Source organism: Nocardiopsis sp. MT53 (assembly GCF_019598965.1).
GTDB classification, from domain to species: Bacteria; Actinomycetota; Actinomycetes; order Streptosporangiales; family Streptosporangiaceae; genus Nocardiopsis; species Nocardiopsis changdeensis.
On record NZ_CP080599.1, the window covers coordinates 6,495,648 to 6,550,795 of the forward strand.

Annotated in this window: 57 protein-coding genes (2 of these 57 cut by a window edge); 40 read left to right on the forward strand and 17 right to left on the reverse strand. The window is 75.0% G+C overall.

Annotation, left to right across the window (positions count from 1 at the left end; all coding sequences use genetic code 11):
• The 3 genes in view from K1J57_RS29170 to K1J57_RS29180 are tightly spaced (each overlapping or abutting the next) and all read right to left on the reverse strand, a layout consistent with a single transcriptional unit that may run on beyond the window.
• Window positions 1-595 carry the start of an FAD/NAD(P)-binding oxidoreductase gene (locus tag K1J57_RS29170; protein WP_220561907.1) on the reverse strand. It extends 818 nt beyond the left edge of the window, so the window shows 595 of its 1,413 coding nt (coding positions 1-595); the start codon lies at window positions 593-595; the stop codon falls past the left edge of the window.
• Window positions 592-870 carry a (2Fe-2S)-binding protein gene (locus K1J57_RS29175; RefSeq protein ID WP_220561908.1) on the reverse strand — a complete coding sequence of 93 codons (279 nt, stop codon included), beginning with the start codon at window positions 868-870 and terminating at the stop codon, window positions 592-594. The genes K1J57_RS29170 and K1J57_RS29175 overlap by 4 nt, the downstream gene beginning before the upstream one ends.
• Complete coding sequence (locus K1J57_RS29180) at window positions 867-1,811, reverse strand: dihydrodipicolinate synthase family protein (protein WP_220561909.1); 945 nt, start codon at window positions 1,809-1,811, stop codon at window positions 867-869. Before K1J57_RS29180 ends, K1J57_RS29175 begins: the two co-directional genes overlap by 4 nt.
• Before the next feature lie 216 nt (window positions 1,812-2,027).
• On the opposite strand from K1J57_RS29180, the gene K1J57_RS29185 reads away from it, so the two are divergent.
• The 8 genes from K1J57_RS29185 (at window position 2,028) to K1J57_RS29220 (ending at window position 12,812) form a co-directional block, all read left to right on the forward strand.
• Window positions 2,028-3,110 carry a LacI family DNA-binding transcriptional regulator gene (locus K1J57_RS29185; protein WP_220561910.1) on the forward strand — a complete coding sequence of 361 codons (1,083 nt, stop codon included), beginning with the start codon at window positions 2,028-2,030 and terminating at the stop codon, window positions 3,108-3,110.
• Between the two features lie 147 nt (window positions 3,111-3,257).
• A complete protein-coding gene (locus K1J57_RS29190) occupies window positions 3,258-4,202 on the forward strand; it encodes a ribose-phosphate pyrophosphokinase (protein WP_220561911.1) in 945 nt (314 codons plus the stop codon).
• A gap of 503 nt (window positions 4,203-4,705) precedes the next feature.
• Entirely contained in the window at window positions 4,706-7,009 is a 2,304-nt protein-coding gene (locus K1J57_RS29195; RefSeq protein WP_220561912.1) for an FdhF/YdeP family oxidoreductase, read from the forward strand.
• Window positions 7,010-7,059: 50 nt separating this feature from the next.
• A complete protein-coding gene (locus K1J57_RS29200) occupies window positions 7,060-7,656 on the forward strand; it encodes a hypothetical protein (protein ID WP_220561913.1) in 597 nt (198 codons plus the stop codon).
• The gene (locus tag K1J57_RS29205) at window positions 7,653-8,597 is read left to right on the forward strand and encodes a phosphotransferase family protein (RefSeq protein WP_220561914.1); all 945 of its coding nucleotides are present in this window, start codon (window positions 7,653-7,655) and stop codon (window positions 8,595-8,597) included. The genes K1J57_RS29200 and K1J57_RS29205 overlap by 4 nt, the downstream gene beginning before the upstream one ends.
• A 455-nt stretch (window positions 8,598-9,052) precedes the next feature.
• On the forward strand, window positions 9,053-10,336 hold the full coding sequence (locus K1J57_RS29210; RefSeq protein ID WP_255646680.1) for a 3'-5' exonuclease: 1,284 nt from the start codon (window positions 9,053-9,055) through the stop codon (window positions 10,334-10,336).
• A complete protein-coding gene (locus K1J57_RS29215) occupies window positions 10,333-11,046 on the forward strand; it encodes a DarT ssDNA thymidine ADP-ribosyltransferase family protein (RefSeq protein WP_220561916.1) in 714 nt (237 codons plus the stop codon). Before K1J57_RS29210 ends, K1J57_RS29215 begins: the two co-directional genes overlap by 4 nt.
• Window positions 11,043-12,812 carry an ADP-ribosylglycohydrolase family protein gene (locus K1J57_RS29220; protein WP_220561917.1) on the forward strand — a complete coding sequence of 590 codons (1,770 nt, stop codon included), beginning with the start codon at window positions 11,043-11,045 and terminating at the stop codon, window positions 12,810-12,812. Before K1J57_RS29215 ends, K1J57_RS29220 begins: the two co-directional genes overlap by 4 nt.
• A 92-nt stretch (window positions 12,813-12,904) precedes the next feature.
• On the opposite strand, the gene K1J57_RS29225 is transcribed toward K1J57_RS29220, so the two are convergent.
• The 3 genes from K1J57_RS29225 to K1J57_RS29235 form a co-directional block, all read right to left on the reverse strand.
• Window positions 12,905-14,155, reverse strand: a complete 1,251-nt coding sequence (locus tag K1J57_RS29225) for an aromatic acid/H+ symport family MFS transporter (protein WP_255646681.1) — start codon at window positions 14,153-14,155, stop codon at window positions 12,905-12,907.
• Between the two features lie 285 nt (window positions 14,156-14,440).
• Window positions 14,441-14,755: a hypothetical protein gene (locus K1J57_RS29230; RefSeq protein ID WP_220561918.1), complete on the reverse strand. Its 315-nt coding sequence runs from the start codon at window positions 14,753-14,755 to the stop codon at window positions 14,441-14,443.
• Between the two features lie 56 nt (window positions 14,756-14,811).
• On the reverse strand, window positions 14,812-15,687 hold the full coding sequence (locus K1J57_RS29235) for a helix-turn-helix domain-containing protein (protein ID WP_220561919.1): 876 nt from the start codon (window positions 15,685-15,687) through the stop codon (window positions 14,812-14,814).
• A gap of 152 nt (window positions 15,688-15,839) precedes the next feature.
• On the opposite strand from K1J57_RS29235, the gene K1J57_RS29240 reads away from it, so the two are divergent.
• Together K1J57_RS29240 and K1J57_RS29245 are read left to right on the forward strand one after the other, a co-directional pair.
• Window positions 15,840-16,055, forward strand: coding sequence for a 4-oxalocrotonate tautomerase family protein (locus tag K1J57_RS29240; protein ID WP_220561920.1), 216 nt, complete (start codon window positions 15,840-15,842; stop codon window positions 16,053-16,055).
• 620 nt (window positions 16,056-16,675) lie between these two features.
• On the forward strand, window positions 16,676-17,497 hold the full coding sequence (locus K1J57_RS29245) for an alpha/beta fold hydrolase (RefSeq protein WP_220561921.1): 822 nt from the start codon (window positions 16,676-16,678) through the stop codon (window positions 17,495-17,497).
• On the opposite strand, the gene K1J57_RS29250 is transcribed toward K1J57_RS29245, so the two are convergent.
• A complete protein-coding gene (locus K1J57_RS29250) occupies window positions 17,463-18,506 on the reverse strand; it encodes a hypothetical protein (RefSeq protein ID WP_220561922.1) in 1,044 nt (347 codons plus the stop codon). The genes K1J57_RS29245 and K1J57_RS29250 overlap by 35 nt on opposite strands.
• A gap of 243 nt (window positions 18,507-18,749) precedes the next feature.
• Between K1J57_RS29250 and K1J57_RS29255 the strand changes: the two genes are divergently transcribed.
• Window positions 18,750-19,112 carry a VOC family protein gene (locus K1J57_RS29255; protein ID WP_255646682.1) on the forward strand — a complete coding sequence of 121 codons (363 nt, stop codon included), beginning with the start codon at window positions 18,750-18,752 and terminating at the stop codon, window positions 19,110-19,112.
• Window positions 19,113-19,208: 96 nt separating this feature from the next.
• The gene (locus K1J57_RS29260) at window positions 19,209-19,682 is read left to right on the forward strand and encodes a carboxymuconolactone decarboxylase family protein (RefSeq protein ID WP_220561923.1); all 474 of its coding nucleotides are present in this window, start codon (window positions 19,209-19,211) and stop codon (window positions 19,680-19,682) included.
• Window positions 19,683-19,737: 55 nt separating this feature from the next.
• Here the strand turns inward: K1J57_RS29260 and K1J57_RS29265 are convergent, their stop codons facing one another.
• Window positions 19,738-20,367 (reverse strand): LysE family translocator, encoded by a 630-nt coding sequence (locus K1J57_RS29265; protein ID WP_220561924.1) that lies wholly within the window; start codon window positions 20,365-20,367, stop codon window positions 19,738-19,740.
• A gap of 149 nt (window positions 20,368-20,516) precedes the next feature.
• Between K1J57_RS29265 and K1J57_RS29270 the strand changes: the two genes are divergently transcribed.
• The 6 genes from K1J57_RS29270 (at window position 20,517) to K1J57_RS29295 (ending at window position 24,513) form a co-directional block, all read left to right on the forward strand.
• Window positions 20,517-22,079 (forward strand): GMC family oxidoreductase, encoded by a 1,563-nt coding sequence (locus tag K1J57_RS29270; RefSeq protein WP_220561925.1) that lies wholly within the window; start codon window positions 20,517-20,519, stop codon window positions 22,077-22,079.
• Between the two features lie 187 nt (window positions 22,080-22,266).
• On the forward strand, window positions 22,267-22,479 hold the full coding sequence (locus K1J57_RS29275; protein WP_220561926.1) for a helix-turn-helix transcriptional regulator: 213 nt from the start codon (window positions 22,267-22,269) through the stop codon (window positions 22,477-22,479).
• A 114-nt stretch (window positions 22,480-22,593) separates the two neighbouring features.
• Window positions 22,594-23,274: a YceI family protein gene (locus K1J57_RS29280; RefSeq protein WP_220561927.1), complete on the forward strand. Its 681-nt coding sequence runs from the start codon at window positions 22,594-22,596 to the stop codon at window positions 23,272-23,274.
• Window positions 23,275-23,276: 2 nt separating this feature from the next.
• Entirely contained in the window at window positions 23,277-23,807 is a 531-nt protein-coding gene (locus tag K1J57_RS29285; RefSeq protein ID WP_220561928.1) for a sigma-70 family RNA polymerase sigma factor, read from the forward strand.
• The gene (locus tag K1J57_RS29290; RefSeq protein WP_220561929.1) at window positions 23,804-24,217 is read left to right on the forward strand and encodes an anti-sigma factor; all 414 of its coding nucleotides are present in this window, start codon (window positions 23,804-23,806) and stop codon (window positions 24,215-24,217) included. Before K1J57_RS29285 ends, K1J57_RS29290 begins: the two co-directional genes overlap by 4 nt.
• Entirely contained in the window at window positions 24,187-24,513 is a 327-nt protein-coding gene (locus K1J57_RS29295; RefSeq protein ID WP_220561930.1) for a hypothetical protein, read from the forward strand. Before K1J57_RS29290 ends, K1J57_RS29295 begins: the two co-directional genes overlap by 31 nt.
• 12 nt (window positions 24,514-24,525) lie before the next feature.
• On the opposite strand, the gene K1J57_RS29300 is transcribed toward K1J57_RS29295, so the two are convergent.
• On the reverse strand, window positions 24,526-25,875 hold the full coding sequence (locus K1J57_RS29300; RefSeq protein ID WP_255646683.1) for a TIGR01777 family oxidoreductase: 1,350 nt from the start codon (window positions 25,873-25,875) through the stop codon (window positions 24,526-24,528).
• A gap of 108 nt (window positions 25,876-25,983) precedes the next feature.
• Window positions 25,984-26,763, reverse strand: a complete 780-nt coding sequence (locus tag K1J57_RS29305) for an alpha/beta hydrolase (protein WP_255646684.1) — start codon at window positions 26,761-26,763, stop codon at window positions 25,984-25,986.
• Window positions 26,764-26,925: 162 nt separating this feature from the next.
• On the opposite strand from K1J57_RS29305, the gene K1J57_RS29310 reads away from it, so the two are divergent.
• From K1J57_RS29310 to K1J57_RS29370, 13 genes are all read left to right on the forward strand, one after another.
• The gene (locus K1J57_RS29310; RefSeq protein WP_220561931.1) at window positions 26,926-27,438 is read left to right on the forward strand and encodes a TspO/MBR family protein; all 513 of its coding nucleotides are present in this window, start codon (window positions 26,926-26,928) and stop codon (window positions 27,436-27,438) included.
• Between the two features lie 193 nt (window positions 27,439-27,631).
• A complete protein-coding gene (locus tag K1J57_RS29315) occupies window positions 27,632-28,621 on the forward strand; it encodes a substrate-binding domain-containing protein (RefSeq protein WP_220561932.1) in 990 nt (329 codons plus the stop codon).
• Window positions 28,622-28,667: 46 nt separating this feature from the next.
• Window positions 28,668-30,188 (forward strand): sugar ABC transporter ATP-binding protein, encoded by a 1,521-nt coding sequence (locus K1J57_RS29320; RefSeq protein WP_220561933.1) that lies wholly within the window; start codon window positions 28,668-28,670, stop codon window positions 30,186-30,188.
• Window positions 30,189-30,202: 14 nt separating this feature from the next.
• The gene (locus tag K1J57_RS29325; RefSeq protein ID WP_220561934.1) at window positions 30,203-31,213 is read left to right on the forward strand and encodes an ABC transporter permease; all 1,011 of its coding nucleotides are present in this window, start codon (window positions 30,203-30,205) and stop codon (window positions 31,211-31,213) included.
• A gap of 20 nt (window positions 31,214-31,233) precedes the next feature.
• Window positions 31,234-32,322 carry a zinc-binding dehydrogenase gene (locus tag K1J57_RS29330; protein ID WP_255646685.1) on the forward strand — a complete coding sequence of 363 codons (1,089 nt, stop codon included), beginning with the start codon at window positions 31,234-31,236 and terminating at the stop codon, window positions 32,320-32,322.
• On the forward strand, window positions 32,319-33,527 hold the full coding sequence (locus K1J57_RS29335) for a DUF4380 domain-containing protein (protein ID WP_220561935.1): 1,209 nt from the start codon (window positions 32,319-32,321) through the stop codon (window positions 33,525-33,527). The genes K1J57_RS29330 and K1J57_RS29335 overlap by 4 nt, the downstream gene beginning before the upstream one ends.
• Window positions 33,528-33,598: 71 nt before the next feature.
• Complete coding sequence (locus tag K1J57_RS29340) at window positions 33,599-34,354, forward strand: SDR family NAD(P)-dependent oxidoreductase (protein ID WP_220565865.1); 756 nt, start codon at window positions 33,599-33,601, stop codon at window positions 34,352-34,354.
• A 22-nt stretch (window positions 34,355-34,376) separates the two neighbouring features.
• On the forward strand, window positions 34,377-35,108 hold the full coding sequence (locus tag K1J57_RS29345; protein ID WP_220561936.1) for a FadR/GntR family transcriptional regulator: 732 nt from the start codon (window positions 34,377-34,379) through the stop codon (window positions 35,106-35,108).
• Window positions 35,105-36,250 (forward strand): galactonate dehydratase, encoded by a 1,146-nt coding sequence (gene dgoD / locus K1J57_RS29350; RefSeq protein WP_220561937.1) that lies wholly within the window; start codon window positions 35,105-35,107, stop codon window positions 36,248-36,250. Before K1J57_RS29345 ends, dgoD begins: the two co-directional genes overlap by 4 nt.
• Before the next feature lie 14 nt (window positions 36,251-36,264).
• On the forward strand, window positions 36,265-37,125 hold the full coding sequence (locus K1J57_RS29355) for an SMP-30/gluconolactonase/LRE family protein (protein ID WP_220561938.1): 861 nt from the start codon (window positions 36,265-36,267) through the stop codon (window positions 37,123-37,125).
• Window positions 37,122-38,102, forward strand: a complete 981-nt coding sequence (locus tag K1J57_RS29360) for a sugar kinase (protein ID WP_220561939.1) — start codon at window positions 37,122-37,124, stop codon at window positions 38,100-38,102. Before K1J57_RS29355 ends, K1J57_RS29360 begins: the two co-directional genes overlap by 4 nt.
• Window positions 38,095-38,691: a bifunctional 4-hydroxy-2-oxoglutarate aldolase/2-dehydro-3-deoxy-phosphogluconate aldolase gene (locus K1J57_RS29365; protein WP_220561940.1), complete on the forward strand. Its 597-nt coding sequence runs from the start codon at window positions 38,095-38,097 to the stop codon at window positions 38,689-38,691. The genes K1J57_RS29360 and K1J57_RS29365 overlap by 8 nt, the downstream gene beginning before the upstream one ends.
• Window positions 38,692-38,806: 115 nt before the next feature.
• Window positions 38,807-39,985: a trans-acting enoyl reductase family protein gene (locus K1J57_RS29370; protein ID WP_220561941.1), complete on the forward strand. Its 1,179-nt coding sequence runs from the start codon at window positions 38,807-38,809 to the stop codon at window positions 39,983-39,985.
• 9 nt (window positions 39,986-39,994) lie between these two features.
• On the opposite strand, the gene K1J57_RS29375 is transcribed toward K1J57_RS29370, so the two are convergent.
• Entirely contained in the window at window positions 39,995-40,831 is an 837-nt protein-coding gene (locus K1J57_RS29375; RefSeq protein WP_220561942.1) for a sulfite exporter TauE/SafE family protein, read from the reverse strand.
• Between the two features lie 65 nt (window positions 40,832-40,896).
• Between K1J57_RS29375 and K1J57_RS29380 the strand changes: the two genes are divergently transcribed.
• The gene (locus K1J57_RS29380) at window positions 40,897-41,676 is read left to right on the forward strand and encodes a helix-turn-helix transcriptional regulator (RefSeq protein WP_220561943.1); all 780 of its coding nucleotides are present in this window, start codon (window positions 40,897-40,899) and stop codon (window positions 41,674-41,676) included.
• Between the two features lie 108 nt (window positions 41,677-41,784).
• Here the strand turns inward: K1J57_RS29380 and K1J57_RS29385 are convergent, their stop codons facing one another.
• Window positions 41,785-42,456: a GntR family transcriptional regulator gene (locus K1J57_RS29385; RefSeq protein ID WP_220561944.1), complete on the reverse strand. Its 672-nt coding sequence runs from the start codon at window positions 42,454-42,456 to the stop codon at window positions 41,785-41,787.
• 102 nt (window positions 42,457-42,558) lie between these two features.
• Here K1J57_RS29385 and K1J57_RS29390 point away from each other — a divergent pair, with 102 nt between their 5' ends.
• The 7 genes from K1J57_RS29390 to K1J57_RS29420 all read left to right on the forward strand — a co-directional run bounded on the left by K1J57_RS29390 (window position 42,559) and on the right by K1J57_RS29420 (window position 48,707).
• Complete coding sequence (locus K1J57_RS29390) at window positions 42,559-43,317, forward strand: HpcH/HpaI aldolase/citrate lyase family protein (RefSeq protein ID WP_220561945.1); 759 nt, start codon at window positions 42,559-42,561, stop codon at window positions 43,315-43,317.
• A complete protein-coding gene (locus K1J57_RS29395; RefSeq protein WP_220561946.1) occupies window positions 43,317-44,114 on the forward strand; it encodes a carbon-nitrogen hydrolase family protein in 798 nt (265 codons plus the stop codon). The genes K1J57_RS29390 and K1J57_RS29395 overlap by 1 nt, the downstream gene beginning before the upstream one ends.
• 4 nt (window positions 44,115-44,118) lie before the next feature.
• Window positions 44,119-45,234: a C4-dicarboxylate TRAP transporter substrate-binding protein gene (locus K1J57_RS29400; RefSeq protein ID WP_220561947.1), complete on the forward strand. Its 1,116-nt coding sequence runs from the start codon at window positions 44,119-44,121 to the stop codon at window positions 45,232-45,234.
• Window positions 45,231-45,842, forward strand: a complete 612-nt coding sequence (locus K1J57_RS29405) for a TRAP transporter small permease subunit (protein WP_220561948.1) — start codon at window positions 45,231-45,233, stop codon at window positions 45,840-45,842. The genes K1J57_RS29400 and K1J57_RS29405 overlap by 4 nt, the downstream gene beginning before the upstream one ends.
• Window positions 45,839-47,257 carry a TRAP transporter large permease gene (locus K1J57_RS29410; protein ID WP_220561949.1) on the forward strand — a complete coding sequence of 473 codons (1,419 nt, stop codon included), beginning with the start codon at window positions 45,839-45,841 and terminating at the stop codon, window positions 47,255-47,257. The genes K1J57_RS29405 and K1J57_RS29410 overlap by 4 nt, the downstream gene beginning before the upstream one ends.
• 32 nt (window positions 47,258-47,289) lie before the next feature.
• Window positions 47,290-47,937, forward strand: coding sequence for an RraA family protein (locus K1J57_RS29415; RefSeq protein ID WP_220561950.1), 648 nt, complete (start codon window positions 47,290-47,292; stop codon window positions 47,935-47,937).
• 134 nt (window positions 47,938-48,071) lie between these two features.
• Window positions 48,072-48,707 carry a histidine phosphatase family protein gene (locus K1J57_RS29420; RefSeq protein WP_220561951.1) on the forward strand — a complete coding sequence of 212 codons (636 nt, stop codon included), beginning with the start codon at window positions 48,072-48,074 and terminating at the stop codon, window positions 48,705-48,707.
• Window positions 48,708-48,785: 78 nt separating this feature from the next.
• On the opposite strand, the gene aroQ is transcribed toward K1J57_RS29420, so the two are convergent.
• On the reverse strand, window positions 48,786-49,259 hold the full coding sequence (aroQ, locus tag K1J57_RS29425) for a type II 3-dehydroquinate dehydratase (RefSeq protein ID WP_220561952.1): 474 nt from the start codon (window positions 49,257-49,259) through the stop codon (window positions 48,786-48,788).
• A 139-nt stretch (window positions 49,260-49,398) separates the two neighbouring features.
• Here aroQ and K1J57_RS29430 point away from each other — a divergent pair, with 139 nt between their 5' ends.
• The gene (locus K1J57_RS29430; protein WP_220561953.1) at window positions 49,399-51,207 is read left to right on the forward strand and encodes an acyl-CoA dehydrogenase; all 1,809 of its coding nucleotides are present in this window, start codon (window positions 49,399-49,401) and stop codon (window positions 51,205-51,207) included.
• Window positions 51,208-51,222: 15 nt separating this feature from the next.
• Here the strand turns inward: K1J57_RS29430 and K1J57_RS29435 are convergent, their stop codons facing one another.
• The 4 genes from K1J57_RS29435 to K1J57_RS29450 all read right to left on the reverse strand — a co-directional run.
• Window positions 51,223-52,746, reverse strand: coding sequence for an MFS transporter (locus K1J57_RS29435; protein ID WP_305082821.1), 1,524 nt, complete (start codon window positions 52,744-52,746; stop codon window positions 51,223-51,225).
• A gap of 850 nt (window positions 52,747-53,596) precedes the next feature.
• Complete coding sequence (locus tag K1J57_RS29440) at window positions 53,597-53,953, reverse strand: hypothetical protein (protein WP_220561954.1); 357 nt, start codon at window positions 53,951-53,953, stop codon at window positions 53,597-53,599.
• Window positions 53,950-54,720 (reverse strand): MerR family transcriptional regulator, encoded by a 771-nt coding sequence (locus K1J57_RS29445; RefSeq protein ID WP_220561955.1) that lies wholly within the window; start codon window positions 54,718-54,720, stop codon window positions 53,950-53,952. Before K1J57_RS29445 ends, K1J57_RS29440 begins: the two co-directional genes overlap by 4 nt.
• Before the next feature lie 93 nt (window positions 54,721-54,813).
• Window positions 54,814-55,148, reverse strand: partial view of an aromatic acid exporter family protein gene (locus K1J57_RS29450; protein WP_220561956.1) — the end only. It continues 928 nt past the right edge of the window; only the last 335 of its 1,263 coding nucleotides appear in the window; its start codon lies beyond the right edge, outside the window; its stop codon occupies window positions 54,814-54,816.

Consider the following 55,148-nt stretch of genomic DNA (forward strand, 5'->3'; position numbering starts at 1 on the left):
CCAGGGAGGCCGGGCCCGGGGTGTAGGGGCGCCCCGCCTCGGCGACGGCCACGACCCGTACCCCGCGTTCCAGGAGCGCGCAGGCCACCGGCAGGAGGAAGGGTCCCGAGCCGGCGACCACGGCGCGGCGGCCCAGGCGGACGCCCTCGGCGGACATGTGCTGGGCCAGGCCCGGTGTGACGACGCCGGGGAGCTGCCAGCCGGGGAAGGGTACGGAGCGCTCGTAGGCTCCGGTGGCGGCGACCACCCACCGCGCCCGGACGCGGACGGCCGCGCCCCCGGGGGAGGCGGCCAGCAGGGTGCGGCGGTCGTCGTCCACCCCCCAGACCGTGTGCCCGGACAGGACGCGCACGCCGGCGGCGCGCACCCGGGCGACCAGGCGCCCGCCCTCGGGCCGGTGGTCGCCCACCGCGTCCAGGACCTCGGGGCCGGGGCGGCGGTAGTACTGCCCGCCGGGTTCGGCCTGCTCGTCCAGGAGCAGGACGTCGAGTCCGGCGCGGGCCAGTTCCAGCGCGGCCGCGAGCCCGGCGGGGCCCGCCCCGACCACGGCGGCGTCGGCGGTCAGCGCCGCGGGCGCGGCGGTGTCGGCGCTCATGTGTCCTCCCCCGAGGCCGCGGTGTCGATGCGCATGCCCTCGCGCACCCGCTCCAGGCAGGCCCGGACGTGGGGGCGGGCGTCCACCGTGACCTCGCACTCCAGGCACACGCCCATGCCGCAGTAGGGGCCGCGGTCCCGTCCCGAGACCGGGTCGACGCGGAAGTCCCAGCGGCCCTGCTCCAGCAGCGCGGCCGCCACACTGGTCCCGGGGCGCACCAGGACGGGGCGCCCGTCCACGGTCACCTCCACCCGGGCGGCGGAGCGGGGCGTCACCGCGCACCCCCGGCGGGCTCCAGCCCGGCCGCGTCCAGGGCGGCGCGCAGGCGTTCCAGGCGGGCGGGGTCGGTGACCGGCAGCAGGGGCGGGCGGACGGTGCCGCCGGGTTGGCCGAGCAGGGCCATGGCGGCCTTGAGCTGGGAGATCGGCGAGGCGATCCGACCGCTGTAGTCGGGGGCGACGAGCGCCGAGGACAGGGCGGTGTAGCGGTCGATCCACGGGGCGGCCGCGACGGTGTCCCCGGCGTGGACGGCCTCGTAGGCGGGGACGGCGAAAGGGGCCCCCAGGCCGCCGCCGTCGATGTTGCCGTCGCCGCCCAGGCCGCCCAGGACCGCCAGGCCGCGGCGGTGCAGGAAGCTGCCGAAGACGCGGACCCGGTCGCCGACGGACTCCACCGTGGCGAGCATGCGCAGCCAGTCCCCGGTGCTGTCCTTGAAGGCCACGACGGTGGGCAGGTCGCACAGGCGCCGGACCAGGTCCTGGTCGGCGGCCATGTCCACGGCCACGCCGCGGGGCCAGTTGTAGACCATGAACGGCAGGTCGGTGGCGGAGGCGACGGCGGTGTAGAAGGCGAGGATCTCGTCGGCGCCGGGGTGGACGTAGGGCGGCGGGGTGGCGAGCACGCCGTCGGCGCCGGCCGCGGCGGCGTGCCGGGCCAGGTCGGCGGCCTCGCCGGGGGTGTAGGCGGTGACGCCGACGACGACGGGGTGGCGTCCGGCGACGGCGGCGACGGCGGTCTCGGCGACGCGCTCGCGCTCGGCCCTGCTCTGGCTGAACCACTCCCCGGTGCTGCCGTTGACCAGGACCCCGTGGACGCCCTGGTCGGCGTAGAGCCCGAGCAGGGCCTCGAAGGCCGCCCCGTCGAAGGCGCCGCCGGCGTCGAAGGGCGTGGGCGCCGCGGGCCAGTAGCCCCGCCAGTTCACATCGGTGCGGTCCATGCATGCCTCTTCCGTCTCGGGAATCCGAAGCGCCCCAGGTCATCCGTGTGGGATCGGTTGCATTATGGTTCACACCACACCAGGACAAAGTCAAGGGGGAAACATGAACTTCACCTGCTGTAACGTCGCGGTCGCATGACTCAGGGGTTGCCTTGACGAGACTCTGGGTTAAGATGTATGCAACCGATCCCAGTACCGTGCACGACAAGGGAGAAGATGGCGGTCACACTCAAGGACGTAGCCACGGCCGCGGGGGTCTCCCGGAGCACCGCGTCCCGGGCGCTGAGCGGATCCGGGCTGATCTCCGAGGAGACGCGCGCCGCGGTCGAGAACGCGGCGCGCGGCCTGGGATACCGGCCCAACCGCACCGCCAGCGCGCTGCGCTCGCGCCAGTCGCACCTGATCGGACTGGTGATGAACAACCTCATCAACGCCTCGTTCCACACCATCGCCGACGTGGTGCAGCGCCGCGCCTCCGCCGAGGGCTACCAGGTGCTGCTGTGCATCACCGACGCCGACCCCGCCAAGGAGCGCTCCGTCCTGCGCATGCTCTCCGAGCACAACGTGGACGGCGTCGTCGTCATCGGCACCGGCCGCAACTCCGACCTGGTCGACGAGCTGATGGCCTCCGGGACCGGCGCGGTCAACGTGATCCGCGGGACCGAGGACGGCCGGGCCCCCTCCGTGCTGGCCTCCGACCGCGAGGGCGCCCACGCCGCCACCCGCCGCCTGCTGGAGTTGGGCCACACCAGGATCGGCTTCGTGGGCGGCCTGCCCTCGGCCAACTCCGGCCGCGAGCGTTTCGCGGGCTACGAGCAGGCGCTGCGCGAGCACGGCCTGGACGTGGACCCCTCCCTGGTCGAGCGGGGCCCCTTCACGCCCGCCTTCGGCGCCGAGGGCACCCGCGCGCTCCTGGAGCGCCGGCCGGACGTGACGGCCCTGTTCGCCGCCAACCACGAGGCCGTCTTCGGGGTCCTGCCCACCCTCGTCAGCCGGGGCATCCGCCTGCCCCGCGACCTGTCGCTGATCTGCTACGAGGACATCAGCTGGCTGCGCAGCTGGCAGCCCCCGGTCACGGTGGTGGACAACGGCGCCGACGAGCTCGGGCGCCTGTGCTTCGACCTGCTGCTGCGGCAGATGCGCGAGTCCCCGGCCCCCGGGCGGGGCCCGGGCCGGGTGTACCGGGTCGGCGCCGAACTGGTGGAGCGCAGCTCCTGCGCCCCGCCGCGCACCTCCCCCCTGCCCGAACCGCCCGCCTCGGCCGCGGGGCCGAACGGCGCTCCGGGCGCGGACGGCTGAGGCCCGGCCCCGCGGCGGGCGCGCGCCGCGGGGGCGCCGGGGCCCGTGCCCGGTGCCGGGGCGTGCACCGGCCTCCCGCGCCGCGGCCTGCGAAAACCCGGGTAGTAACCTCGTGGCGGCCCATCCCACCCACGAACAGGGACATCCGTGCGCGACATCGTCATCTTCTCCGGCAGCGCCCACCCGGAGATCGCCCAGGAGATCTGCGCCGACCTCGGCAAGCCGCTCTCCCCCACCCGCGTCTCGCGGTTCGCCAACGACTGCCTGGAGGTCCAGCTCCAGGACAACTGCCGCGAACGCGACGTGTTCATCATCCAGCCGCTCGTGCCCCCGGTCCAGGAGAACCTGGTGGAGCTGCTGCTGATGCTCGACGCCGCCCGCGGGGCCTCCGCCGCCCGCACCACCGTGGTCATGCCGCACTTCGCCTACGCCCGCTCCGACAAGAAGGACGCGCCGCGCATCTCCATCGGTGCCCGCCTGGTCGCGGACCTGCTCGCCACGGCGGGGGCCGACCGCGTGCTCACCATGACGATGCACTCGCCCCAGGTCCACGGGTTCTTCAGCGTCCCCGTCGACCACCTGCACGCCCTGGGCGAGCTCGCCTCGCACTTCCGCGGCGACGACCTGTCCAACACCGTGGTCGTCTCCCCCGACTTCGGCAACGCCAAGGCCGCCTCGGCGTTCGCCCGCCGCCTGGACACCCCGGTGGCCGCCGGGGCCAAGCAGCGCTTCAGCGACGACAAGGTCAGCATCACCTCGGTCATAGGCGACGTCGCCGACCGCGACGTGATCATCCTCGACGACGAGGTCGCCAAGGGCAGCACCGTGGTGGAGCTGATCGAGCGGCTGCGCGAGCACAAGGTCCGCTCCATCCGGGTGGCCTGCACCCACGGCCTGTTCACCGACGGCGCCCTGGACCGGCTGACCGCGATGGACGACGTCACCGAGATCGTGTGCACCAACACGGTGCCGATGGCCCCGGAGAAGGTCACGCCCAAGCTCACGACGCTGTCGATCGCCCCGGCGCTGGCCGAGGCGATCCGCCGCATCCACAACGGCGAGTCCGTGAGCGCCCTGTTCGACCAGTCCTGATGCCCGCGGGCCCGGGCCGACGCGGCCGGGCCCGCCCACCGGTGAACGGGCCGGCGGCCCGCACGGGCGCGCACTCCCCCGCCGACCGACGGGGCCGCGGAAATACCGGGGCGGCAGGGGCGACAATGGCCGCGCCGGACTCCGCGCCGATCCCCTTCGACGGCGGATCGAAATGTCCCTCCGCCGGACCGGGAAAACCGGACGCGCGGCCCCGGCCCACGGGCGGGCGCGCCGCGAGAACCGCGGGCGGCACGGCCGGCGGCCGGGGAAAGGCATCGCCTCCCCACCTCACACGCGCCGCCGCCCGCACACCCGGTGGCCCGGAACCGCCGCCGAAAGGGGATATCCCGCGGACCCGCGGAACATAAGGGATATCGCGGAACCGAATACACGACGGGAATCCACCGCCGCGACGGTCAATCCCTTGACCGACGGGACAAGAGCGCACGATCCGCCCCGGGGCGCCTTTGAAGCGCGCCCCCGCACGGTGGGACAATGCGGCCATGAGACGCCACCGCCCCGTACCCGCGGACACCGCGCAGGACGCCCCGCGCATCGACCCGCCCAAGACCTCCGCCGCCGGACTGCCCGCCGTCCTCAACAGCGTCCGGCAGGTCGGGGAGAACGCCGGGGTGCGGCGCGGACTGCCCGCCATGCTCGCCCTCAACCAGAAGCGCGGCTTCGACTGCCCGGGCTGCGCCTGGCCCGAGGGCGACAAGCGCCACCGCGCGGAGTTCTGCGAGAACGGCGCCAAGGCCGTCGCCGAGGAGGCCACCACCCGCCCCCTCACCGCCGACTTCTTCGCCGAGCACTCCGTGAGCGCTCTGGCGCAGCGCTCCGGGTACTGGCTGGGGCAGCAGGGGCGCCTCACGCAGCCCCTCCACCTGGCCGAGGGCGCCGACCACTACACCCCCATCGGCTGGGACGACGCCCTGGAACTCGTCGCCGCCGAGCTGCGCGCCATGGACGGCCCCGACCAGGCCGTCTTCTACACCTCCGGGCGCACGAGCAACGAGGCCGCCTTCGCCTACCAGCTGCTGGCCCGCCAACTGGGCACCAACAACCTGCCCGACTGCTCCAACATGTGCCACGAGTCCTCCGGGTCCGCCCTCACCGAGACCCTGGGCGTGGGCAAGGGCAGCGTGTCCCTGGACGACCTGTACCGGGCGGACCTCATCATCGTCGCCGGGCAGAACCCCGGCACCAACCACCCCCGCATGCTGACCGCCCTGGAGCGCGCCAAGAGGAACGGCGCCCGCATCGTCACGGTCAACCCCCTGCCCGAGGCCGGGATGCGCGAGTTCCGCAACCCCCAGCACCCCGGCGGACTGCTGGGCCGCGGAACCCAGCTCACCGATGTGTTCGCGCAGATCCGCCTGGGCGGCGACCTCGCCCTGTTCTCCGCGGTCAACCGCGTCCTGCTGGAGACCGACCGCGACGGGTCCCGCGTCCTGGACCACGACTTCATCGACGCCCACACCCACGGCTTCGACCTGTTCGCCAAGGAGCTCCTGGACGAGCCCGCCGACGCCTTCTGGGCCCGGGTGGAACGCGACACCGGCCTGGAGCGCCCGCTCATCGAGGAGATCGCCGCCATGGCCATCGCCTCGGAGCGCACCGTCGTGTGCTGGGCCATGGGCCTGACCCAGCACAAGCACTCCGTCCCCACCATCCGCGAGGTCGTCAACTTCCTGCTGCTGCGCGGCAACGTCGGCCGCCCCGGCGCCGGGGTGTGCCCGGTGCGCGGCCACTCCAACGTGCAGGGCGACCGCACCATGGGGATCTTCGAGCGGCCCTCCGACGCCTTCCTGGACGCCCTGGGCGCAGAGTTCGGGTTCTCGCCGCCCCGCGGGCACGGCCACGACACCGTCAACGCCATCCGCGCCATGGCCCGGGGCGACGTGCGCGTCTTCTTCGCCATGGGCGGCAACTTCGTCGCCGCCACCCCCGACACCCATGTCACCGAGGACGCCATGCGCCGGGTGGGGCTGACCGTCCACGTGTCGACCAAGCTCAACCGCTCCCACGTGGTCACCGGCGCCCGCGCGCTCATCCTGCCCGCGCTGGCCCGCAGCGACCGCGACGTCCACGGCGGGCGGGAGCGCTGGGTCACCGTCGAGGACTCCATGAGCCGCGTCCACGCCTCGCACGGCGTGCTGCGGCCGCTGTCGGAGGACATGCGCTCGGAGGTGGACATCGTCCGCGACCTGGGCGCCCGCCTGTTCGGCCAGAGCCCGGTGGCCTGGGACGCGTTCGCCGACTACGACCGGATCCGCGACCACATCGCCGCCGTCGTGCCCGGGTTCGACGACTTCAACGCCAGGGCCCGGCAGCGCAACGGGTTCACCCTGCCGCACGCGCCGCGCGACCACCGGCGCTTCCCCACCGCCACCGGCAGGGCCAACTTCACCGTCAACGGCACCTACGCGCCCCGGGTGCCGCAGGGGCGCCTGCTGCTGCAGACCCTGCGCTCGCACGACCAGTACAACACCACGGTGTACGGCCTGGACGACCGCTACCGGGGCATCACCGACGGGCGCCGCGTGGTGCTGGTCAACCCCGAGGACGCCGCCGAGCTCGGTCTGGCCGACGGCTCCTACACCGACCTGGTGGGCGAGTGGTCCGACGGGCGCGAACGCCGCGCGCCGCACTTCCGGGTGGTCCACTACCCGACCGCCCGCGGCTGCGCCGCCTCCTATTTCCCCGAGACCAACGTCCTGGTGCCCCTGGACTCCACCGCCGACATCAGCAACACGCCCACCTCCAAGTCGGTGGTGGTGCGTTTCGAGCCCGACAGCGGGCTGTGACCCGCCGCGGCGGCCCCGGACCGGGGCCGCCGCCCGACACGAGAGCACCGATGCTGCCCGCCGCGCCCGCGCCCATCGCCTCCTGGTCCTGGGAGGTCTCCTCCGACACCGACGACCTCACCCTCGCCGACGCCTGCGACCGGCTGCACACCGCCGCCGACGTGCTGGCCGGCGAGGGCCTGTGCGCCCCGCGCACCCTGCGGGTGTCCTGGCTGCGCCCGGGCGAGGGCTACTCCGGCTTCGCCTCGCTCATGGACCTGGACCCGGCAGCCGGGGCCACCGCCGCCGACCTGGCCGAACGGGTGCCGGTGGGCCGCCCGGCAGGGCTCCCGGACGCCGAACCCCAGGCGCTCACCCTGGCGGGGCCGGGCACCTGGATCGACGCCGCGGGCGAGGAGCGCCGCGCCCACGGCCTGGCGGAGGCCACCGTGTACCTGGCACCCTGGTTCCTTGAGGTCACCGTGGGGGTGCGGCACGACGTCTGGCTGCGCGCCGACTTCGCCGGCCGGCCCCACCCGCAGGTGTACCGCCGCAACGCCCCGCGGCTGGCCGCCGCCCTGGAGGGGATCGAGAAGGCCCTGGGCCTGGAGACCTCCCCGGGCGAGCCGACCCCGCACGGCGTCCCCGACAGGTACGGCATCTCATGACCGCGCCCGTCCACAGGAGCACCCCGCTGTCGGGCGGCACCTACAACACGGTGCACCTGCTCGCCCACACCGACGGCACCGAGACCGTGCTCAAGACCGAGCCGCCGGCCGCGCAGCCGCGCCTGTCCTACGAGCACCGGCTGCTGCACACCGAGGCGCGCTTCTACACCCTGGCCCGCCCCCTGCCGGGAGCGCTGCTCCCCGACCCCCTGCGCCTGGAATCCCTGCCCGGCGAACCGGAGCGGTACCGGCTGCTCCTGACCCGGCTGCCGGGAGTCCCGCTGGAGGAGGTGCGCGCGGGGCTGTCCCCGACCGGGCTGGCCGCCGTCCGCCGCGCGCTGGGCGGGGCCGTGGCCGAACTGCACACGCTCACCGGCACCGGGTTCGGCTACCCGGACCGCCCGGCCCTGGCGGCCACCGCCTGGCCCGACGCGTTCGCGGCGATGGTCGGGGCGCTGCTGGCCGACGCCGACCGCACCGGGGTGGCGCTCCCCTGGGGTCCGGACCGCATCCGCGCCGCGGTCGACGGCCACCGCGGCCTGCTGGGGGCGGTGGCCACCCCGGTCCTGGTGCACTTCGACCTGTGGGACGGCAACATCCTCGTGGACGGGGCCCCCGACGCGCCCGCGCTGAGCGGGATCATCGACGCCGAACGCGCCTTCTTCGGCGACCCGGCCGCCGACCTGGTCTCCCTCGCCCTGTTCGGGGACATCCGGGAGGACACCGCGTTCCTGGACGGGTACCGCGAGGCCGGCGGGACCCTGGAGTTCACCCCGGACCTGCTGCGCCGCCTGGCCCTGTACCGGGTCTACCTGCACCTGATCATGTACATCGAACCCGCCACCCGCGGCGTCCCGGCCGACCGCGCCGACCGGCTGCGCGCCTTCCTGCGCCCCCTCCTGGACGCCGACCTCGCGGCCCTGTCCCGCCCCCTCCCCTGACCCGCGGGCCGGGGAGGCCCGGACTTCGGGGCCCGGCCCGCCCCGGCGGGTGTGCTCGGCGGCGACCCCCGCGGGACCGATCCGGACACGTCGGCGCCCCGGCCTCCCCTTTTTCCCCGGTACCGGATATCCGCGCCGGTCAACGGCGGGGAAATCACCCCTGAAAACCGGCTCGCGATCCCGGACCGGGATCGCTAGGGTTAATGGCGCTTTCCGCTCCCCTCATGACATCAATACAGATCACACACCCCCGGTCGAGACCACCCCGACACCCCCGAAGGGCTCGAGTCCCGAATCGGTCGTTCAGCCCCGATTCCCGTGATCCGTTCGACAAATGAAAAGAGGAGACGCCTGTGTCCCTTCCCACGCCCCGCGGGCGCCAGGGAGACGTCGTATACCTGCCCCGAAGCGGCCATCACGTGGTCCTGGGAACCGCAGGAACAGGAAAGACACTCATGGCGGCCTGGCGCGCCGCCTATCTCTCCTCCCCCGATACCCCAGGGCACGGAAGAACCCTTCTCGTCACCTACAACAAAACCCTCGCCAAGTACCTGGAGGGCATTCCCGGCCTGCGGGTCCGCGACCTGGACGTCCGCACCTACGGGCGCTTCTCGTGGCACTACCTCTCGAACTCCGGACTCGTCCGCGGCAGCAACATCCTCGGCGGCCCCGCCCGGATCCGGATCATCGAAAAGGCCGTCGACGCGGTCTCCCCCGCCTACCGGGGAAGCCGGCTGTGGGACCGGGGCCCCGCCTGGTTCGCCGACGAGATCTCCTGGATCTCGGGCATGGGCTTCACCGAGCTCGACCATTACACGGACTCCGAACGGCGCGGCCGGGTGACCCCGCTCTCCAGGGGGCTGCGCCCGGTCATCTGGAAGGTCATGGAGAACTACCGCGACCTCCGGCGCGACGCGGGCTACGACTTCGACTGGGACGACATCGCCACCGCCGTCCGGGAGCGCCTGGCCGCCGACCGGCGGGAGCACCTGTACCGCCACATCGTGATCGACGAGGGCCAGGACCTGTCCCCCGAGCAGATCCGGTCCCTGGTCGACGCGGTGCCCGAGGACGGATCGGTCACCTTCTTCGGCGACTACGCACAGCAGATCTATGGACAGGCCATGTCCTGGAAGTCCTGCGGCCTGAGCGTGCGCAGGGTCGAGCGCTTCCGGGACAACCTCAGGAACTCCAAGGCCATCGCCGACCTGGCGACCGCCGTGAGCGAGATGCCGTTCTTCGAGAAGTCGGACGACTTCGTCGCCCCCCTGGCGCCACGTGCCACGGGCCCCCGGCCGACCCTGGTCCGGTGCTCGGGCGAGGACGAGGAGCTGCGGGTCGTCCGGGCGACGGCCGAGCGCCTGGGCCGGGACGGCACCGTCGCCGTCATCGCGCGCACCTGGGAGGCGGCCGACCACGCCTGCCGGGGGATCAGGGCCACCCGGCTCAGGGAGGGCGGATTCACCTGGCAGGCCCCGCCCGGCGTCTACAAGACGACCTACCACTCCGCCAAGGGACTCGAATTCGACGCGGTCGTCCTGCCCCTGTGCGGGGCGGAGAGGATTCCCGACAGGGACGTCCTGGAATCCTTCGACGAGAAGGACGCCCACGCCCGCGAATCCAAGCTCCTCTATGTGGCCATCACCCGCGCCAGGTCCGAACTGGTCATCACCTACAGCGGCACGCGGAGCCCGCTCCTGCCCACCGATCCCGCGCTCTTCACGGAGGTCCGGCCGTGACGGCCACGGAAACGGCGTTCGACGAGGCACTGGGCCGGTACGGCGTCACCAGGCTCGCCCATTTCACCCCTTCGCTGAATCTGCGGCACATCATCGAGGACGGCCGGATCACCAGCAGCCGGGATCTGGCCGAGAACGCCCCCGAATACTTCTCGCCCACCGACAGGGAACGGTTCGACGGGCATCCCGACAAGATCTGCTGCACCTTCCAATACCCCAACGCCTACTATCTGGACCAGGCCCGCAGGAGGCCCGAGTACACCAATTACCCGGACTGGGTCTGCGTGCTGCTGTCCCCCGTCCTCGTCGCCCGTCCCGGAGCGCTGTTCTCACCGCGCAACGCCGCCGCGGGACGCGGATCCCACCTGCGCGCGGGCCTCGAGGGCCTGGAATCCTGCTTCGCCGAGCGTGTGGGAGGCTACACGCGCAAGCACCGGCACCTGGCCGGCGCGGCCACGGACCTGCAGGCCGAGGTCCTCGTCCCCGGTCCGATCGACACCTCGTTCATCACCGCCGTCGTGGTCTCCGGCGTGGAGCAGGCGGCCCAGGAGTTCTCCAGGCTGCGCATGTTCGGCCTGCGCCCGGAACGCTTCGTCTGGGCGGTCTCCCCGGAGCTGTTCGACAAGAACGAGCTGCGCAGGAGAATCCATGAGGGGGTACCCATCGTCCCGGCCCCCTGGACACCGGCGCACGACCGTGAGGGAGCATGACGCAGCCCGCATCGACGCAGAACAACCCCGACCGGTACCGCGGATCGCTCCTGGGCGCGGCCCTGGGCGACGCCCTGGGCTGGCCCCAGGAACAGCGCAGCGGGATCATCGGGGAAGCCCGCAGCGGGCACGCCGAACCCTCTTTGGAACCGCGCCCCTGGAACCGCTGGGGCGGGTCCCGCCACCGGCGCTACCGCGACCCCGTGGCGGCGGGCGAGTACAGCGACGACACCCAGTTGCTCCTGGCCACCGCACGGGCCTGCCTGCGGGGCCCCCGCTGGTGGGAGCACCTGACCGCCGTGGAACTGCCCACCTGGACCGTCTACCAGAGGGGAGGCGGGCGGGCGGTGCTCAGGGCCGCCGCCTCCTGGCGCTCCGGCACGGCCCCCTGGCTCGGCGCCCCCGGGAACAGGAACGCCTATTTCCGGGCCGGGGCCAACGGGGCGGCCATGCGCGCCGCCCCCCACGCCCTGCTCCTGGGACCGGGCACCGAAGAGGAGCTGGTCGCGCGGGTCGTGTCGGACGCGATCACGACCCACGGACACCCCCGGGCCCTGGTCGGGGCCGTCGTGCACGCGCTCGCGGTAGGGCGGATGCTGCACCGCGCCGAGGTCATGGAATACGGGGGGCTGGTCTCCTGGCTGCTCACGACACCCGCCTGGCCGGATCCCGTACCCGTCCGCTCGGCCCTTCCCCGGGAGTGGGTCCGCGCGTTCGAGGAGAACAGCGGCATCGGCTTCGACACCGCCTGGAGCGCCACCGCCGAGGAGATGCGCGGGCTCCTGGGCACCTGTGAACGCTCCCTGGAGAGGTCCGCGCTCGCCGACGACGAGAAGACCCTCCACGAACTCGGCTGTTTCGACCCCTCGGTCAACGGCGCCGGGACCGTCACCGCCGCCGCGGCCTGCTACCTGGCGGAGAGGTTCGCCGTCAAACCCGGCTCCGGCCTGGTGAAGGCGGCCTTCCTGAACAACGCCGACACCGACACCCTCGCCTCCATGACGGGCGGGATCCTGGGGGCGCTCCAGGGGACGGGCTGGCTCTCGGGGCCGGCCGACACCCTCCAGGACCGCGCCTACCTGGAACGGATCGCCGAACGCCTGCTCACCGCCTCCGCCGGCGCGGACACGGACGCGGAGACGCGCCCCCCGGGAACCGTCGTGGACGTGGACCGCTGGTCGGGGGAACTGGACCACGGCGAGCCGGCGGCCTTCCCCGACGGGCGCGCGGTCTCGCGCGCGCGGACCACCGTCCTGGACGGAGGGCGGGAGGGTGCGGCGACCGTCCGCGTCCGCCTCCTCCTCGGTGACGGGCAGCAGGTCGTGGTCGACCGGCCCGCTTCCCCCGCGGCCCCGGACCGCACCCGGCACACCGGGGGCCGTGATCCGGAGGCCGGGCCGTCGGGCCTGGCCATCCGCGTCGCGATCCACGTACGGGACGTCGAGAGGACCCGGGACTTCTACGCCCGCGTCCTGGGCGTCCGCGTCGCCCGAAGCGGTCAGGTGCTGTACCTGAACCGCTGGCTGGCCTTCCTCCACCACCCGGGCCTTTCCGGCTCCGGTACGGCGCAGGTCACCGTCTCCTGCCGGGATCCCGAGGGCGTCCGGGAACGGCTCGCGAAGGAGGGGGTGGAACTCCTCCCCCCGGGGCCGGACGACACGGCGGGGTCCCTGCGGCTCCTCGATCCGGACGGGAACCAGGTCCTCGTCTGGCCCGTGTCCGGCCCCCTCGCCGACTCGGCGGCGGGCAGGGGGCCGCACGGCTGAACGGCGCGGATGGCGGAACCGCGGGCCGGGGAGGTCCGGGCTTCGGGGCACGGCCCGTCCCGGGGGGCCGGGGCGGGCCGTGCGGGCGGGGGTCAGGCGCGGGTCCCGGCCTCGGTCCCGGCCGCAGGGTCGCCCGCGGCGGCCGGGCGCTTGGCCGCGAACACCGCGAGCCCGCCGACCAGGCCGACCACCGCGAAGATGTAGAACCCCCACGGGTAGGCCAGCCCCGCCGTCAGCAGCACGCCGCCGATGATCGGGCCGGTGATCGCGCCCAGGCGCCCCACGCCCGCCGACCAGCCCAGCGCCGTCGCCCGGTTCGCGGGCGGGAACATGCGGCCGATGTAGGCGTAGACCAGCACCTGGGAGCTGAACACGAAGCAGCCCGCCAGGAACACCGCCACGTACGCGCCGACACCCGGCAGCTTGATGCTCAGCGCCGCCAGCATCAGCGCCGAGACCCCGAACCACACCAGCGCCGCCCGGCGCGGGCCGACCCGGTCGGCCACCGACCCGGCGACCAGCAGGCCCGCGACCGCGCCCGCGTTCAGCGCCAGCAGCAGGCCCAGGGCCGCGTCCAGCTCGTACCCGGCCTCGCGCATGATCTGCGGCAGCCACGTGTTCAGGCCGTACACCAGCAGCAGGCCGGTGAAGGACGCCAGCCAGAACGCCAGGGTGGAGCGCGCGAACCCGTTCTGGAACAGCGACTTCACCGAGGCCAGGCCCGCGCCCACACCGCCGGTCCCGGTCCTGGCGGCGGGGGTCCCGAAGGACTGCGACTCGGGCAGGTGTCGGATCATCAGCGGCACCAGCACCAGGGCGGGCAGCGCGCCGATGACGTACATGGCCCGCCATCCCAGGGAGGGCAGCACGATGATGCCGAGCAGGGCGGTGAGGACGGCGCCCACGTGGTAGCCGGTCATCAGCGTGGTGGTGGCGCTGCCGCCCTTGCCGTTGCGGGCGTACTCGGTGGCCAGGGCGATCGCGGTGGGCAGGCAGCCGCCCAGGCCCACGCCGGCCAGGAAGCGCAGCAGCCCGAAGACGAACAGGGTGGGGGCCACCGCGCACAGCGCGGTGAAGAGGGAGAAGCTCGCGACGGCGAAGATCAGCACCTTGCGGCGGCCGATGACGTCGGTGACGGTGCCGATGGACAGGGCGCCGATCGCCATCCCGGCCAGGCCCGCGGTCGACACGGCGGATCCGCTGTTGGGGGTGATGCCCCACTGGCCCTGGTCGAGCAGGGTGGGGAGCGTGGTGCCGAGCACCACCATGTCGAAGCCGTCGAGCATGACGGCGGTCCAGCACAGGGGCATGAGCCACCCGGCACTGCGGGCGGTCTGGTTCACGGTGCGCCTCCTCGGTGTTCCGGGCGCGCGGGGGCGCCTCGACGTACGTGTCGTGGATGTGACGCAGGGCGGTCCACTGCGTGAAGCGCGACACAATCACGCATATTGCCACTGTTTCGCAGAACGCACAAAGGTTCGCATAGCGAACAAAGGTGGGCATGGCTCTCCCCGTGTCCGGGAACGCCGACCCCGCCGGGGATCCCGCGCCGGGGGACGCGTCACCGCCCGGTAGAAAAAGAAGAGAACCGCCCGCGCCCCGGCCGCCGGGGACGCCCGGGACGCCGCTCAGCGGGCCCGCAGCGGCGGCCGCCCCAGCACCTCGACGTACACGATCCGGCCGAACACCACGTCCAGGTGGAGCATGCCGACCTCCGGCATCAGCGCCACCGTCCGGTGCCCCTCGCTGAACTTCGTCCCCCGGGGGTGGTCCGCCGTGTAGAAGCTCTGGCAGAAGTCGTCGGCGCACTCGCACGCCCGCACCAGCCGGATGTCGTGGGCGACGATCGCCAGGTCCCGCTCGCCCTCCGCCTCCAGCAGGGCGGCGAGCTCGGCGACCAGCTCCGGGGGGACCTCGCGCACCAAGGGGGGTTCACGATCCATGGACCGAGCCTAGGACGCCGCGCCGACACCCCGCCCCCGGGCATCACCGCCCTGGACTACGAGAAGGCGTGATCGCTCCCGGGCCGGGCGTCCGGCCCGAGGTCCTGGGTGCCCAGGACCGAGAGCAGGTCCAGCTGCTCCGCCGCCCCGGTGCCGATGACCGGACTGAACCACAGCAGCCGCTGTCGGCCGTCCTCACCGAACAGGGTCAGGCAGTTCACATCGACGGCGCCCAGGCGCGGATGCAGGATCCGCTTCCGGTCACCGCGGCGCACGGCGATGTCGTGCCGTTCCCACAGGGCCGTGAACTCCGCGCTGCGCCGCAGCAGGTCGGCCACCAGGGCATCGGCCTCCTCCCGTTCGCGACCGTTGCGGCGGGCGATCGCCGCGCGCAGGTCCGCGACGAACATCCACGACTGGCGCGGGTGGTCCTCCACCGGGTAGAGGGACCGCGCCGCGGGGTCGGTGAACCACCGGTGGACGAAGCTCGCCCCCATGCCGGTGGCGGGCGGGGCCGCCCCGAACAGGGCGACGGCGAGGCGGTTCTGCACGAGCGTGACGTGCAGGTCGGTGATGACCTGGGCGGGTGTGGTGGTCAACCGGTCGAGCAGGTCCAGCATGCCGGGGTGGACGTGCGAGGACGGGCCCCCGGAGGGCGGGACCGGGCGTCCGGCCAGGTGGTACAGGTGGTCACGCTCGTCCGAGTCCAGGCGCAGTGCGCGGGCGAGCGCCACCGCCATCTGCTCGGAGGGCTGCGCGCTACCGCGTTCGAGCTCGATGTAGTAGTCGACGGACGCCCCGGCCAGCTGGGCCACCTCCTCCCGGCGCAGCCCCGGCACCCGCCGCCGGGGCCCGCCGGGCAGGCCGACGTCCGCCGGGCGGATCCGGTCGCGCCGCGACCTCAGGAAGACACCGAGTTCGGTCAGGTTCATCCCTCAAGTCTCCGGCAGGCGCGTGCGCTGATCCAGGGGGCGGCGCCCCCCGGGTGAACGGCCACTGGAACCGCGGCGCCGGCACGGCGAGTCTGGTGCCGACACGCAGAGGGGGCCGGCCATGAGCGCCGGCATCACCGGGAGGAACGACCATGCCCTACGCCAACTTCAAGGTTCCCGCGGGCACGCTGACAGAGGAGCAGAAGGAGGTCATCGTCCACCGCACGACGGACCTGTACGCGGAGATCTACGGCGACCGGGTCCGCCCCAACACCATGGTCCTCGTCGAGGAGGTCGCCGACGGCGGCTGGGGAATCGGCGGTGACGTGCTGACACTCGCCATGATCCAGGGACCGTCCCGGACCTGACGGGTCCTCCCCCGCCCGTGTGCGACGACCGCACACGGGCGGCCCCTCCGCCCTCGCGGCGGAGGGCGGTCGGCATCCGCCCGCCGTGCCCGTGTTCCACGACGCCGGGACGCCGGGAACACCCGAGGTCCCGTCGCCGTGGGAACGGGAAGGGGGCACTCAGGCGGAGGGAGTCCGGAGCGGGGCGGTCGTGGCCGGAACCGGCATGGACCCCCTGCCCCGGCGCGGATTCTGCGATCATCGTGGCCAACCCGCCCCCGGCGAAACGGTGCCATGGCCTCTCCCCTGCGCGACGACGACCCCACCACTCTCGCCCCCTACCGACTGCACGGGCGGATCGGCTGCGGCGGAAGGGGACAGGTGTTCCTCGGCCGCTCGCCTCGTCGCGATCAAGGCCGTGCGGCCCGAGCTGTCCGAGGACGTTACCTTCCGGCGCCGCTTCGCCGACGAGGTCGCGGCGGCCCGCCGTACACCTACGAGTTCACCCCGGCCGTCTGGGGCAGTATGGCCCTGCACCTGCTGGTCGTTCCGACCGTCGTGGCCACCGTCCTGTTCGTGCGCAGGCTGGGGGCCATGCAGGCGGCCCGGCTCAGTGCCCTCCCCGAACGACAGGAGCACCCGTGACCGCGCACACCACCACCCCCGAGGGCGTCCACGTGTGGGAGACCGCCGGGCCGCCCCGGGCCCTGGTCCAGCTCCAGCACGGCTACTCCGAGTACTCCGAGCGGTACGTCACCCTCTACGGCGGCCTCATCCCGCACCTGGTGGAACTCGGTTTCGAGGTGTGGGCCCAGGATCTGGAGGGACACGGCGACTCCCCCGGCCGCCCCGGGTCGCCGGACGTGCGCCGCTCCGTGGTCGACCACGTGCTGACGCGGCGGCGCATGCGCGAACGGGGCCTGCCGGTCCTGCTCTTCGGGCACTCCCTGGGCGGGCTGGTGACGGCGGGATCGGTCACCGTCGACCCGCAGGACGTTGCGGGCGTGGTGCTGACCTCCCCGGCCCTGATCCCGCTCCCGCCGCCACCGGTACTCGAGGCCGTGAAGCTGGTGGGGCTGCTGTTCCCCCGGCTGCCCGCGCCGATCCCCCGGCGCGGACCCGCCCGGCTCACCCGCGTCGCGGAGTACGTCGAGGCGGGCGAGCGGGACACACGGGTCTTCCGGGGGCGCATGCCCCTACGGACTGCGGCGAGCGTGCTGGAGGTCAACGCGGGCGTCCGCCGAAGGATCGCGCACTGGCGCACCCCGTGCCTGGTGGTGCACGGCACCGGGGACAACGTCACCGACGCCGGGCAGAGCCGCGCGTTCGTGGAGTCCCTGCCCGTCGAGGACAAGGAGTTCCACCCGGTGGAGGGCGGCTACCACGAGCTGCTGCACGACATCGACGGGGCGCGGACCCTGGAGCTGGTCACCGCCTGGCTGGACCGCCGCGCCCGCCGCTGAGCCGGGCCCGCTCGGCCTCCGCCAGTTCGGCGAGCATCGCGGCCTTGCGTTCGTCGGAGGTGAACGCCGCCCGGATCGCGTTGCGCGTGAGGTCCGCGAGCCGCTCGGGCCCCAGGCCGAGCCCGGCCGCCAGGGCGTACTCCCGCTCGATCGTCGTGCCGAGCTGGACGGGGTTGTCCGTGGCCAGGGTGACCGGGACGCCCGCCTCGACCAGCCTCGTCAGCGGATGCCCGTCGACCTCCGGCAGGACCCCGAAGTAGGCGTTGCACGTCAGCGCGCACTCCAGCGTCACGCCCCGGTCGGCCAGCAGGCGCATCAGCTCCGGGTCCGCCGCGGCGTGGACGCCGTGTCCGATCCTGGTCAGGCCCGGCATCGCCGCGGCCGCGGCGATGTTGGCCGTCGACACCTCGCCCGCGTGCGCCGTGATCCCCAGCCCGGCCTCGGCGAACCGCTCCGCCAGCCGGTACATGGGGGTCCAGTCCGCCTCGGTGTCGTAGGGCGTGTAGAGGAAGTCGACCCCGGCCAGGCCCTCGTCCGCCGCCCGGACGCAGCCCTCGGCGAAGGCCGCCGTCTGCCGGGGGTCGCGCGCGCCGTGGACGAGGATCGCCAGGGCCTCGGCGCGCAGGCGCGGGTACTCGGCCCGGACCTGGCGCTCGGCCCGGCGGAACAGGGACATGAACCCGTCGCGGGTGACGACGTCGCCTCCGCAGCGGACCTCGACGTAGCAGGCGCCGGCGGCGGCGTGGTCGCGCATCAGCGCGGCGAACCTCGCGACGAACAGCTCGTCGTCGGCGTCCAGGGCGAGTGGGACCGGCTGCGTCGAACCGATCCGCAGCAGGCGCTCCCTGCCCGGCGGAACCTCGGCCGCCAGCCGCCGGCGCCAGGCGGCCCAGTCGTACGGCTCGCGGCCCTCGCGTTCGGCCAGGACCAGGTCGAGGTAGCGGGTCGCCTCCTGGTGGACGTGCAGGTCGGCCTTGGGCAACAGGGCGAGGGGTTCCGGGGGGTTCATCCCTCGAACCTAGAGGCCGCCGGGGGTCCGATCAAGCGGTCCCCGACCTGTTCTCCGTCCGCCGTTCTCGCAGTTCAGGGCAGTGGTGTCCGGCGCTCTCCGCTCCTGCCTCCGACGGAATTGGAACACTCGGAGCGCCACCTGGACAATGTAGATCAATACGGACACCCCGACCGGGCGGCCCGCCCCCGCCGCCCCGTGGTGTAGAAGGGGACGGTCCCCGAACCGGAAACCGGAGCCCCCATGCGCATGCGACCGACCGCGATCACCCTCGACTGCGCCGACCCCCTGGAACTGGCCGCGTTCTACTCGCGGGCCACCGGCCTGCCCCTGGACCCGCGGTCCACCGCCGACTTCGCCGCGCTGGAGCCCGGGGACGGCATCGCCCTGGCCTTCCAGCGGGTCGACGGGTACCGGCCGCCGCGCTGGCCCGGGCAGGAGGTCCCCCAGCAGATCCACCTCGACTTCGCGGTCGGGGACCCGGACACCGCGCAGGCCGAACTCCTGGCCCTGGGCGCGACCGCGCCCGCCGGGCAGCCGAACGCGGAGCGGTGGAGGGTGCTGCTGGACCCCGCCGGCCACCCGTTCTGCCTGGTCCGGGGCTGATCGTCGGACTCCTTTCCCGGAGGTGTCACAGAACGCGGGTCCGCCGTGTCTTCAAGGGCACCAGTGCATCACCACCGATGGCAAGGAGTGCCCTCCATGGAAACCCGTCTCAAGCTCCTCGGCAACCCGGCCGCGGAGAAGGCCCTCAAGCACCTCGCCGCGGTCGGCCGGGTCCTCGACGACTCGCCGCTGTCCAACGTCACCCGGGAGCTGGTGCTGCTCCGGGCCAGCCAGATCAACGGCTGCGGTGTCTGCGTCGACATGCACACCAAGGACGCCGAGCACGCGGGCGAGACCTCCACCCGCCTGCACCTGGTCTCGGCCTGGCGCGAGGCGACGGTGTTCACCGACGCCGAGCGGGCCGCCCTGGAGCTGACCGAGCACGCCACCCGCATCGCGGACGCCGCCGGGGGCGTGCCCGACGAGGTGTGGGACAACGCCGCCGCGCACTACGGCGAGGAGGAGCTGACGGCGCTGGTGACGGCCATCGCCGTCATCAACGCCGCCAACCGCCTGAACGTCATGACGCGCCAGCCCGCGGGCGGCTACCGCCCCGGCATGTTCGCCTGACCCGGTGGGAACACGGGCCCGCCCCCGGCCCCGGCGGCGGCCAGGGGCGGAGCCCTCAGGCGTGGCGGCCCGAGAGGGCGACGACGCCGCCCAGGCCGATCATCGCCACGCCGCCGCCGGCGGACAGGTCGGCCAGGCGCCGCGGGGAGCGGTCGAACCAGTGGCGGGCCCGCCCCGCCCCCAGCGCCCACAGGGCGTCGCACACCAGGGCGATGGCGACGAAGACCGCGCCGAGCAGGAGGATCTGCGCGGGCACCGAGCCGACGGCCGGGTCCGTGAACTGCGGCAGGACCGCCGCGAAGAACACCAGGGTCTTGGGGTTGGTCGCCCCGACGACGAAGCCCTGGGCCAGCAGCCGGGTGGCCGTGCCGTCCGCCGGCTCCGGCTCGGCCGCCCGGTGGCGGTGGCGGATCGCCGAGATGCCGAGCCAGACGAGGTAGGCGGCCCCGGCCAGCTTCAGGACGGTGAACGCCGTCGCGGAGGCGGCGACGACCGCCCCGACCCCGCAGGCGACCGCGACGATGAGGGGGAGGTTGCCGAGGGCGTTGCCGAGCACGCTGAGCAGGCCGCCGCGGCGGCCGAGGGAGAGGGAGCGCCCGACCACGAAGAGGACGCTGGGGCCGGGCACGAGGACCAGCAGGAGGGCGACGGGGATGAAGGCGAGGAGTTGTTCGGGAGGCACCATGCCCGCACGCTACTCCCCCGTGCGGCCGGCCCGCCCGTCGTTTTCCCGGCTCGTGCGTACCTCCGGGAGGGGTGAACCCTCCCCGGAATCGGGTACATTCCCGGCGCCCCGGGTTTCCCCTGCGGCGCCCCGGCCACTGGGAAGAGACCATGCACCACGAGAACACCCCCACTCACACCGGCACCGGCGAGGGAGCCGACTACATCGTGGTCGGCACGGGCCCGGGCGGCTCCCCGGTGATCCGGCGGCTGATCGACGCCGGGCACCGGGTGACCGTCCTGGAGGCGGGCCCCACCGACGCCCGGCCCGGCATCGAGGACCCGCGCGCGGCGTTCTCCCTCTTCGGCACGGAGATCGACTGGGGTCTGCTCACCGAGCCGCAGGAGCACCTGGGCGGGCGCGCCCTCTACCTGCCGCGCGGCAGGGTCCTGGGCGGGACCAGCGCGATCAACGGGATGGCCTACGTCCGCGGCGCGGCCGCCGACTTCGACGCCTGGGAGGCCGCCGGGGCCGCCGGCTGGGCGTGGCGGGACGTGGAACCGTACTTCCGCAGGCTGGAGGACTTCGGCCCCGGGCCGGGCGCCGGGCGCGGGACCGGCGGGCCGCTACCGGTTCGGCGCAACGACGACCCCGACCCGGTGGCCGCGGCGTTCGTCGCGGCGGCCGAGGGGGCGGGGTACCCGCGCAACGACGACTACAACGACGACGGCGGTCCCCTCGGGGCGAGCCTCGTCCAGGCCACCCTCGTGGACGGCGGCCGGGTCACCGCCTGGCGCGCCTACGTGGCCCCGGTCCTGGGCTCCCCGCTGCTGACCGTGGTCACCGAGGCGCACGTGACCCGCGTACTGATCGAGGACGGCCGCGCCGTCGGCGTGGAGTACCGCGGCCCGGACGGGGAGGCCCGGACCGTGCGGGCCCGGCGCGAGGTGGTCCTGGCCGCGGGCGTGTTCGGCACACCGCAGATCCTCCTGCTCTCGGGGGTGGGGCCCGCCGGGCACCTGCACGAGCACGGCATCACCCGGGTCGTCGACCTGCCCGGGGTCGGCGAGAACCTGCGCGACCACGCGGTCGTCCCGGTGGTCTGGGAGCGGGCCGGCGCGGCGCCCGGGGTCCCGGGCATGGGGGTGCAGGCGCAGCTGGTCCGCGAGGGCACCGAGAACTCGATGATCCGCCCGGACCGGCAGGGCATCGTCATCCCCTACGTCTACTCGACCGTGCAGGAGGGCCTGCCGGACTCGGGGTTCACGACGGTGGCGGTCGTGCTGCACCCGTACAGCACGGGCACGGTGCGGCTGCGCTCGGCCGATCCCGCCGACCCGCCGCGGATCGACCCCGCCACGCTGTCCGACCCCAGGGACGTGGAGGCCCTGATCGAGGAGGTCGCGGTGCTGCGGGAGCTGGTGCGCCGTCCGGAGCTGGCCGCCCACGTGGCCGCCGAGGTGCACCCCGGCGAGGTGGACCTGCGGGCCTACGTGCACGCGGCGGCCGACGCCGGGCACCACCAGGTGGGCACCGCGCGCATGGGGACCGACGCCCTCGCGGTGGTCGACCCGCGGCTGCGGGTGCGGGGCGTGGCGGGGCTGCGGGTCGCGGACGCCTCGGTCATGCCGTTCACCCCGGCGGGCAACACCGCCGGCCCGACCTTCATGATCGGCGAGCGCGCGGCGGACCTCCTCCTGGAGGACCTCGCCGCGGACCCGGACCGGCCCTGAGCACGGGCGAGGCCCCACCCCCCTTGCCCTATATATCGAATTTCGATAGATTCCTATCGTTGTCCGATGGAGGGGAGTCCATGGAAGACCCGGCCGCGCCGCCGTACGCCGCTCCCGGGACGGTGTTCGGTATCGTCGGCAGCGCCGAGGCCCCCCGGACGCAGGCCGAACCGAAAGAGGTCGTGTGATGCCGATCGTCGTCGACATCGACGTGATGCTGGCCCGGCGCAAGATGTCCGTCGGCGAGCTGGCCGAGCGTGTCGGCATCACCCCCGCCAACCTCGCCGTCCTCAAAAACGGCCGGGCCAAGGCCGTGCGCTTCACGACCCTGGACGCCCTCTGCGAGGCCCTCGACTGCCAGCCCGGCGACCTGCTGCGCCGGGAGCCCGCCGCCGAGTGACGCCGTTCATACCCCCCGGCGTTGAACCGGAGGACCCCCTCCCCCGTTTCCCGGGGTGAGGAGTCGGACGCACCGGGTGCGGACGACCGGTGATCCACGAACCCGAGGGGGACCATGCGAACCGGAACGAAGATCGCGGTCGGGGCGGGCGCGGCCGTCGTGGTGCTGGGCGGGGCGGCCCTGGTGTTCGGCCCCGGCCTGTACGCGGGGATGAACGCCGACCGGGCCGCCGAGGAGCCCGCCGTCGACTCCCCCGGGGTGGCCGACGTGACCGACGCGGCCGAATTCGACGGCGACTGGACCGTGGCCGGGGGCGAGTCCTACGCCGGGTACCGGGTGGACGAGGTGCTCCAGGGCGAGGACGTCACCGTCACCGGCCGCACCCCGGACGTGACGGGCACCGTCTCCGTCGCGGACGGGTCGGTCACCGCCGCCGAGATCACCGTGGACATGGCCACGGTCGCCACCGACAGCGACGCCCGCGACGCGTACTTCCGCGACAACGCCCTGAACACCGACGAGTTCCCGACCGCGACGTTCGCGCTGACCGAGCCGGCGGCCGTGGAGCCGGGCGCCGAGTCCGTGGCGCTGGTCGGGGACCTCACCGTCCACGGGGTCACCCTGCCGGTGACCGTCGACGCCGAGGTCGGCCTCACCGAGACCGGGGCGCGGGTCGCCGGGAGCGTCCCCGTCACCTTCGCCGACTTCGGCGTCCAGGCCCCCGACCTCGGCTTCGTGTCCGTGGAGGAGGCCGGCGAGGTCGAGTTCCTGCTCGACCTCGTACAGAATCCGTGACCATGGACCCGCACGGCCCCGGCGGGCGGGCGGGTCCCCGGGAGGACCTGCTCACCGCGCTGCACGCGGCGCACGCCGACAGGCTGCACCGGTACGTGCTGCGGCTGACCGGCGACGTCCCCCTGACCCAGGACGTGGTCCAGGAGACCCTGCTGCGCGCCTGGCGCCGTCCCGAGGTCATGGCCCGCGAGGAGGGCGCCGTCCGGGCCTGGCTGTACACGGTCGCCCGCAACCTCGTCATCGATGAGAGGCGCAGCGCCCGGCACTCCCGCGAGCTCACCACCGACCGGCCGCCGGAGAGCCCCCAGGCCGACCGCAGCCAGGCGGTGCTGGACGCGTGGCTGGTCTCGGACGCCCTGTCCGCGCTGTCCGCCGAGCACCGGGCCGTGGTCGTGGGGGCGTACTACCGCGGCCGGTCGGTGGAGGAGCTCGCCGCCGAGCTGCGGATCCCGGCGGGGACCGTCAAGTCCCGCCTGCACTACGCCCTGCGCGCCATGCGCCTGGCCCTCCAGGAGAAAGGAGTCTCGCCATGACCTCCCCGGTGGCGGGCGGGGGCGACCCGTACCGCGAGTGGGACGGCGCGTACGTCCTGGGCGCGCTGAACCCGCGGGAGCGCCGCGAGTTCGAGGAGCACCTGCTGGTCTGCGGCTCCTGCCGGGAGGCCGTCGCGGAGCTGGCCGGCATGCCCGGCCTGCTGGGCGCGGTGCCCGCGGAGGAGGCCCTGGCCGCGGCGGACGGCCCGCCCGCGCCCGGGGCGCCGGACGCCGTCCCGCTGGCGTCGGTGGCCGCGGCGGCCCGGCGGCGCCGGAACCGGGGCCGGGCGCTGCTGGCGTCGGTCGCGGCCGGCGCGGTCCTGGCGGCCGGGGTCGGCGGCTGGGCCGCGGGCCGGGGGCGCCGGAGCCCGCCGCGCCGGTGGCGCAGGCGCCGCGGACCGTCGAGCTGAGCCCGGTGGGCGAGGTCGAGCTGCGGGCGTCGGTGACGGTCACCCCCACGGCCTGGGGGACCCGGTTCGACTGGACCTGCGACTACCCGGCCAGCGGCGGGGACGAGGGCATCGTGTACACGCTCGTCCTGGTGGACGAGGAGGGCGGGCGGTCGACGGCGGCCACGTGGTCGTGGTCGGAGTCCGGCTCCCCCTCGGGGCTGGGGGCCTCCACCGCGCTGCCCCTGGACCGGATCGACAGCGTCGAGATCGGCCTGGCGGGGACCGAGGGCGCGCTGGCCTCCGGCCGGGTGTGACCCGACCCCGGGTCAGGACCGCACGGCGCGGCCGAACAGGTGGGCCAGCGCCCCCTCCAGGTACGGGTACCGGAACCGGTGGCCCGCCGCCAGCAGGCGGGTGGGCACCACCCGCTGGTCCGCCAGCGCGACCTCGTCCGCGCCCTCCCGGCCCAGCACGACCGCCGGGGCCCAGCCGGGGACGGGCAGGAGCGCCGGGCGGCGCAGGGTGCGGGCGAGGGTCCGCGCGTGGTCGGCGCCGCGCACCGGGTAGGGGGTCACCCCGTTGACGGGGCCCGACAGGTCCTCGTCGAGGACCGCGCGCACGTAGACGTCGGACAGGTCATCGGCGCCGATCCACGACAGCCACTGCCGCCCGTGGCCGATCCGGCCGCCCAGCCCCGCCTCGAACAGCGGGTACTGGAGTCCCAGCACCCCGCCCGCCGGGGTCTGCACGATGCCGGTGCGCACCTGGACGCACCGCACGCCCGCGGCGACGGCCGGGCCGGTCGCCGCCTCCCAGTCGGCGACCAGGTCGGCCAGGAACCCGTTGCCGCGGGGGCTGTCCTCGGTGAGCACCTCGTCGCCGCGGTCGGGCCCGTAGTAGCCGATCGCGGAGGCGGTGACGAGCACGCGCGGGCCGCCGTCCCCGGCCCGGGCGGCGACCAGTTCGGCCAGTGCCCGGGTGGGCCCGACCCGGCTGGCGCGCAGCGCGTCCTTGTGCCCGTCGGTGAAGCGGCCGAACAGCGGCTCCCCCGCCAGGTGCACCAGGGCGTCCACTCCGTCGAGCAGGTCGGGGGCGGGCGCGGCGGGGTCCCAGCGCCGTTCCCCGGCGTCGCGCGGGTCGCGCCGCACCAGCCGGACCACCCGGTGGCCGGAGGTGGTGAGCAGCGCGCACAGGTTGCGGCCGACCAGGCCGCCCGCCCCGGTGACGGCGACGGTCACCGGGCGGCCCGACCAGGCGCGGGAGCGCTCCAGTGCGGCCAGGTCGTCGGCGAGCTGGGCGTGCCGGTAGGCGAACATGGGACGCAGCACCGCGTCGGGCAGGGAGGTGGCGACCCGGTCGACGACGCGGGTGCCGTCCCCGTCCTCCTCGAAGTCGTGGGCGTGCGTCCACCGCAGCACCGCCGACAGCGGCGGGGCGGCCAGCCGGTCGGCGAAGCGGCGGGGCGGGTCGTAGCGTTCGGGCAGGTGGGCGGCGACCCAGCGCAGGCCGCCGGGGAAGGTCAGCACCGCCGTCCCGTCGCGCAGGGAGTCGGCCTCGGCGGTGAGCCGGACCGGCTGCCAGGGCGGGCCCAGGCGCGCGAACGCCCCCGGCCGCCCGTGCCAGGCGAAGACCTCGTCCCGCGGTGCGGGCACCACGCTCTCGTACCGGAAGACCATGCCGCTCCTCGCGTCGTCGCCTCGCGGCCTCGCCGCCTGTGGACACGCTAGCGCGGGAGCGGCCGCAGTCCAGCGGACGGGCCGGGCGGGGCCCGATCCGCCGGTTCCTCAGTCCCGTCCCTGTCCCGGGTCCTGTGCGAGGAAGGCGGTCACGGCCTCGGCCAGGGCGCCGCGGGCGTCGGTGTCGGAGATCCGGGCGGTCCCGTCCCCGGACTGGTCCCCGTAGGCGCCGAACTGGGCGTGGTTCATGCCGTCGATCTCCACGCTTTCCGCGTCGGCGGGCAGGTGGGGGCCGTTGGCCTCGATCGTCGCCGGGTCGGATAGGGCGTCCTCGCTACCGGAGACGGACAGCACCCGCAGGTCGTCGCGGTCGGCCAGCCCGGCCCCCTCGGTGGCGTAGGAGCCCCACAGCACGAGCCCGGCCGGGGCGAGGTCGGGGTCGCCGCCGGCGTGGGAGGCGGCCATGGCCCCGCCGAGGGAGTGCCCGCCCAGGTACCAGCGGTCCACGCCCTCGCCGTGGGCGGCCGCGGCCTCGTCGGCGCGGTCGGGGTCCAGGACCGCGAAGTTGAGGGGCATCCGGGGGATGACCACGGTGACCCCGGTGTCCTGGACGATCGGCGCCCAGGACGCGGCGTAGGCCTCGGCCTCCACCCGGGCGCCGGGGTAGAACACGACCCCGGTGCCGTCCCCGCCGTCGGCGGGGGTGAGGACGACGGCGTCGTCGGCGATCTCGGTCCGCACCCCGGGCAGCGCGAGGGCCTCCCCCAAGGGGGCCGGCTCGGCGCGGTAGGCGTTCAGGCCCCAGGCGGCGAACCCGCCGACCGCCGCGGCCAGGAGGGCGAGGACGACCGCGGCCGCGATGAGCGTCCGGCGCAGCGCGGGGCTCACCGGGGCCCTCCCGCGGTTCCCCGGAGTCGGGAGCCCGTCACTTTCAGTGATTCGATCATCGCTTTTCGTGGATTTAGCACGGAATCCAAGATACTTTCTTGTCAGGACTTCCGGTGACGGACACGTCCGCCGCCGGTGCACGCCACGACCCCGGAGGACTCCATGGGAACCGCAGCACCCCGCGACACGGACCCGCGCCCCTCGGTCCCGGCCCAGGCCGCGGCGCTGGCGGTACTGCTGGCCGCGGCCTTCGGCAGCGCCCTCGTCGGTGTCCTGGCCAGCCCCGACACCGCCGGCGAGTACGCGAGCCTGACCCGGCCCGACTGGGCCCCGCCCTCCTCGGTGTTCGGCCCGGTGTGGACCGTGCTGTACGCCGCGATCGCGCTGGCGGGATGGCTGGTGTGGCGGCGGGGAGCCCTGCGCGGCACCGCCCTGGCCCTCTTCGCGGGGCAGCTCGTCCTCAACGCCCTGTGGACGCCGCTGTTCTTCGCCGCGGGCCTGCGCGGCACGGCCCTGGTGGACATCGTGCTGCTGCTCGCGCTGATCACCGTGACGATCGCGGCCTTCCGGCGGACCTCGGCCGCCGCCGCCCTGCTCCTGGTCCCGTACTGGGCGTGGGTGGCGTTCGCGACCGCGCTCAACGCCGCGATCTGGTGGCTCAACCGGGGCGCCTGACCCCCGGGAGGCCCCGCGGCACACGGCACCCCGCCGCCCGCCGCGGGGCCTCCCCATGCCCCCGAGCGCCCGAAAAAATAATTAATTACTATTTATTCTTGACGTTACCTGGGCCACTCTGACATGCTCATCCGCAGTTGAGGAAGGCGTTCGCGCAGGTGAGCACGTACGCCCTACGCCAAGGAGGTCCCCCATGGGCAGACGGCCACCACAACGGCCGCTCGCCGCTCTCGCCGCCGTCATGTGCGTGCTGGTGCTCGCCGGCTGCGGCGCCCGGCTCGGCGAGGACGGGCGCATCGGCGTCGTCTACATGGACGCCCAGGGCTTCTACGCGGGGGTCCGCCAAGGCATGCAGGACTACGCCGAGGGCTCGGGCAGCGAGATCCAGCTGCTGGAGCTCAACGCCCGCGGCGACGCCTCCGAGGAGAGCACCTTCGTCGACATCGCCTCCTCGGCCGACGTCGACGCCCTGGTCCTGTCCCCGGTCTCGGCCACCGCCTCCATCCCGGCCGTGCGCCTGGCGCACGAGAGCGGGGTGCCGGTGGTCTGCTACAACACCTGCATCGAGGACGAGGCCGCGCGGGAGTACGTCACCTCCTACATCCTGGGCGACCCCCACGAGTTCGGCCGCCTGCTCGGCGAGGCCGCCGCCGACCACTTCGAGTCCGAGGGCGTGGACGACCCCTCCATCGCGGTCCTGAACTGCGAGTTCGTCGAGGTCTGCGTACAGCGCCGCGAGGGCTTCGAGGAGGCGCTCTTCGACCGCCTGCCCGACGCCGAGATCGTCGCCAACCAGGAGGGCGCCACCATCGACGAGGCCGTCGACGTGGGCGAGCGCCTGCTCACCGCGCACCCCGACCTCGACGCCTTCTACGGCGAGGCCGGCGGCGCCACCATGGGCGCGGTCCGCGCGGTCACCAACCGGAACCTGGCCGGGGAGGTCGTGGTCTTCGGCAGCGACATGTCCACCGACGCCGCCCGCGCGCTCGCCGACCACCGGATCCTCAAGGCCAACGTCGACATCTCCGGCACCGCGGTCGGACTGCTGGCGGGCGAGACCGTCCAGCGCATCATCGCGGGCGACGCGCCCGAGGAGTTCGTCACCCCGGCGCCGATCGACCTCTACACCACCCCCGAGGACGGCCAGGAGTGGCTCCAGGCCCACCCGGACGGCATCCCGTGACCGGCCCCCGTCCCACCGCCCGTCCCGTCCCACCCGTGGAGCACCCATGAGCGACACCCCAGCCGCGGCGGCGCCCGACACCGAGGTCGTGGCCCGCGTCCGCGGAGCCACCAAGAGCTACCCCGGCGTCACCGCCCTGGACGGCGCCGACTTCGAGATCCGCGCCGGAGAGGTCCGCGCCCTGCTCGGGCGCAACGGCGCGGGCAAGTCCACCCTGATCCGGCTGCTGTCGGGTGTGGAGGCGCCCGACAGCGGCGACATCGAGATCGGCGGCACCCCGCTGGCCGGCGGCGGCATCCGCCGGGCCGCCGAACTGGGCGTGGGCACCGTCTACCAGGAGCTGAGCCTGGTCCCGGAGCTGTCGGCCGCGGAGAACCTCTACCTCGGCTCCTGGCCGGGCGGGCGCGGCCGCATCGACTACGCCGCCATGCGCGCGGGCGCCGAGGAGGTCTTCGCCGAACTCGGCGTCGACATCCCCCCGAGCACCCGGGTCGGCGAGCTGCCGCTGGCACAGCAGCAGCTCGTGGAGATCGCCCGCGCCTTCCGCGCCCGGCCCCGGCTGCTCATCCTGGACGAGCCCACCAGCGCCCTGGCCGCGGCCGAGGCCGAGACCGTGCTGGAGGCCGTCGCCCGCGTCGCCTCGCGCGGGGTGGGGGTCATCTACGTCAGCCACCGGCTGGACGAGATCCGCCGCGTCGCCGACACCGTGACCGTCATGCGCGACGGCGCCGTCGTGGAGACCGTCCCCGTACGGGGCGCCACGACCGCGCACATCGTCTCCCTCATGCTGGGCGAGGGCGGCGGAGAGGAACAGGCCCCTCCGAAGCGCCGCACCCGCACCGGGGACACACCGCTGCTGGCGGTCCGCGGCCTGTCGGTGCCGCCCAAGGTCGAGGAGGTCTCCTTCGACCTGTACCCGGGCGAGGTCCTGGGCCTGGGCGGCCTCATGGGCTCGGGGCGCACCGAGCTCCTGCGGGCGCTGGCCGGGTTCGCCCCCTCCAGCGGCACCGTGGAGGTGGACGGGTCGCCGGTGGCGCGCCCGACCCCGCGCGCCATGCGGCGCCTGGGCGTGGGCATCACCCCCGAGGACCGCAAGGGCGAGGGCGTGGTCCCCCTGCTGGGGGTCTCCGAGAACATGGTCATGACCTGGTTCGGGGGCGCCTCGCGGGCCGGCACCGTGCTGCCCTCGCGGGTGTCCTCCATCGGCCGCGACCTCATCGACCGGCTGTCGATCAAGGCCGCCGGCCCCGACACCCCGATCGTCAACCTCAGCGGCGGCAACCAGCAGAAGGCCGTCATCGGCCGGTGGCTGCACGCCGGGAGTCGCATCCTCCTCCTGGACGAGCCCACGCGCGGCGTGGACGTGGAGGCCAAGGCGCAGATCTACGGCATCGTCCGCGAGCTCGCGGAGCAGGGCGCGGCCGTCCTCTTCGTCTCCAGCGAACTGGAGGAGCTCCCCCTGGTGTGCGACCGCGTACTGGCCCTGCGCGCGGGGCGCCTGCACGGCGAGTTCACCGGCGAAGACATCACCCTGGACAACATCATGGCCGCCGCGATGGCGGCGTGAACGGCGAGGTAGCAATGACCACCACCACCAAGGTCACCGGCGCGGCGGTCCCTGCCCGCGGCGACTTCATCGGCCGCCACGGCCACCGCCTCAACGAGATCGGCCTCCTGGCCGCCATCGCGCTCCTGTACATCGTCCTGGGGCTCACCGCCTCCGGGTTCCTGAGCCTGGACAACCAGCTCGGTCTGCTGCGCAACGCCGCCACCATCGGCATCGCGGCCTGGGGCGTCACCCTGGTGATCATCGCCGGGGAGATCGACATCAGCATCGGCCCGGCCGTCGCCTTCGCGTCCGTCATCGTCGCCACGGGCGCCACCGAGTGGAACCTGGGCGTGATCGGCGCCATCCTGGTCACCCTGGCCATGGGCGTGCTGTGGGGCGCCCTCGCCGGGTGGCTCAGGGCCCGGTTCAACGTGCCGTCCTTCATCACCACGCTGGGGCTGTGGAGCGTCCTGGGCGGCATGGCCCTGTACATGACCGACGCGCTGCCCGTCCCGCTGCCCGAGAGCGCCCTGCTCGACGTGCTCGGCGGGTCCGTGCTCGGCATCCCCACCGCCGCGCTCGTCATGCTGGCCCTCTTCGGCGTCTTCGCCTACGTCGCCAAGTACACCGCCTACGGGCGCTCGGTCTACGCCATCGGCGGCAACGCGGCGGCCGCCCAGTTGGCCGGCCTCAACGTCACCCGGGTCCGCGTCCTGCTGTTCGCGACCACCGGCCTGCTCGCCGCGATCACCGGGGTGCTGCTGGCGGCCCGCCTGGGCTCGGGCAACGGCGGCGCCGCCGCCGGCCTGGAGTTCGACGTCATCGCCGCCGTCGTCATCGGCGGCACGGCGCTGGCCGGCGGGCGCGGCTCGCTCGGCGGCACCTTCCTGGGCGTCGTCTTCATCACCGTCATCGCCAACGGCCTGGTCCTGCTCGGGGTCAACTCCTTCTTCCAGGACGTGGTGCGCGGCCTCATCATCGTCGGGGCCGTCCTGATCAACGTCGTCATCAGCAGGCGCAGCGCCGCCAACCGGCTCGCCTAGCCCGAACGGGGGGAACAACAGTGAACACGAAGGACTCCGGTCCCCTGCCCGCCACCATGCGCGGGGTGCGCCTGCCCGGCGACTCCACCGCGGTCGTGGACACCCTGCCCGTGCCCGAGCCCGGACCGGGCCAGGTACTGCTCAGGGTCGGCGCCTCGGGCATCTGCGGCAGCGACATCGGCTACATCTACCGCGAGCACAAGACGCACCGCGGCATCGACGGCCCCGCCTACCGGGGCGTCGTGGCGGGCCACGAGCCCTCGGGCACGGTCGTCAGGACCGGCCCCGGGTGCCGCCGGTTCGGCACCGGCGACCGGGTCATCGTCTACCACATCGCGGGCTGCGGGCTGTGCGACAACTGCCGCCGCGGCTACATGATCAGCTGCACCGACCCGGGCCGGGCCTCCTACGGCTGGCAGCGCGACGGCGGCCACGCCGAGTACCTGCTGGCGGAGGAGTCGACCCTGGTTCCTCTGCCCGACGAGCTGTCCTTCGTGGACGGCGCGCTCATCGCCTGCGGGTTCGGCACCGCCTACGAGGGCCTGCGGCGCATCGGCGTCAACGGCGACGGCGACCTCCTGGTCGTGGGCCTGGGCCCGGTCGGGCTGGCCGCGGGCATGATCGGCCGCGGCATGGGCGCCGCCCGCGTCATCGGGGTGGAGCCCGCCGACAGGCGCCGGGAGTGGGCCCGGTCCCTGGACGTCTTCGACGCCGTGGCCTCCCCGGAGGAGGCGGCCGAGGAGATCGGCCGGGTCACCGCCGGGCGGGGCGCGGCCACCGCCATCGACTGCTCCGGCTCCCGCGCGGGCCGCTCGCTCGCCCTGGAGGGGGCGGCCGAGTGGGGCCGGGTGTCCCTGGTGGGCGAGGGCGGCACCCTGGAGACCGAGGTGTCGGACACCCTGCTGCACAAGCAGCTCACCCTGTACGCGTCGTGGGTGACCTCGCTGCCCGCCATGGCCGAGCTGTCGGTCAACCTGGTCCGCTGGGGCCTGTCCCCCGAGCGGGTGGTCTCGGACCGCTTCGAGCTCTCCGAGGCGGACGCCGCCTACCGGCTGGCCGCGGGCGAGAGTCGGGGCAAGGTGTGCCTGGTCAACGGTGAGGCCGCGTGAGCGGCGTCGGGGTCCGCCGCGAGGGCGCGGGGGCGCACGAGCGGATCGTCCTGGACAACGGGGCGGTCCGGCTGACGGCCGCCCCCGGCCTGGGCGGGCGCCTGCTGTCGGTGCGCTTCGGGGGCCGCGAGCACCTGTACCGCAACCCGCGCCTGCTGGACGCGGACCTGCGGCCCGTGGAGGGCGTGGAGCTCGGCCCGGTGGACGGGCCGATGAGCGTGTGGAACAACGTGGGCGGGGACAAGACCTGGCCCGCGCCCCAGGGGTGGGACGGGCCCGGCCAGTGGGCCGGTCCCCCCGACCCCGTCCTGGACTCGGGCGCCTACACGGCCGAGACCGTCACCGCCCCCGACGGCTCCGCCGTGCTCACCCTGACCAGCGGGGACGACCCGCGGTCGGGGCTGCGCCTGCGCCGCCGCATCACCCTGGAGCCCGGCACCGCCGGGTTCCGGCTGGACCTGGAGGCGGCCAACACCTCCGGCACCGCCCGCCGGTGGGCGCTGTGGAACGTCACGCAGATCGACGGCTCCGGCGCCGGCCCGGACGCGGGCGGCGTGTTCGTGGGGGTGGGCGGGCCGGGCCCGCACACCGTCCCGCTCGTGGCTGGCAACGGCAACCCGGAGGTCCTGGGGCACGCCCCCGGCGTCCTGCGGGTCCCCGCCCAGGACGTGGTGGGCAAGGTCGGCTTCCCCACGGCGACCGGGTGGCTGGCCCACGTGGGCGCCGCGGGCACCCTGACCCAGCGCTTCGCCGTGCACGGGGAGGCCGAGTACCCCGACTCCGGGTCGCGCGCCGAGGTGTGGCTGGAGGCGCCGGTGGAGCGGCCGCTGGAGCACCTGGGCGGGCTGTGCCCGGTCGACCGGGTGACCGAGGTCGAGGCGCTGGGCCCCCTCACCGACCTGGCGCCGGGCGCCGCCACGGCCCTGACCATCGCCTTCGGCCTCGGCACGGGCACGGGGCCCGTCGCCGGGGTGACCCCGGACGGCTTCTGGGGGGAAGTGCCCCACTGGGCCGGGCCGGGGACCTCGCCCGCCCGCCTGGCCGGGACGTTCACGGCCCTGCGGGCCGGCTCCCTCGTGCACCGGGCGTCCGGCACCGAGCTCGCGCGGGCCCTGCCCGGCGAGCCCGTCCGGTTCGACGCCCCGGTCCCCGGGGCCGGGGCGGACACCCCGACCGACGTGGACTTCGCCCCGGAGCAGCGGTGACCGGACCGGCGCCCCGGGGGGACCGGCGCCCGCCGGGCGCACCCACCGACCGACCAGGAAACGGAGTGAGCATGACGGACGGCAGGCACACGGGGGCGACCGCCGTGGTGACCGGTGCGGCGCAGGGCATCGGGGAGGCCACCGCGGCCCGCCTGGCCGCCGAGGGCGCCTCGGTGGTGCTGACCGACCTGTCCCCCGCCGTGGAGGAGGCCGCCGAGCGCATCCGCGCCCGCGGCGGCCGGGCCCTCGCGCTGCGGGCCGACGTGGCCGACGAGGCCTCCTGGACCCGGGTCGTGGACCGGGCCCGCGCCGCCTTCGGGCCGGTGGGGGTCCTGGTCTCCAACGCGTACACCTTCGAGCAGGCGCCCGCCCACGAGACCTCGCTCGCCTCCTGGGAGCGCCAGCTCTCGGTCAACCTCACCGGCGCGTTCCTGGGGGTGCGCGCCTGCCTGGAGGACCTGTCCGCGTGCGGCGGCAGCGTCGTCATCACCTCCTCGGTGCACGCCTGGTTCGGCCTCCCGGGGCGTCCGGCCTACGCCACCACCAAGGGCGGGCTCACCGCCCTGACCCGCCAGCTGGCGGTGGAGTACGGGCCGCGCGTGCGCGTCAACTGCGTGCTGCCCGGCCCCGTGCTCACCGCCGCCTGGGAGGGGGTGGGCGAGGAGGACCGTCGTGCCAGCGTCGAGCAGACCGCGGCGGGCCGCTTCGGCGACCCCGGCGAGGTCGCCTCCGTCATCTCCTTCCTCGCCTCCGCGGAGGCCTCCTACGTCACCGGCGCGAGCCTGCCGGTCGACGGAGGGTGGAGTATCTACAAGGCGTCGTCGTAAGGCGCCCGGAACGGAGGATGTGATGGCGGCCTACTCGGGGCGCGGTGTGCACGGCCAGACGGTGCGGTTGCTGGGGGAGCGCGTGCTCTCCGGCCGGATCGGCGAGGGGGAGACGATCGACCTGGCCGCGCTCAGCGACGAGCTCGACCTGAGCCTCACCGCGATCCGCGAGGCGATCAAGGTCCTGGCGGCCAAGGGCCTGGTGGGCTCTCGGCAGAAGAAGGGGACGTTCGTGCGCCCCCGCGGCGACTGGAACCTGCTCGACCCGGACGTGGTCCGGTGGCAGATCGCCGCGGGGGCCGGCGACGTCTTCTTCCGCGACCTGGCCGAGCTGCGCGACGCGCTGGAGCCCGCCGCCGCCCGGCTCGCCGCCGTGCGCCGCACCGACGCCGACACCGCCGAGCTGCGGGCCGCCCTGGAGGAGATGGCCCTGACCGCCGACGGCCCGGCCGAGGAGGCCGTCAGCGCCGACCTGCGCTGGCACCGCGCCCTGCTGGCCGCGACGCACAACGAGCTGTTCACCCGCACCGACGTCTTCTTCGCCGCGGGGCTGTCCGAGCGCGACCGCCTGGTGCACGGGGGCGCCCACAAGGACCCGGTGCCCAGCCACGGCGCCGTCACCGACGCCGTGGCCGCCGGGGACCCCGCCGCGGCCGAGGCCGCCATGCGCTCCCTGCTCGCCCAGGCCCGGGAGGACCTGCTCCGCGTCACCGAGGACGACGCGCACGAAGACGATCTGGAGAGACCGCAGTGAAGATCACCCGTATCGAGACCTTCCTGGTCCCGCCCCGGTGGCTGATGTGCCGGGTGGAGACCGACGAGGGGGTCGTCGGCTGGGGCGAACCCGTGGTGGAGGGGCGGGCCGAGACCGTGCGGGCCGCCGTCGGGGAGCTGTCCGACCTCCTGCTGGGCCAGGACCCCCGCCCCATCGAGCACCACTGGCAGCGCCTCACCAAGGCGGCGTTCTACCGCGGCGGCCCGGTGCTCTCCAGCGCCGTCGCGGGGCTGGACCAGGCGCTGTGGGACATCGCGGGCAAGAGCCTGGGCGTCCCCGTGCACCGGCTGCTGGGCGGCCCGGTCCGCGACAGGGTCCGCGTGTACGGCTGGGTCGGCGGGGACGACCCGGCCGAGCTGGCCGACGCCGTCGCCGAGCGCGTGGAGTCGGGGCTGACCGCCGTCAAGATGAACGCGGCCGGGATCGTGGGCCGCTCCGCCACAGTCCGGGAGATCGACGGCATCGTCGAGCGGCTGGCCGGGGTGCGCGAGGTGCTGGGCCCGGACCGGGACGTGGCCGTGGACTTCCACGGCCGGTTCAACGCCGCCACCGCCCGCCGCGTCCTGCCCCTGCTGGAGCCGCTGCGCCCGATGTTCGCCGAGGAGCCGGTGCTGCCCGAGTACGGGCACCTGCTCGCCGACGTGGTGCGCAGCAGCCCGGTGCCGATCGCCACCGGCGAGCGGCTGTTCGGCCGGAGCGAGTTCCTGCCCGCGCTCCAGGCGGGCATCGCGGTCGCCCAGCCCGACCTCTCCCACGCGGGCGGGATCTCCGAGGTGCGCCGGATCGCCTCCCTGGCCGAGACCTACGACGCGCTGCTGGCCCCGCACTGCCCGCTGGGGCCGCTGGCCCTGGCCGCCAGCCTTCAGGTCGCCTTCGCCACGCCCAACTTCCTCATCCAGGAGCAGAGCATGGGCATCCACTACAACCGGGACGCCGAACTGCTCGACTACGTCCTGGACGCCGGCGTCTTCGCGTTCCCGGACGGGCACATCCACCGCACCGAGGCCCCCGGCCTGGGCGTGGAGGTGGACGAGGACGCCGTGCGGCGGGCGGACCGCACCGGCCACCGGTGGCGTCCCCCGGTGTGGAGCCACGCCGACGGCTCCTTCGCGGAATGGTGAGGGGGGCGGAGCACATGACGGTCGAACCGTGGAGCGCGGACCGCTTCGAACTGGGCGAGGGGCTGCGCCTGCACGGCCCCGACCTGCTGATGGTGGACATCCTCACCGGCCGGCTCCTGCGGCTGGACCCCCGGGAGCCCGGACCCGCCGGGACGGTCGCCGCCCTGGACGTCCCGCTGGGCGCGGTGGCGCCCGTCCGGGACCGGCCGGGCGCGTACGTCGCTGCGGCGGGCACCGGCGTGGCGCTGCTGTCCGGGGGCCGCGTGGCACAGTGGCTGGCCCGCCCCGAGGACGGCGCGGCCACCCCGATGCGGATGAACGACGGCTGCTGTGACCCGCACGGCCGGTTCTGGGCCGGGTCGATGGCCTACGACGGCACCGCCGGCGCCGGGTCGCTCTACCGCGCCGACCCCGGCGGCCGGGTCACCCGGGTCCTGGAGGGCTACACCGTGCCCAACGGGCCCGCGTTCACCCCCGACGGGACCCGCATGTACCTGGCCGACAGCGCCGCGGGCCGCATCGACGCCTACGACGTGTCCGCGGACGGCGAGCCCGGACCGCGTACGGTCTTCGCCCGTACGGACCACGGGAGCCCGGACGGGATGCAGGTCGACGCCGAGGGGCACCTGTGGGTCGCGGTGTGGGGCGCCGGGCGGGTCCACCGCTACGACCCCGACGGGGCCCTGGAGCGCGTGGTCGAGCTGCCCGCCTCCCAGCCCACGAGCGTGTGCGTCGTCGAGGCCCCCGAGCCGAGGCTGTTCGTCACCTCCGCCTCGACCGGCCTCGCCCGCCCCGGCCCCGGCGACGGCGCCGTCTTCTCGGTCCCCGCCGACGTCCCCGCACCGCCGGCCCGCGCTTTCGGAGGGAACCCGTGACACCGCAGATCACCTGTGTCGGTGAGACCATGCTGCTGCTCACCGCGGCCGAGCCGCTCCCCCTGGACCGGTCCCCGCTGCTGTCCATGGGCGTCGCGGGCGCCGAGTCCAACGTCGCGTGCGGCCTGGCCGCCCTCGGGCACCGCGCCGCCTGGCTGGGCGGGGTGGGCGACGACCCCTTCGGGCGGATCGTCGTGGAGGGCCTGCGGGAGCGGGGCGTCGACGTGTCCGGCGTGCGGGTCGACCCCGACCGCCCCACGGGCCTGTTCGCCAAGGACGCGGCGCCGACGGGGAGCACCGTCCACTACTACCGGGCCGGGTCGGCCGGGTCGGCGCTCGGCCCGGAGGACGCCGGGCACCCGCTGGTGCGGGCCGCGGGGGCGGTGCACCTGTCGGGGGTGACCCCGGCGCTCTCCCCGGGGTGCGACGCCCTCGCCGAGAGCCTGCTGTCCGACCCCGCGCTGACGGTGAGCTTCGACGTGAACCACCGGCCGCGGCTGTGGGGCCCCGGCGAGGCGGCCCCCCGCCTCCTGGCCCTGGCCCGCCTCGCCGACACCATCTTCGTCGGCCGGGACGAGGCCGAGGCGCTGTGGGGCACCCCCACCGCCCGCGACGTGCGCGACCTGCTGCCCGAACCGCCCCGGCTGGTGGTCAAGGACGCGGGGAACGGCGCCACCGAATTCGAGGGCGACCGCGAGGTGTACGTGCCGGCGCCGCCGGTGGAGGTGGTCGAGCCGGTCGGCGCGGGCGACGCGTTCGCCGCCGGGTACCTGGCGGGGGGCCTGCGGGGCCTCGACGCCCGGGGGCGCCTGCGCCTGGGGCACCTGTGCGCCGGGCGCGTCCTGCGGGTGGCGGGCGACCTGGCCGCCCCTCCCCCGGCACGGCTGGTGGACGAACTCTTGGCGGTCCCCGACGAGCGGTGGACCGAGCGCGCTGCGGCGGCCGCGGCCGCCGCGGGAGGAGGAGCAGATGAGTGACGAGGGCCTGGACGGCCTGTTCGAGGGGCACCGCGTGCTGGCGATCCTGCGGGGCATGCCGGTGGAGACCACGGTCGCGCTGGCCCGGCGGGCGTGGGAGCTGGGGGTCACCGCGATCGAGGTGCCCGCGCGCGACGAGGCCGGCCTGGAGGCGCTGCGCGCGACCGTCCGGGCCGGGGCCGAACTCGGCCACCCCGTGGGGGCCGGCACGGTGATCACCCCCGACCAGGTGCGCGCCGTGGCCCGCGCCGGGGCCGCGTTCACCGTCGCGCCGGGCTTCGACGCCGAGGTCATGGCCGCGTCGGAGGGGTCGGGCATGCCCCACCTGCCCGGCGTGGCCACGCCGACCGACGTGCAGGGCGTGCTGCGGGCGGGAGGGCGCTGGGTGAAGGCCTTCCCCGCGACGGCGCTGGGCACCGAGTGGTTCCGCGCCATGCGCGGGCCCTTCCCCGACGTGCGGATCGTGGCCACCGGCGGTATGGACGCGCACAACGCGCGGGAGTACCTCGGCGCCGGAGCGCGCATGGTGGCGGTCGGCTCCGCCCTGTCCGACCCCGAGCAGATCCCGCTCCTGGCCGGACTCGTCTGAGCCGGGCCCCGGGCCCGCCGGGCGCCGCCGCACGGGTTCGGGCGGGCCGGTGCGGCGGGCCCGGGCGCCCGCTGCCAGACTGGGCGGCGCAGCCGACCGATCCCGGGGAGTCACGGTGGAACGCGACCACGACCTCGTCCTGTTCGGCGCGACCGGGTACACCGGCGCGCTGACCGCCGGATACCTGTCCGCGCACCTGCCCGCCCGGACGCGGTGGGCGCTGGCCGGGCGCGACCGGGACAGGCTCGCCGCGCTGCGCGAGCGCCTGGCCGCGCAGGCCCCCGGGACCCCGCCGCCCGACCTGCTGGTGGCCGACGCGAACGACGCGGGATCCGTGCGCGCCATGGCCGCGTCGGCGCGGGCGGTCGTCTCCACCGTCGGCCCCTACTCCGTCCACGGCGCGCCCCTGGTCGCGGCCTGCGCCGCGGAGGGCACCGACTACCTGGACCTGTGCGGGGAGCCGGAGTTCGTCGACCGCATGTACGTCGAGCACCACGCCGCCGCCGTGGAGAGCGGGGCGCGGATCGTGCACGCCTGCGGGTTCGACTCCGTCCCGCACGACCTGGGCGCCCTGTTCACCGTGCAGCGGCTGCCCGAGGGCGTGCCGCTGCACGTCGAGGGGTTCGTGCGGGCCAAGGGCACCCCGTCCGGGGGGACCCTCCATTCGCTGCTGGGCGCGTTCGCCGACCCCGGCCGCACCCTGGCGGCGGCCCGGGAGCGGCGCCTGCAGGAGGAGCCGCCCGCCGGGCGGCGGGTGCGCGTGGACCGGCGGGGCGTGCCGCGCACCCGCCTGGCCCGGGGGTGGACGCTGCCGATGCCGTCCCTGGACCCACAGGTGGTGGTGCGGTCGGCGGCCGCGTCGGAGCGGTACGGGCCGGACTTCTCCTACGGGCACTACGCGGCGTTCCTGCGCCCGGCCAGTGCGGCCGCGGCGGTCGCGGGCGTGGGCGGGCTGCTCGCGGCGGCGCGGGTGCCCCCGCTGCGCGAGCGGCTGCTGGCGCTGCGCGCCCCCGGCGAGGGCCCCACCCCCGAGCAGCTGGCCGCGGGCTGGTTCACGGTGCACTTCGCGGGCCGGGGCGGCGGGCACCGGGTGTACACGCGGGTGTCGGGTCCCGAGCCCGGGTACGCGGGGACCTCGGTCATGCTCGCGGAGTCGGCGCTGTGCCTGCTGTACGACGACCTGCCCGCGACCTGCGGCCAGGTGACCCCGGCGACGGCCATGGGCGACGCCCTGATCGGGCGGCTGCGGGCCGCCGGGTTCGGGTTCGAGGTGCTGGACGCCGCCGGGGGCTGAGGGCCCGCCTCAGACCAGGAGCACGGCCACCAGGGCGAGCACGAGCAGGACCACGAAGGCGACGGCGTGCACGCGGTCCGGGACCCGGCCCACGTGGCGGCGGGCCACCGCGATGGCGGGCAGCGAACCGGCCAGCAGCAGCCCCGCGGCGACCAGGTCGACCGACCCGGCGTACCCGGCCCCCGCCCCGCCGCTGCCCAGCAGCACGTAGACCGCGGTCCCGGCCAGGGCGACGGGCAGGCTGAGCGGGTTGGCCATGGCGGTGGCCTCCAGCATGGGCAGCCCGCGGCGGCGCAGCAGCGGGACGGTCATGACGCTGCCGCCCACCCCCAGGAAGCCGGTCACCGCGCCGATGCCCGCCCCGACCACCGGGGTGGACGCGCGGCCGGGGGTCCGCGGCGCCTCCCCCGCGGGGCGGGCGAGGAAACCCCTGCGCAGCAGGCTGTCGGCGATGGTCACCACCAGGTAGGCGATGAAGAGCACGTGCTGGACCTCGCCCCCGGCCAGCGTGGCGGCCCACGCCCCGGCCGCGCTGCCCAGGCCGATGTAGGCGGCCAGCGGCCACAGGTGTTCGCGGCGCAGCCGCCCGGCCCGGTACTGGGCCCAGGTGGCGACCGAGGAGTTGACGACCATGACGGCAGTGGAGGTCGCCACGGCCACGGCCATGGCGTCCGCCTCCGGGCCGCCCCGGGCCGCCGTGACGGCGTAGACGACCGGGACGGTCACGAAGCCGCCGCCGAAACCGAAGGCCACGGTGGTGAGGCCGCTCAGGCAGCCCAGGGCCAGGAGCAGGAGGAAGGAGGTGAGCACCCGCTCCACGGTACGGGCGGGGCGGGTGGCGCGCATTCGGTGAAGCGACAGGAACGATCGCCGAACGGACACGGCGGGCCGGACCGGTAGGGTCCGGTGCCGTGCGCAACATCCCCGTCTCCGAGGTGGAGGACATCGACCGGCCGGTCCTGGCGATCGGCACGGACTACCCGCCCGGGTTCGTGCTGGCCCGGCACCGGCACCGCCGGGCCCAGTTCCTGTACGGCGCCACCGGGGTGATGCGGGTGCGCACCGGGGACGGCGCGTGGACGGTGCCGCCGCAGCGCGCCGTGCTCGTCCCGGCCGGGACCGCCCACGAGGTGACGATGGAGGGCGTGAGCACCCGGAGCCTGTACCTGGAGCAGGCCGCGGTCCCCTGGTTCCCCGAGCGCTGCCAGGTGGTGGAGGTGTCGCCGCTGCTGCGCGCCCTGGTGTCGGAGGCGGTGGACATCGAGCCGCACTACGACGGGCGGGGGCGGGACGGGGCGCTGGTCGGGCTGCTGCTGCACGAGCTGCGGCGGCTGGTCCCGCTGCCGCTGGACCTGCCGCTGCCGGTCCACGAGGGGCTGCGGGCCCTGTGCGAGGAGTTCCTGGAGGCTCCCGACGTGCACGACCCGCCCGCGCGGTGGGCGGCGCGGCTGCACGTGGGCGAGCGGACGCTGCACCGGCTGTTCCGGGCCGAGACCGGCATGGGGTTCGCGCGGTGGCGGCGGCGCGCCTGTGTGCTGCGCTCGCTGCCCGCGCTGGACCGGGGCGAGCCCGTCGCCCGGGTGGCCGCGGACCTGGGGTACGGCAGCCCGGCGGCGTTCTCGGCGGCCTTCTCCGCCCTGCTGGGCGCGCCGCCCCGGGACTACCGGGCGGCCGGCCGCCCGGTCCCCTGAGCCGGGCCGTTCGCGGGCACGCCGCGGGGCCGTGTCGCGGGATCGGGCCGCGCGCCCGCGAGCTGCCGGGTGGGGTCCGGGGCGTGTCCCCCGCCGCGGGCGGGGCCGTCAGCCGGGGAAGGCCCGCACGACCTCGGGGACCTCGCGCAGGTGCGTGGCGAGGACGGCCACGGCAGCCTCGCCGTCGTGCTCGGCCAGCCGGTCGGCGATCATCCGGTGCTCGCGCTCGATGGTGTCCAGGCGCTCGGGGGCCTCGGTGATGGTCCGCACCGACAGGCGCACCTGCCGGGGGCGCATCGCCTCGTACATCTCGGCGAGGACGGCGTTGCCGCGGTGGCGGACGATCGAGCCGTGGAAGGCCTGGTCGAGGCGGGCCATCGTGTTCCAGTCGCGTTCGCGCCCGGCGGCCTCCATCGCCTCGATCAGCCCGCGGGCGTCGGCGGGGGCCCCGCGCCGGTGCCGGCAGATCTCCGTCGCGGCGTGCGACTCGATGACGAAACGGGCCTGGTAGATCTCCTTCATCTCGGTGGAGGTGACGACACGGACCTGCGCGCCGCGGCGCGGGACCAGCTCCACGAAGCTCTCGGCCTGAAGCCGGTGGAGGGCCTCGCGCACGGGAGTGCGCGAGGTGCCGACCTCGCCGGCCAGCGCCACCTCGTCGAGGAACTGCCCCTCGGCGTACCTTCCCGAAAGGATGGCCTCGCCGATCCATTCGTAGGCGCGTTCGCGCGCGGAACGCCTTACGGTGCCGGGGTTTCCGCTGTTCGCTTGTTCTTCCACCTTCCCACCCTACCTTTGCACTCGGTGGATGCACCATGTATACATGTTGTCCACAGCACAGGATTTCATGCTGTGGATCACAGTCGTTCGGCAAGGAGCAGTGTGAGCGCGCAAGGAGACAAGAGGCACGCCGTCTGGTTGACGGAGCCCTCGACGGCGGCCGTGGAGATGGCCCACCTGGCCGGATTCGGCACCGTCGTCCTCGACATCGAGCACGGCCTGTTCGACCTGGCGGCCCTGGACTCCCTCATCCCGTTCATCCGGGCCAAGGGCATGGACGTCATCGCCAAGGTCCTGGGGCCCGAGCGCGGCCCGATCCAGCAGGCCCTGGACTTCGGGGCGACCGCGGTGGCGATCCCCCACGTGGAGTCGGTGGAGCACGCCGCCCGGGTCTGCGGGTACGCCAAGTTTCCCCCTCTGGGGGACCGCTCCTTCGCAGGTGGGAGGACCTCCGGCTACCGTGGCTTCACCGACGAGTGGGTGACGCGGCAGGACCGGGGGACGCGCTGCTACCCGATGATCGAGGACGCCTCGGCGTTCGCCGACATCGAGGCCATCCTGGAGCTGCCCGTCGTCGACGGCATCTTCATCGGCCCCTCCGACCTCTCCCTGCGCCGCGACCGCGGCGCCTACGGGGTCACCGAGGCCGACCTGGACGACCTGCGGCACCTGGCCCGGGCCGCCCGCGCCGCCGGGAAGCCCTGGGTCCTGCCCGCCTGGAGCCCGGCGGAGCAGCGCCTGGCCGTGGAGGAGGGGGCCGCGACCATCGTGACCACCATGCAGTACGGCGCCATGTTCGCCGGATTCACCGGGGCGATCGACGCCCTGCGCACCATCGAGAACGACCTGAGGAGCCGTTGATGACCCTGAACGTCGCCGTCGCCCAGTTCGCCCCCACCGAGGACAAGGGCGCGAACCTGGCCGAGATCGAACGCCTCCTGCGCGAGGCCGCCGCCCGCGGCGCACGCCTGGTCGTCCTCCCCGAGTACGCGGTGTACACCGCCCCCGCCATGGACGACCGCTTCGTCGACAGCGCCGAGCCCCTGGACGGCCCCACCGTGTCCCGGCTCCGGAAGCTGACCGCCGAACTCGGCGTCTTCGCCATCGCCGGCGTCAACGAGACCGCCGGGCGGGGCCGCATCCACAACACCCTCGTCGCCCTGGGCGAGGGCGAGGTCCGCGCCGTCTACCGCAAGGTGCACCTCTACGACGCCTTCGGCTACAAGGAGTCCGACCGCGTCCTGGCCGCCGACCCGGCCGCGCCCGAGCTGCTGGAGGTCGACGGGTTCACGGTGGGCATGCAGACCTGCTACGACCTGCGCTTCCCGGAGACCACCCGGACCCTGGTGGACGCCGGCGCGGACGTCGTCGCCCTGCCCGCCGAGTGGGTCCCCGGCCCGCTCAAGGAGTACCACTGGAACACCCTGCTGCGCGCCCGGGCGATCGAGAACACCGTCTACGTCCTCGCCGCCGACCAGAGCGGCCCGACCGGCTCGGGCAACAGCGCGGTCGTGGACCCCATGGGCATCGCCCTGGCCTCGCTCGGCGAGGCCCCCGGCGTCGGGACGGCCGTCCTGGAGCGGTCGCGCCTCGACGCGGTCCGCAAGGCCAACCCCGCCCTGTCCCTGCGGCGCTACCGCGTGACACCAGCGAAGTGACGCCATGAAGGCATTCGGATCCCACACCCCGAACAGGGTCCGGCGGCGGCTCCGGTGGGCCGCCGCCGGCGCGGCCCTGGCGCTCACCGCGACCGCGTGCTCCGGCACCCCCGGCACCGACGGCACCTACGTCCTGCACTACACGACGTACTCCAACTCCACCTCCGACCAGTCCCGCGCCATCCAGCGGTGGGCCGAGGAGGTCGAGGAGGCGACCGGCGGCGGCGTCACCGTCCGCTTCCACTACTCGCAGAGCCTGGTGGGCGCGGACGAGTCGGTGCAGGCCACCCTGGACGGCCGCGCCGACATGGCCCAGGTCGGCTCCATCTACGCAGCCTCGGACCTGTCCATGTTCACCGTCATCGAGCTCCCGTTCGAGACCAAGAACCCCGAGGTGCAGATGACCGCCATCGAGCGCCTCTACGAGGAGAACGAGGTCTACCGGGAGGACTTCGACCGCCAGGGCGTGCGCCTGCTCTTCCCCCTGCCGCTGGGCATCGCCGCGGTGGGGCTCCAGGAGGAGGCGGACGACCTGGACGACCTGCGCGGCCGGAGCGTCCGGGCGGGCGGCCTGACCTCCGAGGTCATGCTCGCCGCCGGGGCCAACCCGGTCGCCATGACGGCCAACGACATCTACGAGTCCATGTCCCGGGGCGTGGTGGACGGCTACACCTCGCTGGCCATCGCCAACCTGCCCACCTTCGGCCTGTCCACGAGCACCCCGTACGTCATGGACCCCGGGATCGGGGCGTACTCGTCCTCGATCGTGGTCATCAACGAGGAGCTCTTCCAGTCCATGCCGCAGGAGTACCGCGACGCCCTGACGGAGGCCTCCTCCTGGGGGATCTCCCACGGCCTGGAGGAGATGGACGCCCTGGGCGGGACCGCCTGCACGGAGCTGAAGGAGTCCGGGGCGCGGTTCTCCTCGCTGCCCGAGGACCAGGTGGCCGAGCTGCGCGACGAGGTGGACGCCGCCGAGACCTGGGTCGCCCGCTACGAGGAGCGCGGCTACGACGCCCGGTCGGTCCTGGACGACTACCGGCGGATCATCGCCGAGGAGACCGCGTCCTCCGACTACGCCGACCCGCTGATCGCCTGCATGGAAGGGGAGGACGCATGAACCGGCTCCGTCCGCCGCGGCCCCTCACCGCCGTGTCGACCGCCCTCGGCCTCGCCGCGGGCCTGCTGCTGCTCGCCCTGATGCTGCTGACCGTGGCCGACGTGGTGAGCCGCAACGCCCTGGGCCGTTCGATCCTGGGCACCGTCGACATCTCCACGCTGCTCCTGGTGATGGTCGCCTTTCTGGGACTGGCCGCCGCCGAGATCGACGGCAGGCACGTCTCCGTGGGCCTGATCGAGGCGCGCCTGGGCGAGCGCACCCGGACGGTCCTGTCGGGCCTGCGCGCCCTCCTGCTGCTGGTCATCGGCGGGCTGATGGTCTGGGGCCTGGCCGAGGTGCTGTTCAGCGCCGTCGACCGCAGCGAGACCACCAACGACATCCTGCGCCTGGCGACCTGGCCGGCCAAGCTCGTCCTCTTCGTGTCCTTCCTGCTGTTCTTCGCGGCGGCCGTCTGGCGGGAGGTGCTCGAACTCCGGGCCCGCCTGTCCGGCGAGGCCTCCGGGGACGCGGTGGCGGACCTGGTCGAGGCGGCGGGCGTCCCCGAGGCCGCGGACACCGCCCCGGAACCGGTGTCCGCGGCCCGCCACGACGAGGAGGTCGGACGATGACCGGAGGAACGCTCCTGATCCTGCTCGCGGTGGTCGCGGTCTTCCTGGGACTGCTCGCGATCAGGCTCCACGTCGGGCTCTCGCTCATGCTGGCGGGCCTGCTCGGCATCGTGCTCATGCGCAGCACCGACGCCGCGGTCAGCACGGTGGCCAACCAGCCCTACTCCACGGCCGCCGACTACTCGCTGACCATCATCCCGCTGTTCATCCTCATGGGCGTGTTCGCCGTGCACGCCCGGCTCGCCCAGGCGGGGTTCGACCTCGCCTCCCGGGTGCTGCGCCGCCTGCCGGGCGGCACCGCGCTGGCGTCGCTGTCCGGGTCGGGGCTCTTCGCCGCCGTCACGGGCTCCAGCGTCGCCACCGTGGCCACCATGGCGCGGGTGTCCACCGACGCCATCGTCAAGGCCGGGCACGGCCTGCGCCTGGCCGCGGGCGTCGTCTGCGCCGGGGGCACGCTCGGCGTGCTCATCCCGCCGTCGATCGTGCTGGTGCTGTACGGCGTGGTGACCGAGGAGAACATCGGGCAGCTGCTGCTGGCGGGCATCGGCCCGGGCCTGCTGACGATCCTCGTCTACGCGGTCACCATCATGCTGCTCGTCGCGGTCGGCAAGCGCCGCCGGGCAGCGCGCGCCGCGGAACGCGAGAAGGTCGGGGCCGCGGCGCCCGGCTCCGCGGGCTCCCCCGCGGCGGCCGCGGACGGCCCGGACACGGACGCCGCGCCCGCGACCGGCCCCGAGGGGAACCGCCCCCCGCCCCTGGACCTGGTCGGCTTCGGCTTCCTGGTGGTCATCTTCGCCGTGTCCATCGGCACGATCTACCTGGGCGTGGCCACCGCCACCGAGGCCGCCTCGTTCGGCGCCGTGTCGGCGTTCGTCATCCTGCTCCTGCGCACCCGCCCGCCCCGGTGGATGCGCGTGGTGAAGGAGTCGGTGACCGAGGCCGTCGGGCTGACCGCCATGACGTTCCTGCTCATGGTCGGCGCCGGGGTGTTCACCTACTTCCTCGCCCTGTCCGGGGCGAGCACCGCGGTGGTGAACGCGGTCCTGGCCGCGGACCTGCCCCCCTACCTGGTCCTGGTGCTGTGCCTGCTGGTGCTGCTGCCGCTGGGCATGTTCCTCGACGGGATCTCCATGATCCTCATCGCGGGGCCGCTGCTGCACCCGATCCTGGTCGGCTACGGGTTCGACGGCATCTGGCTGGGCGTGCTCATCGTGAAGGTGGCCGAGATGGCGCTCATCACGCCGCCGGTCGGCATGAACGCCTTCGTGTACTCCGGCGCCGTGCCCGAGGCCGGGCTGGGGCGGATCTTCCGCGGCATCGTGCCCTTCATCGTCGCCGACGTCGTCGTCGTGGCCATCCTCATCCTCGTCCCCGAGATCACCACCTTCATCCCCTACCTCTCCAGCGCGCAGTAGGCACGCGCCCCACCGACCGGAAAGGACCCGACTTGTTCACCGTCAACGACATGCCGCGGCAGATCGACGCGTCCATCGTCTCCGAGCTGTCCCAGGTGTGCGTCTCCACCCTCGGCCACCTGCGCGACCACGGCTTCGCCCTGGGGCTGACGCCCAACCGGCGCCCGCTGAAGTTCGTCGGCACGGCCGTCACGGTGCGCATCCCGCACCTGGACTCCACGGCCGTCCACATGGCCGCGGACATGCTGCGGCCCGGCGACGTGCTCGTCGTCGACCAGTCCGGCGACCTCGCGCGGTCGTGCTTCGGCGGCCTGGTGTCCTACACCGCCAAGGCCCGCGGCGCGGTCGGCGCGGTCATCGACGGCTCGGTCAACGACCACGACGAGACCCTCGCCTACGACCTGCCCGTCCTCTCCCGCGGCTACAGCCCCCTGACCACCCGCATCGCCGGGATCGAGGGTGCGATCAACGTCCCCGTGAGCATCGCCGGCGCGGTCGTGCGCCCGGGGGACGTGGTGTTCGCCGACTCCGACGGCGTGGCGTTCCTGGCGCCGGAGGAGGCGGTGGGCCTGGGCGCCCTGCTCAAGGCCAAGGAGGACGCCGAGATCCCGGCGCGGGAGTCCATCTCCGCGGGTGGGTCCATCGCCGAGTTCTCCGGGGCCGCCGCGTACCGGCCCTGACGGACGCCCCGTGGAGGGGGCCGGGGACCGCCGGCCCCCGGCCCCCTCCGCGTTCCCGCCCTCGGTGCGCCCCGGCCCGCCCCCGGCCCGCCCCCGGGCGCCGCGGCCGCGGGCCGCACTCGTACTCTGGGGCGATGCCGAGCATCTACCTCATCCGCCACGGCAAGGCATCGCCGGAGGCGGAGGACTACGACGAGCTGAGTCCCACCGGATACGAGCAGGCGCGGCTGCTGGGCGCCGAGCTCGAGCGACGCGGGCTGCGCCCGGGCCCCGTCTTCTCGGGGTCGCTGCGCAGGCAGCGCCAGACCGCGGCGACCGCCCTGGCCGAGGCCGGGATCGACGCCGTGCCGACGGTCGACGAGCGCTGGAACGAGTACGACCACCTGGGGCTGCTGGCCCGGCACCCCGTCGCCGAGGGCACCCTCCAGGAGCGGTTGGACGCCGGGCTGTCGGCGTGGATGGCCGCCGGGGGCGACGGGCCGGGCAGCTGGGAGGCGTTCCGCGGCGGGGTGCGGGCGGCGCTGGAGGACACGGTCGCCGGACTGGGCCGGGGCGAGACGGCCCTGGTGTTCACGTCGGCGGGGGTGGTCGCGGCGGTGTGCGCGGCGCTGCTGCGGACCCCGGCGCACGGGTTCCTGGAGCTGAACCGGATCGTGGTGAACGGGTCGCTCACCAAGGTGGTGCACGGGCGCGGCGGCACCCGGCTGCTGTCGTTCAACGACCACGCGCACCTGGAGCGGGCCGGGGCGGCGCTGACGACCTTCCGCTGAGGCGGGTGTGCCGCGCGTCCGTGCGCCCCATGGAAACCGACCGGTCGGTACCGGAGGGCGCGCGGACGCGCGCGGGCCTCAGCCCAGGGTGCCGCGTTCGGCCGCCCGGCCCAGGACCGCGCGCAGCGCCAGCTCGTAGCCGGGCACCCCGCAGCCGGCGATGTACCCGGCGGCCACCGGGGCGGTGACCGAGGTGTGCCGGAACCCCTCGCGGGCGTACACGTTGGAGATGTGCACCTCCACCACGGGCGCCTCGATGGCGTCGACGGCGTCGCGCAGGGCGATGCTGTAGTGGGCGTACGCGCCGGGGTTCATGACCACGCCGGCCCAGCCGCGGGCGGCGTGCAGCCGGTCGACCATCTCCCCCTCGCCGTTGCTCTGCGCGCAGACCACCTCCACGCCCAGCTCCCTGCCGAGCGCGGCGACCCGGGCCTCGACCTCGGCGAGGGTGGTGGTGCCGTACTGGCCGGGGTCGCGGGTGCCGAGCAGGTTGAGGTTGGGCCCGTTGAGCAGCAGGACGGTGCGGGACGGGTCGGCGGCGGGAGTGGACACGGGGCTCCTTGTCGAAGGCGGTCGGACGTGCACGCCCAGCGTAGGACCCCGGGCTCCCCGGCGGCCCCGGCCGCCCGGCGGGTTCCCCGAACGGATACCATACCGACCAGTCGGTCAATCACTCCGAGGAGGCGACCCCGTGGCGTCCACCCTGCTGTCCGCGCGCGACCTGCGATTCCTGCTCTACGAATGGCTCGACGCCGAGTCCCTCACCCGGCGCCCCCACTACGCCGACCACTCCCGCGAGACCCTCGACGGCGCCCTGGAGCTGGCCGAACGCGTCGCCACCGACCACTTCGCCCCGCACAACAAGGCCAACGACGCCAACGAGCCGCGCTTCGACGGCGAACGCGTCCACGTGATCCCCGAGGTCAAGAAGGCCCTGGAGGTCCTGGCCGAGACCGGCCTCAACGCGCTCGGCCTGCCCGCCTCCGTGGGCGGCGGGCAGATCCCCCACGTGGTGGCCAGCGCGTGCAGCGCCTGGTTCCAGGCCGCCAACCTGGGCTCCTCCGCCTACCCCTTCCTCACCGTCGGCAACGCCCGGCTGCTGCTCGCCCACGGCACCCCCGAGCAGGTCGACACCTACGTGCGGCCCATGGTGGAGGGCCGGTTCACCGGCACCATGTGCCTGTCCGAGCCGCAGGCCGGCAGCTCCCTGGCCGACATCACCACCCGCGCGCAGGACGCCGGGGACGGCACGTACCGGCTGTTCGGCAACAAGATGTGGATCTCGGCGGGCGACCACGAGCTCACCGAGAACATCGTCCACCTGGTGCTGGCCAAGATCCCCGGCGGCCCGCCCGGGGTCAAGGGCATCTCGCTGTTCATCGTGCCCAAGTACCTGGTGAACGCCGACGGGTCGGTCGGCGAGCGCAACGACGTCGTCCCCGCCGGCCTCAACCACAAAATGGGCTACCGCGGCACCGTCAACGCGCTGCTCAACTTCGGCGAGGGCGCGCACACCCCCGGCGGGGAGCCCGGCGCGGTCGGCTACCTGGTCGGGGAGCCGCACCAGGGGCTGCGCTACATGTTCCACATGATGAACGGCGCCCGGATCGGGGTGGGGGCGGGCGCCGCCGCCGTCGGCTACACCGGGTACCTGAAGTCGCTGGCCTACGCCCGCGAGCGCCTCCAGGGCCGCCCGCTGGGCGACAAGGACCCGGCGAACCCGCCGGTGCCGATCATCGAGCACACCGACGTGCGGCGGATGCTGCTGGCGCAGAAGAGCTACGTGGAGGGGGCGATGGCCCTGGTCCTGTACTGCGCCCGGCTGGTCGACGAGGCCGCCACCGCCGACGGCGCCGCGGACCGCGAGCGGGCCGACGCCCTGCTGGACGTGCTCACCCCCCTCGTCAAGAGCTGGCCCTCGCAGTGGTGCCTGGAGGCCAACAGCCTGGCGATCCAGGTGCACGGCGGCTACGGGTACACGCGCGAGTACGACGTGGAGCAGCACTACCGGGACAACCGACTCAACGCGATCCACGAGGGCACCCACGGGATCCAGGCCCTGGACCTGCTGGGCCGCAAGGCGGTGCAGGGCGGCGGGGCCGGGCTGGGGCTGCTGGTGGAGACCGCGCGCGCCACCTCCGCCCGGGCCCGCGGCCTGGGCGGGGACGAGGCGGAGTTCGCCGGGCTGCTGGACGCCGCCCTGGACCGGGTCGTGCGGACCACGGCGGAGGCCTGGGCGAACGGCGACCCGGCGGAGGCGCTGGCCAACGCCACCCCCTACATGGAGGCCGTCGGGCACGTGGTGGTGGCGTGGATGTGGCTGGAGCAGCTGGTGGCCGCGCACGGCAGGAGCGACGCCCCGGGCGAGGCGTTCTACACGGGCAAGCGGGCGGCGGCCGCGTACTTCTTCCGGCACGAGCTGCCGCGCACCGGGCCGCGGTTCGACCTGGTGTCCTCCCGCGACCGCACCGTCCTGGACACGCCGGCCGACGCCCTCTGACCCGGGCCCCGGCCCTCACCCGCGATCACCCGCCGCCACGGCGGCGGGTGACCCGGCGGGGGCGACGAGGGCGCCCAGCAGCGCGACGGCCCCCAGGGCGAAGAACACCGGCGCGTAGCCTCCCGCGGCCCCGGCGGCGAGCGCGCACACCCCCGGCGCGAGCGCGGCGGCGAGCGCGATCGGGGTGTGCATGATGCTGTTGAGCGTGGTGTAGTGCTCAGGGCCCCACCGGTCGGCGATCGCCGTGGCCTGCACCAGCGTGAGCAGGCCGCGCCCGGCGCCCACCGCGAGCGCCGCCGCGAACAGCGCGGCCGGGGCGGCGCCCGCCAGGGCGAGCACCGCCGTGAGCACGGCCCCCGACGCGCAGACCAGCAGCACCGCCACCGCCCGCGTCCCCGGACGGCTGCGGAGCTCCCAGGGGGCGTAGACGAGGCGGCCCAGCACCTGGCCGATACCGGTGGCGCCCAGGACCCAGGCCGCCTCGGCGGTGCCGAACCCGTGCTCCCGCAGGAACGGGACGAGGTCGACGACCACCGCGTGGACGGTGAAGGCGCCCAGTGCCAGGGCCGCGGTCAGCGCCCAGAACGCCCGACCGGCCATCACCCCGCGCACGGCCCGGCGGCCGGACTCCGGATCGCCGTGGGGCGTCCACTCCGCGCGCAGCGCCCACAGGTGCAGGGGCGCCACGACCAGGGCGACGAGGGCCGCCAGGGCCAGGAGGGCGGCGCGCCAGCCGAGGTGGGCCTCCAGCAGCGCGGCGAGCGGCGCGAACACCGTCCCGGCGAACCCCCCGACCAGGGTCAGGGTGGTGACCGCGCGGACCCGGGCCGACCGGTACCAGTGGGTGAGGGCGGCGAACGCGGTCGGGTAGAAGAGCCCGGCGGCGGCGAGCCCCGCCGCCTGCCAGGCCGCCGCGAACACCCACAGCGACGGCGCCAGGGCGCAGGCGGCCAGCGCCGCCGCGCCCAGGACCGCGGCGGCGGTCATCACCGGCCGGGGGCCGCGCAGGCGCAGCCAGCGGCCGACCAGCGGGGCGGCCAGGGCCGCCAGCACCTGGGAGCCGGAGAAGAGCGCGGTGAGGACGATGAGGGACCAGCCGGTGCCGAGGGAGACCGCGGGGGCCAGCACGGGGAAGGCGTAGAACAGCGCGCCCTGGCTGACGGTGACGGTGACGCACAGGGCGGGCAGCGCCCGCCGCGCCCCCGGCACCGGCCCGGGGGCCGCGGCGTCGGCGGGCGCGTCCGCCCCGCGGGCGGACGCGGGACCACCGGGGGTCCGGCCGGACGCGCGGGGTGCGCGGCGTGCGCGGGCGGGCGGGTCGGGCGGGTCCTCCCCCGCCGGCCGGGCCGTGTCGTCGGTGCTCGGGCGGGGGCCGGGGACGGCGCCCGGCCGGGGCGGGGCGGCGCGGCGGTCGCGCCCGGGCGCCCGGAGCCGCGCGCGCGTCTCCGGGGCCGCCGCCCCCGCGTGGACGGGGGCGTCCACGGAGGCGCGCGGCAGGGGGAAGGGCTGGTGGGAGGGGGGATCGATCTGTACGGTCACTGCGTTCCACGCTTTCCGGTGGTCGGGGCGGCGTCGGGAGGCGCCCCGTTTCCGGGTACGGCAAGGGCCCGGGCGGTGATGGCGGGATGCCGCTCGGGGGTCGCCGAAGGACCGCGGGTGCTGTGCGGGGCACCGGCGGTGCGGACGCGGCCGGGGACCGGCGGCGCGTCACGGGGCGCGTCGGGAGGGGGCGGTCCGGGGGCGTGCCGGACACGGGGCGCGCGGTGCGGGGGCCGGTCCGGGAGGACCGCCGCGGGGACGCGGCGCGATGGCCCGCCGGGGTGCGGGCCGCGCCGCCCCGCGCGCCGCCCTCCTCAGGAGCGGGAGGGTCCGCCCGCCGCGGCGGTGGGCGCGCGGCGGGGCCCGGGTCTTCTCACCGGGCGGGAACAGGCGCGGGGGCGGGCGAACGGAACGGGGGCAGGGGTCCGTCGGGTCTGCAAAAGTCTCCTGTCAGGACGTTCCGGGAGAACCGGACACGGAGGGTCACGTTGTGTGTTCCCTACCCCGATCACCGAGGACTCCATTCATCTCCCGGCCACTTTCCCGTCACCTGGAATTCCAGGTCGCCCCCGCCGAGCAGCCGCCCGGGGCCGCCGCCCACCGGCGGCGGCCCCGGGCCGGGGACGCCATCCGGCCGGGGTCCCCTGCCTCGGCGACCGGCGCTCGGGCGGGACCCGGTGCTGTGGAAGGCCGTTCCGGCCCGGGCGGGCCCGTACGCCGGACGGCGGAACGGCGCCCCAGGGCCCTGCCGCGGCGACCGGCGCTCGGGCGGGCCCGCCCGCTGAGGCGGCGGGCCGGGCGCCCGGGGATCTCCAGCCGCAGCGACCAAGGCTCGGGCGGGGCCCGGCACTCAGGCGGGGCGCAGGCGGCCGGGCTCGGGGACGTCCAGGGTGAAGACGTGCCCCAGGTCGGCCTCCTCGTAGCCGAAGTCGGCGTTGGCCACCCGCATGCGGTCGGGGCCCACCTCCACGATCCGCACAGTGATCGGCTCGGCCCGCCCGGGCAGCTCCAGCAGCCAGCGGTCGGCCAGGTAGGCCAGCCCGCGGGCGTCCAGGGCGGCGCGGGCCTCGGCCTCGGCGGACGGGGCGCCCGCCGCGTGCCCGAACGGGGTCATCGGGGTGTAGGCCCCCGCGCCCGCCGGGGCGAGGTAGCCCAGGACCTCGCCGTCCTCCTCCCGGCGGTGCGCCGTCCAGTGGGGCGGGATCACGTCCCCTCCCTCCGGGTGTCCAGGCGGGCCAGGGCGTAGGCGGCCATGGCCTCGCACTGGTAGTCGGCCAGCCCCGGCGCGACCGCCTCGTACACCTCCCGCCAGGGCCCCTCCTCGGCGTACACGCGCCCCAGGTGGGCGAAGGCGTCGGCGTCGGGCGTCCACATGCGGGAGACCCGCAGGTAGTGGTCGTGCACCTCCGCCTGCACGGCCGGGTCGGTGACCGGCCGCCCCGCCGCCAGGTGGGCGGCCATCCGCTCCAACTGGGCGGCCAGTCCGGCCCGGTCCGCCTCCCAGTCGGCCGGGGCCCGGCCGTCTGCGGCGCGGGCCGCCTGCTCCCACTGGGCCGGCCACTGCGCGCGGGCGCGGTCGGTGTAGGCGGCGGTGTCGAATCCAGCGAAGAGCGTCTCGGGGTCGAGCGCGCCCATGGTCCCCTCCTCCTCCAGTGCGTCCAGGGTGCGGCGCACGGTGGTGACGAGGGTGTCGACGCGGTCGCGTTCGGCCAGCAGGTCGCGCAGGTGGGCGCGCAGCGCCCCGGCCGGGTCGCCGCCGGCGTCGAGCACGGCGGCGATGTCGGCCAGGGGCAGCCCCAGCTCGCGCATGAGCAGGATGCGCTGGAGCCGCAGCAGCTCGGCGCGGCCGTAGTGGCGCACCCCGCCGGCCCCCACCGCGGCGGGCCGCAGCAGGCCGATGCGGTGGTAGTGCCGCAGGGTCCGCGAGCTGACGCCGGTCATCCGGCACACCTGCCCGGTCGGCCAGGTCGGCATGACCGCTCCCCTCGTCGGACCGGTACCTCCGGTCCGGTCACCGACGTTAGGCGTTGACCCCGCGTCAACCGCAACCCCGGACGCGCCGGCCCGTCAGCCGGGCGGCCCCGGGCGCCAGCGGCCGAAGCGCCGGGGCCCGCCCGGCCTGCGCGGCCCCGGCCCCCAGCGGGCGAAACGGTCCCGGACCGGTCCCAGGCGGGGGTGCCAGCGCAGCCACGGCAGCCAGGGCACCCCCGGCGGCGGCGGGATCCTCGGGTCCTCCAGGTCGCCCTGGAGGACCTCCTCCACCTCCTCGAACCGGATGCCCGCGAACAGCATGATGTCGGTGGCGACCATCTCCACCGCCAGGTGGGTGGCCTGGGTGACCTGGTCGTCGTCGGGCCGCCCCGGCCCGTACATGCGCGCGGTCATCAGCGCCTGCTCCACCG

Excerpts from the sequence above, each read along its gene's own strand:
- K1J57_RS29285 (WP_220561928.1), top strand. The coding sequence starts at position 23,277 with ATGGACCCGCACGGCCCCGGCGGGCGGGCGGGTCCCCGGGAGGACCTG.
- K1J57_RS29220 (WP_220561917.1), top strand. The coding sequence starts at position 11,043 with ATGACGCAGCCCGCATCGACGCAGAACAACCCCGACCGGTACCGCGGA.
- K1J57_RS29365 (WP_220561940.1), top strand. The coding sequence starts at position 38,095 with ATGAGTGACGAGGGCCTGGACGGCCTGTTCGAGGGGCACCGCGTGCTG.
- K1J57_RS29315 (WP_220561932.1), top strand. The coding sequence starts at position 27,632 with ATGGGCAGACGGCCACCACAACGGCCGCTCGCCGCTCTCGCCGCCGTC.
- K1J57_RS29180 (WP_220561909.1), bottom strand. The coding sequence starts at position 1,811 with ATGGACCGCACCGATGTGAACTGGCGGGGCTACTGGCCCGCGGCGCCC.
- K1J57_RS29250 (WP_220561922.1), bottom strand. The coding sequence starts at position 18,506 with ATGAACCCCCCGGAACCCCTCGCCCTGTTGCCCAAGGCCGACCTGCAC.
- K1J57_RS29210 (WP_255646680.1), top strand. The coding sequence starts at position 9,053 with ATGGCGGCCTGGCGCGCCGCCTATCTCTCCTCCCCCGATACCCCAGGG.
- K1J57_RS29280 (WP_220561927.1), top strand. The coding sequence starts at position 22,594 with ATGCGAACCGGAACGAAGATCGCGGTCGGGGCGGGCGCGGCCGTCGTG.
- K1J57_RS29265 (WP_220561924.1), bottom strand. The coding sequence starts at position 20,367 with ATGGTGCCTCCCGAACAACTCCTCGCCTTCATCCCCGTCGCCCTCCTG.
- K1J57_RS29240 (WP_220561920.1), top strand. The coding sequence starts at position 15,840 with ATGCCCTACGCCAACTTCAAGGTTCCCGCGGGCACGCTGACAGAGGAG.
- K1J57_RS29355 (WP_220561938.1), top strand. The coding sequence starts at position 36,265 with ATGACGGTCGAACCGTGGAGCGCGGACCGCTTCGAACTGGGCGAGGGG.
- K1J57_RS29260 (WP_220561923.1), top strand. The coding sequence starts at position 19,209 with ATGGAAACCCGTCTCAAGCTCCTCGGCAACCCGGCCGCGGAGAAGGCC.
- K1J57_RS29445 (WP_220561955.1), bottom strand. The coding sequence starts at position 54,720 with ATGCCGACCTGGCCGACCGGGCAGGTGTGCCGGATGACCGGCGTCAGC.
- K1J57_RS29310 (WP_220561931.1), top strand. The coding sequence starts at position 26,926 with ATGGGAACCGCAGCACCCCGCGACACGGACCCGCGCCCCTCGGTCCCG.
- K1J57_RS29270 (WP_220561925.1), top strand. The coding sequence starts at position 20,517 with ATGCACCACGAGAACACCCCCACTCACACCGGCACCGGCGAGGGAGCC.
- K1J57_RS29395 (WP_220561946.1), top strand. The coding sequence starts at position 43,317 with ATGACCCTGAACGTCGCCGTCGCCCAGTTCGCCCCCACCGAGGACAAG.
- K1J57_RS29275 (WP_220561926.1), top strand. The coding sequence starts at position 22,267 with ATGCCGATCGTCGTCGACATCGACGTGATGCTGGCCCGGCGCAAGATG.
- K1J57_RS29375 (WP_220561942.1), bottom strand. The coding sequence starts at position 40,831 with ATGCGCGCCACCCGCCCCGCCCGTACCGTGGAGCGGGTGCTCACCTCC.
- K1J57_RS29195 (WP_220561912.1), top strand. The coding sequence starts at position 4,706 with ATGAGACGCCACCGCCCCGTACCCGCGGACACCGCGCAGGACGCCCCG.
- K1J57_RS29340 (WP_220565865.1), top strand. The coding sequence starts at position 33,599 with ATGACGGACGGCAGGCACACGGGGGCGACCGCCGTGGTGACCGGTGCG.
- K1J57_RS29255 (WP_255646682.1), top strand. The coding sequence starts at position 18,750 with ATGCGCATGCGACCGACCGCGATCACCCTCGACTGCGCCGACCCCCTG.
- K1J57_RS29230 (WP_220561918.1), bottom strand. The coding sequence starts at position 14,755 with ATGGATCGTGAACCCCCCTTGGTGCGCGAGGTCCCCCCGGAGCTGGTC.
- K1J57_RS29235 (WP_220561919.1), bottom strand. The coding sequence starts at position 15,687 with ATGAACCTGACCGAACTCGGTGTCTTCCTGAGGTCGCGGCGCGACCGG.
- K1J57_RS29345 (WP_220561936.1), top strand. The coding sequence starts at position 34,377 with ATGGCGGCCTACTCGGGGCGCGGTGTGCACGGCCAGACGGTGCGGTTG.
- K1J57_RS29405 (WP_220561948.1), top strand. The coding sequence starts at position 45,231 with ATGAACCGGCTCCGTCCGCCGCGGCCCCTCACCGCCGTGTCGACCGCC.
- K1J57_RS29185 (WP_220561910.1), top strand. The coding sequence starts at position 2,028 with ATGGCGGTCACACTCAAGGACGTAGCCACGGCCGCGGGGGTCTCCCGG.
- K1J57_RS29300 (WP_255646683.1), bottom strand. The coding sequence starts at position 25,875 with ATGGTCTTCCGGTACGAGAGCGTGGTGCCCGCACCGCGGGACGAGGTC.
- K1J57_RS29325 (WP_220561934.1), top strand. The coding sequence starts at position 30,203 with ATGACCACCACCACCAAGGTCACCGGCGCGGCGGTCCCTGCCCGCGGC.
- K1J57_RS29200 (WP_220561913.1), top strand. The coding sequence starts at position 7,060 with ATGCTGCCCGCCGCGCCCGCGCCCATCGCCTCCTGGTCCTGGGAGGTC.
- K1J57_RS29410 (WP_220561949.1), top strand. The coding sequence starts at position 45,839 with ATGACCGGAGGAACGCTCCTGATCCTGCTCGCGGTGGTCGCGGTCTTC.
- K1J57_RS29205 (WP_220561914.1), top strand. The coding sequence starts at position 7,653 with ATGACCGCGCCCGTCCACAGGAGCACCCCGCTGTCGGGCGGCACCTAC.
- K1J57_RS29320 (WP_220561933.1), top strand. The coding sequence starts at position 28,668 with ATGAGCGACACCCCAGCCGCGGCGGCGCCCGACACCGAGGTCGTGGCC.
- K1J57_RS29420 (WP_220561951.1), top strand. The coding sequence starts at position 48,072 with ATGCCGAGCATCTACCTCATCCGCCACGGCAAGGCATCGCCGGAGGCG.
- K1J57_RS29400 (WP_220561947.1), top strand. The coding sequence starts at position 44,119 with ATGAAGGCATTCGGATCCCACACCCCGAACAGGGTCCGGCGGCGGCTC.
- K1J57_RS29290 (WP_220561929.1), top strand. The coding sequence starts at position 23,804 with ATGACCTCCCCGGTGGCGGGCGGGGGCGACCCGTACCGCGAGTGGGAC.